The organism is Vicinamibacterales bacterium (assembly GCA_035699745.1).
In the GTDB taxonomy this organism is placed as follows: domain Bacteria; phylum Acidobacteriota; class Vicinamibacteria; order Vicinamibacterales; family 2-12-FULL-66-21; genus JAICSD01.
This window is the reverse complement of the sequence record DASSPH010000040.1, coordinates 57,672-115,342: the sequence shown is the minus strand read 5'-3', so window position 1 is coordinate 115,342 and position 57,671 is coordinate 57,672. Positions and strand designations below refer to the sequence as shown.

Genomic DNA, 57,671 nt, shown 5'->3' with positions numbered 1-57,671 from the left:
CCGCCGCCGCGGGCCCGCGTCGACGCCGCTCCGGCGGATGTCACTGCGCGCCGTTTCGAACAGCACGCCGTACTGCACGCCCGCGGGACACGCCGTCTGGCAGGCGAGACATCCGAGGCAGTAGCTCATCTCCTCGGCGAACACCCGATTGACCTCGAGGTCGCCGTCGGCGATCGCCCGCATCAGGGCGATCCGTCCGCGCGGACTGTGGCGCTCGCGCCCGGTCGCGTCGTAGGTCGGACACGCCGGCAGGCACATGCCGCAGCGCATGCACTGCTGGAGCAGCGCGTAATCGATGGTCTTCAACGCGTCTGCATGCGATATCACAGAAATCGCTGTACCTGCTGCCACACGGTCAGCCCCGCGAGCACCCCGAAGAACGCGATCGACCACACGAGCACGGCGATGCGGACGCCGCGGATCCGGATCGGCGCCGGCAGGTGCCGGCGGTTCAGCAGGATCAGCAGGCCGGAATAGAGGAACATCATCGTCCCGCCGACGCAGGCCGAGATGACGAGCAGGACGAGCGGCTGCGCGAGGCCGCTCAGCAGGATGACGCAGCCGATCGCCACCAGCCCCCACACCAGCCAGAAATAGATCTGGCTCTCGCTGACCGTGGACGTGCGCAGGTAGGTGGACTTGAGCACGTCCGCCGCGAGCCGGCTGGTGTAGTCGGTGATCCCCATCGCGGACGTGAACAGCGAGAACGCGCCGGTCGCCCAGAACAGGAGGCCGAACCACGGCCCGACGACCTCCTGCAGCCGCCGTCCTTCGATCTGCAGGAACATGACGGTGGTCGGCAGCCCCTTCTCGCCGAACAGCATCGAGTGCGCGAGCATCGACGTCAGCGTGATCGTCAGGATGCTGACCAGCGCGAAGGTCGCCGCCTGTTCGATGTTGGCGAAGCGCCACCAGCGCGACCAGCGCGCCATGTTGGCGGCCGTGGGCTCGAAGCGGTACGAGACGACGGCGGCGGCACTCACCTGTTCCTCGCCGGTGAGCGGGCTGACGAGCCGCGGCACGTATTGCCCCATGCCGAAGCCCTTGTCGCGGATCCAGTTGCTCTGGCAGAGATTCTGTCCGCCGCCGGCGCCGGCAAACGCCACGGATCCGAGGAGCAGCGCGAAGCCCAGCTCGGACGGGATCGTGCCGACGCTCGCCAGCCCGGCCGGCAGCGCGCGCCAGGTGTCGGCGGTCACCGCGAAGACGAGCGCCAGCGCGATCAGCGTCAGCACCATCGCGACCTTCAGGAAGTTCAGCCGCTCCAGCGCGAGGTAGACCACCGGCGCCAGCGTCAGGCCGACGCCGATCACCAGCAGCACGCCGACGGCGATGTAGGCCGGGTTGCCGCCGAACAGAAAGGTGGCGAGCGTCGCCGAGCTGAGCGCCCAGCCGGGCCAGAGGTTCGCGAAGTAGACCATCAGCGCGAACACCAGGCCCCAGTGCTTCCAGAACCGGTTGAAGCCGATGAGCGCGGTCTCTCCCGTCGCCAGGGTGTAGCGCTCGATCTCCATGTTGAGGAAGAGCTGGGTCAGAATCCCGAGCACCGCCGCCCACAGGAAGACGAGTCCGGCCTGCGAGGCGATGTACGGCCAGAGGATGAACTCGCCCGAGGAGACGCCGACGCCGGCGGCGATCACCCCGGGCCCGACGATGCGCCAGATGTTGCGCGGCGGCTCGGGGAGGTCGCGAAGCAACGGGGCGTTCGCGACCTCGGTTCCCGAGTGCTGCAAGGGACCCCCTACCAAACGATCTTCGCCGCGAGCTGGATGTCGCGCGGCAGGTTGTTCTGGCTCGTCACCTTGCCGAAGTCCGCGTTGGTCGGATCGGTGTTCGCGTCGTTGAACACCACGGTGTTGAACGCGTTGAGGAACTCGAGGTTGAACTGCGCCCGCACGCGGCCGCCGATCGGCACCTGCTTGACGAGCGAGATGTCCCACAGCTTGAGGAACGGGCTGCGGATGCCGTCGATGCGCGACGGGAAGTAGCGCACGTTGTTGGCCAGGCGGATCCGGGTGTCGGCGCGCTGCTTGACCGGATCGTCCACGCCGTTGGTCTGCACCGCGGCGTCGTGGAAGTAGAAGCCGCTGATGTCGAATACCGGCTGATCGCTGTTGTTGGTGTACTTCGCCTCGAGCGCGTCGAGGTCGCCGTTGAAGTAGACGTTGCGGCCCGAGAAGTCCAGCGGCCGCCCGCTCTGGAACTGGCCGATGGCGTTGAGGCTCCAGCCGCCGATGATCGCGTTCAGCACGCCGCCGGCCTCGGAGGCCAACGCGCGCCCGCGTCCGAACGGCAGCTCGTAGAGGATGCTCGTGGTGACGCGGTGCGGCACGTCGTCGCGCGCGAGACGCTTCTCGAAGTCGGCGTCGGTCGCGTTCAGCCGGAACACCTTTTCCGTGAAATGCGACCACGTGTAGGTGCCCATGATCGAGTAGCCGCCGCTGAAGCGCTTCTCGATCTTGGTCTGGAACGAGTCGTACTGGCTGGTGCCGTCGGAGCCCCAGGTGGGCACGTTGTTGAACTGGGGGAACGGCCGCAGCAGCTGCGAGCGCGCGACGTTCGCGCCGGTGAAGCCGGTCGGCAGCAGTCCGCCGGCGAAGGGGTTCGGCACCTGCACCGAGAGATAGTCGATGACCGCCTGATCGCGGACCCGGCTCGTCGACAGATACTGCGCCGGAATCGTGTTGAGCTCCTCGTCGGTGCTGAGGTTGAACCCGCGGCTGCCGGCGTAGCCGACTTCGAGCAGCCAGCGCGACGGCAGCTGCCGCTGCACGTTGACGACGTAGCGCGACAGCTGCGGGTTCTGCGCGTCGAGCGGCATGAAGCGGGTGAGGCTCTGGCCGAGGAACGTGTTCGGCCCGAGCGAGTTGCCCGCCGGCTGCAGCACCCCGTTGGGATACGGATTGTTCAGCGTCGACTGGAAGGTGAGGCCGTTGTTCTGCGTCGCCGTATACGGCGTCGACTGCGAGAAGCCCATCTGGTTGCCTGCGCCGTTCGAGAACACGAAGGGGGTGGTGTAGATGCCCCAGCCGCCGCGAATGACGGTGTTCTGATTGAGCGTGTAGGCGAAGCCGAGCCGCGGCTGCACGTTGTTCTTGTCGGGGTCGTAGGTCCCCGGACTGCTGTCCGAGGCGAAGCCGATGCCGCCGCGCGCCCGCCACTGCGACGCCGCAATCACGTCGGGCCGCGCCGCGTAGGCGGCTTCGGCGGCATTGCTGATCGACAGCATCGCGTTCGGATCGAACCCGCGGACCACGGCGTTGTTCGCTTCCGTCGGCGCCGCTTCGTACTCGTAGCGGAGGCCGAGGTTCAGCGTCAGCTTGCCGGAGATCTTCCAGTCGTCCTGCACGAACACGGCGTGGTACCACTGGCTGTTGGTGCGCTTCCCGTTGACGTCGATCGAGCCGCCGGTCGGGAAGCCGGTGAGGAACGTCGCCACGTCCTGGAAGTTCTGCGCCGCGGAGGTATTGGTCTGGCGGGTGAACGCGCTGCCGTTGCGCATCTGATACTCCCCCGCCTGGCGCGCGGCATTCTCGCCGAACTCCCAGTACTTGCGCACGTCGTAGCCGGCGCGGATCGCGTGGCCGCCGGTCAGCTTGGTGTAGGTCGGCTGGAACGAATAGATCCGGTGGGTGGTGTTGCCGGCCAGGTTGTCGCCGATGTCGCTCAGCGTGTCGAAGTCGAACAGCGGGAAATACCGCGCGCCGCGGAACAGGTTGACGACGCCCGGGGAGAAGCCGAGCGACGCCGGATCGAAGAGGCCCTCGTGCTGCCGGACGTTGGGCTCGCGGAACTGCTGCCAGCCGCCGCGCAGCTCCCACAGCGAGCTGTTGCTCTGCGTCCAGGTGTGGTTCACCGTGACGCCGTCGTTCTTGCGGAACAGGAAGTTGCCGCGCGGCACCATGCCGTCCACGGTGCCCAGCTCCGCGCCGCGCGCTTCGCGCCGATCGTTGCGGGTGTAGCGCGCCATCAGCCGCTGCTTCGGCGTGATCGTGTGATCGAACCGCGTCGACACCGAGTAGAAGTCGTCGGTCCGCGGATTGGTATAGAAGAAGTTGTTGCGCCCCCCGGCGTCGGCCGGCTGGTTCGGCAGCGGGTACGAGTTCAGCACGCGCTGCGCGATCGGATTGATCCGGCCGGTGGGAATGATGTTGCCGGCGAACGGCTGGCGGATGACGCCGGTGCCGGTCGAGGGCTGCGCCGACTGCGGGTCGTAGATGACGATGCCCTGCGCCAGCAGCGCCGAGAAATCGCCGTTGCGCATCGCCTGCGTCGGCACCGTCTGGAACAGCGGCTCGGGGAACTCGTCATAGAGCCACTCGACGGCGGCGAAGAAGAACGACTTGTCGTGGCCGTCGTAGCCGGGCACCACGATCGGCCCGCCGAACGTGAAGCCCGGACGGTTGTAGCTGAGCCCCGGCTTGGCCGCGTTCGCCTTCTTCACGAAGAAGTCCTTCTCGGCGAGCTTGTCGGAGCGGTAATAGGTGTAGGCCGACCCCTTCAGGCTGTTGGTGCCGCTCTTCAGGGTGACGTTCACCGTCGCGCCGGCCGTATGGCCGCTCGCCGCGTCGAAGCTCGCGGTCTCCACCTTGAATTCCTGCACCGCGCCGGCCGGCGGCACGAAGGCCACGCGGCGGCCGTTGGCCATGTTCGGCGATCCGTCGAGCGAGAACTCGTTGCCCCCCTGCGCGCCGCCGACGGTGATCCCCGACGTGCCGGCGTTGTCGAACGGACGCGAGAACTTCAGGTCGCCGGTGTAGGCCAGCCCCGGTGCGAGCCGCGCCAGCGCGAACGGATTGCCGTCCGAGAGCGGCATCATCGCGATCGTCTTCTCGCCGATGGTCTGTCCCGTCGAGCCGGAGGTGGTCACCAGCATCGGGCTCTCGGCGGTGACCGAGACGGTCTCGGCCAGCGCGCCGACTTCGAGCGTGAGGTCCACGCCGAGCCGATCGCCGACGCTCACTTCCAGATTGCTGCGGAGGACCTTCTTGAACCCGGACAACTCGGCGGTCAGCGAGTAGATGCCGGGGTTGAGGAACAGGATGGCGTAATCCCCCTCGCCGTTCGTGGTGGTGCTGGAGGCGACGTTGGTGGCGACGTTGGTCGCCGTGACGGTCACGCCGGGCAGCCGGCCGCCGGACGAGTCGGTGATGCGGCCGGTAATGCCGCCTCGGAAGTCCTGCGCCGATGCGCCCAGGGCGGCCGCCAGGAGCATTGCGAGCGTGCACACGAACCGTTTCATTGCTCCCCCTTCAATGATCGGAAAAAGCGGACGGGACGACACGTTACACCATCCGGCATCCAAAAAACATGAGAAATCGCTTTGACTTTACCGCTAAAGTATGAAATCTTGCCCCTTCCGGCAATGTTCGATCTCCAGGGGAAGGTCGCCGTCGTGACCGGGGCCGGCTCGGGCATCGGCGCGGCCATCGCCAGGCTGTTCGCCCGGCAGGGGGCCGCCATTGCCGCCGCCGATCGGGACACCACCGCCGCCGGCCGCGTCGCCGCCGAGATCACCAGCGACGGCGGCACCGCCATGGGGTATCCCTGCGATGTCTCCGATCCGGACGACGTCGCGGCGCTCTTCCGATCGCTCGAGGCGGATCACGGCCGCCTCGACATCCTCGTCAACAACGCCGGTATTGCCCACGTCGGCAGCATCGAACAGACGACCCCCGACGATCTCGACCGCCTCTACCGCGTCAACGTGTTCGGCGTCTATCTCTGCGCCCGCGCCGCGGTGCCGATCATGCTGCGCCAGGGCGGCGGGGTGATTCTCAACATGGCCTCGATCGCCGCGCTCGTCGGCCTGCCCGATCGCTTCGCGTATGCGATGACCAAGGGGGCGGTGCTGACGATGACGCGATCGATCGCCGTCGATTATGTCAAACGCGGCATCCGCTGCAACTGCATCTGCCCGGCCCGCGTCCACACGCCGTTCGTCGATGGCTACCTGGCGCGCAACTACCCGGGACGCGAAGCCGAGATGATGAAGGTCCTGTCCGAGTACCAGCCGATCGGCCGCATGGCACGGCCGGAGGAAATCGCGCAGCTCGCGCTCTATCTCTGCTCGGACGAGGCGGCCTTCGTCACCGGCCAGGCCTATCCGATCGACGGCGGAGCCACCGCCGTATGAAGCTCGCGCGGTACGGTCCGCTCGGCGCCGAGCGCCCCGGCATCCTGCTCGAGGACGGCACCCGGCTGGACGCGTCCGGCCAGGTCCGCGACTACGACGAGGCGTTCTTCGCCGGCGACGGCCTTGACGATCTGCGCCGGTGGATGGCCGGCGCGCGCGCCACCGCCCCGCGCCTTCCCCCCGATGCGCGCATCGGCTGCCCGATCGCGCGGCCGAGCAAGATCGTCTGCATCGGGCTGAACTTCAGCGACCACGCCGCCGAGAGCGGCATGGAGCTGCCGAAGGAGCCGGTCATCTTCTTCAAGGCGAGCTCGGCGATCGCCGGGCCGAACGATCCGGTGCGCATTCCCCGCGGCGGCACCAAGCTCGATTGGGAAGTCGAGCTCGCCGTCGTCATCGGCCGCGCCGCGTCGTATGTCGACGAACGCCGCGCGCTGGATCACGTCGCCGGCTACGCGTTGCACAACGACTACTCCGAGCGCAGCTTCCAGCTCGAGCGCGGCGGTCAGTGGGTCAAGGGGAAGAGCTGCGACACGTTCGCGCCGATCGGCCCGTTTCTCGCCACGCGGGACGAGATTCCCGATCCGCAGGCGCTCGGCATGTGGCTCACCGTCAACGGCGAGACGCGCCAGCGCGGCTCCACCGCGAACATGGCGTTCGGGGTGGCGGCGCTGGTCAGCTACGTCAGTCAATTCATGACGCTGCTGCCGGGCGACGTGATCAGCACCGGCACGCCGGCCGGCGTGGCGCTCGGCATGAAGCCGGAGCCCGTCTTCCTCGAGGCGGGCGACGTCGTCGAACTCGGCATCGACGCGCTCGGACAATCGCGCCAGCAGGTCGTGACCGACGCGGACGCGGCAGGGCGGCGGGAGCGATGAGCCGGCACGTCCTGGCGGTCGATCTGAAGGACGATCCCGCGGTGATCGCGCGCTACCTCGAACATCATCGCCGCGTGTGGCCCGAGGTGCTGCGCAGCCTGCGCGCGGCGGGCCTGCAGGGGATGGAGATTTTCGTGCTCGGCCGGCGCCTGGTGATGATCGTGGAGACCGGCGGCAACGGCGACTACCAGGCGATCTTCGAACGGCATGCCGCATCGCATCCGCGTGTGGCCGAATGGGAGGCGCTGATGAAGTCGATGCAGCAGCCGATCCCCGGTGCGGCGCCGGGCGAGTGGTGGGCGCGCATGCAGCCGGTCTTCCGCCTGACCTGATCGTGAAGGACCTGACGCAGGCCTGGCCGCGTCCCGCACGCGCGCGGCCGATCGTCGTCATCGGCGCGGGCGCGATCGTGCGATCCGCTCACCTGCCGGCGTACGGCAGGCTGGGCTATCCCGTCGCCGGCTTCTACGACATCGAGCCGTCCCGCGCGCGAGACACCGCCGCGCTGGTCTCCGGCGCGCGGGTGTTCCCGACGCTCGACGCGGCGGCCGCACAGCGCGGGGTGGTGTTCGATCTCGCCGTTCCGGGGGACCAGATCCTCGGCGTCCTCGAACGGCTGCCCGAGGGATCCGCCGTGCTGATTCAGAAGCCGATGGGCACCGATCTGCCGGCGGCCAGGCGGATCCTCGCCTGCTGCACCGAGCGGAAGCTGACCGCGGCGATGAACTTCCAGCTGCGGTTCAGCCCGAACGTGCTCGCCCTGCGCGATCTGCTCTCGCGCGGCGCGCTGGGGACGATCGTTGACATCGACGTCCGCATCGTGATCGATCAGCCGTGGCACCTGTGGACGTTTCTCGCCGGGGCTCCGCGGGTGGAGGTGCTCTACCACTCGATCCACTATCTCGACGCGATCCGCTGGCTCGCCGGCGAACCGCGCGGCGTCTACTGCCGCGGCGTCGGGCACCCCCTGGCGCCGGCGCTGCGCGACGCGCGCAGCACGATCATCCTCGACTACGGCGACGCGCTGCGCTGCTCGCTGGTGCTGAACCACACGCACCGCGCCGGGCCGCGGCACCAGACATCGGAGATGACCGTCGAAGGACTGAACGGCGCGGCGCGCCTGACGTGGGGCGTCAACCTCGAATATCCGGCCGGGCCGCCGGACACGATGGAGGTCGCCCTCGACGGCGGCTGGGCGACGGTGCCGCTGCGCGGCTCGTGGTTCACCGAAGCGTTCGAAGGCCCGATGTCGAACCTGCAGCGCTACGTCGCCGGCGAGGACGCCGCGCTCGTCGGCCCGGTGCACGACGCGGTCAGGACCATGGCCGTGGTCGAGGCGTGCTACATCTCCAGCGCACGCGGCGCGACCGCGATCCCGGAGTGAGGAGCGCATGAGCGACGCGAAGCCCTCCGGCGAGACGATCGACGCGCACCAGCATTACTGGCGCTACGACGCGGCCGGGTACCCGTGGATCGACGAGTCGATGGCGGTCATCCGCCGCGATTTCCTTCCGCGCGACGCGAAATGCGAGATGGACCGCGCCGGAATCGGCGGGACGATCGCCGTGCAGGCGCGGCAGACGCTCGAGGAGACCCGGTGGCTGCTGGATCTGGCGCGCGAGCACCCGTTCGTCCGCGGCGTGGTCGGCTGGATCGACCTGCAGCAGGATGTGGATGCGCAGCTGGCCGGATTCGCCGAGGATCGCGCGCTGGCCGGCGTGCGGCACATCGTGCAGGCGGAGCCCGACGGATTCCTGCAGCGGCCGCGGTTTCTGTCCGGCGTGGCGCGGCTCGAGCCGGCGGGGCTCGCCTATGACATCCTCGTCTACGCGCGGCAGCTGCCGCAGGCGATCGAGTTCGCGCGGCGGTTTCCGCGGCAGCGCTTCGTGCTCGATCATCTCGGCAAGCCGGACGTCCGCGGCGGCGAATTCGACGGGTGGCGGCAGGGCCTGCGGGAACTGGCGGCGCTTCCCAACGTATGCTGCAAGCTCTCGGGGCTGGTCACGGAGGCCGACTGGCACGGCTGGACGCCAGGGCAGCTGCGGCCGTATCTCGACGCGGCGCTCGACGCCTTCGGGCCGGATCGGATCATGATCGGGTCCGACTGGCCTGTCTGTCTGGTGGCGGCGACGTATGCGGAAGTGATCGCGCTGGTTCGCGATGCAGTGGACGAGTACTCCCCCGCGGAGCAGCAGCGGATGCTCGGCGGCACGGCGAGAGAGTTCTGGAATCTAGGTGGCCTATGAAGAGAATGGCGATTGCACTCGTATTGCTCGCGCTTGCGGCCTGCGGCGGCACCAGGACGGGCGCGCCCGCGGATTCATCGACCGCGGGATCCGGCCTCACCATCGCGGTGATTCCGAAAGGCACCTCGCACGCCTTCTGGCAGAGCATCCGCGCCGGCGCGGAACGCGCCGGCCGGGAGCTGGGCGCCACGGTGATCTGGCGCGGACCGCTGCGCGAGGACGATCGGGATTCGCAGGTGTCGGAGGTCGAGGGGTTCGTCAGCCGCGGCGTGTCGGGCATCGTCCTCGCGCCGCTCGACGAGAGCGCCCTGGTGCAGCCGGTGGCGGAGGCCGGCCGCAAGAAGATCCCGGTCGTGATCTTCGACTCGGGCCTCAAGGGGGAGGGCTACGTCAGCTTCGTGGCGACCGACAATCTCAAAGGCGGACGGCTCGGCGGCGAGCGGCTCGCGCAGTCGCTCGGCGGCAAGGGAAAGGTCGTGCTGCTGCGCTACGCCGAGGGGCACGACAGCACCGGCAAGCGCGAGCAGGGATTCCTCGACGCGATGAAGGCCAATCCGGGGATCGAGGTGGTCAGCTCGAATCAGTACGTCGGCGCCGACGTCGAGGGGGCCTACAAGCGCGCCGAAGCGATCCTCAATACCTACAAGAAGCCGGACGGCTCGCTCGGCATCGACGGCATCTTCGCGGCGAACGAATCCTCGTCGTTCGCGCTGCTCCGCGTGCTGCAGGACAACGGGTGGGCCGGCAAGGTGAAGTTCGTCGGCTTCGACGCCTCGCCGAACCTGGTCAAGGGCCTGCGCGAAGGGGGCATCGACGGCCTGGTCGTGCAGGATCCGGTGCGCATGGGCTATACCGCGGTGCAGACCATGGTCGCGCATCTCAAGGGGCAACCGGTCGAGAAATGGATCGACACCGGCGTCCACGTCGCGACCAGGGAGAACATGGCCACCGCGGAGATCAAAGCGCTGCTCGAACCCGACCTCTCGAAGTGACTGTCCCGGCCCTGCGCGAGCGAACCGAGTCGGCGGGATTCGTGATGCGGGGGATCCGCAAGGCGTTCGGCGCCACGCTGGCGCTCGACGGGGTGGACTTCTCCGTCGCGCCCGGAGAGATCTGCGGGCTGGTCGGCCAGAACGGCGCCGGCAAGAGCACGCTGATGGCGATCCTGTCGGGCGCGCTGCAGCCGGACGGCGGCACGATGACGATCGAGGGACGCGCGTACGCGCCGAAGAGCCCGATCGAAGCCCGCCGCGCCGGCGTGGCGATGATTTATCAGGAGCTGTCGCTCGCGCCCCATCTCTCGGTGATGGAGAACATGCTGCTGGGCGTCGAGCCGACGCGCTACGGCCTGATCGATCGGACGCGCATGCGCGCGATGGCCCGCGAGGCGCTCGCGCAGCTCGGTCACGAGGACATCCCGCCCGACGCGACCGTTTCGAGCCTGTCCGTCGCCGCGCAGCAGCTCGTCGAGATCGCGCGGGCGATCGCGGTCGGCTGCCGCGTCCTCGTGCTCGACGAGCCCACCAGCAGTCTCGGGCTGGACGACGTGCGCCGGCTGTTCGCGCTGCTCGAACGGCTCAAGGCCCAGGGGCACGCCATCGTCTACATCTCCCACTTCATCGAGGAGGTGAAGACGATTACCGATCGATTCGTCGTCCTCCGCGACGGCCGCAATGCCGGCGCGGGTTCCACCGCCGGCACGCCGAACCAGGCGATCGTCTCCCTGATGGTGGGCGCCGCCCCCGACGATCTCTTCCCGCGCACGCCGCGGCAGGCGGGCGACGCCATCCTCGAAGTGACCGCGCTCGAGCCGGGCTCGGCGACGTTCACGCTGCATCGCGGCGAGATCCTCGGCATCGCCGGGCTGATGGGCGCCGGGCGCACGCGCCTGCTCCGCCGGATCTTCGGCCTCGAGCCGGTGCGGAGCGGACGCATCCGGGTCGGCGCCTACAGCGGCAGCGCGGCGCCGCCGCACCCGTGGTCGGCGGGCATGGGGCTGCTCAGCGAAGACCGGAAGAACGAAGGGATTGCCCTGTCGCTCAGCGTGGCCGACAACCTGACGATGACGCGGCTGGATCCGTTCGGGCCGGGGGTCGTGGTGCTGCCGTCGCGGCAGCGTGAGGCCTCGGCGCGCTGGATCTCCCGCATCGACATCAAGTGCGCCGGCCCCGGCCAGGCGGCGGCGGAGCTCTCGGGCGGCAACCAGCAGAAGATTGCGATCGCGCGCCTGCTCCATCACGACGTCGACGTCTTCATCCTCGACGAGCCGACGCGCGGCATCGACGTCGGCAGCAAGGCGCAGATCTACAAGCTCATCGACGGCCTCGTCGCGGCCTCCGGAGACAGCCGGCCGCGCGCCGTCCTGATGGTGAGCAGCTATCTCCCCGAGCTGCTCGGTCTCTGCGATCGCATCGCGGTGATGCGCCGCGGCCGCCTCGAGCCGCCGCGGCCCGCCGCCGGTCTCACCGAGCACGACCTGATGATGCAGGCGACCGGAGCCGCCGGATGACGGCGCGGTCGATGATCGATCGGATGGGGACGCTCATCGGCCTCATCCTCGTGGCGATCGTGTTCGGGCTGCTCATCGGCAGCCAGTTCTTCGCCCCCGGCAACATCGAGCTGATGGCGCGTCAGGCGGCGATCGTCTGCATGGCGGCGCTGGGCATGACGGTCGTGATCGCGACCGGCGGCATCGATCTCTCGGTCGGCTCGATGATCGCGCTCGCCACCGTCGCCATCGCGCTGATGCTGCGCGCCGACTACCCGCCCGCCGCCGCGGCGCTGGGCGGCGTCGCCGCCGCCGCGATCTGCGGCCTGGTGAACGGCATCGTCATCACGCAGCTCCGCGTCGTCCCGTTCATCGTCACGCTGGGGACGATGCTGGTGGTGCGCGGCGCGGCGAAAGGGCTGGCGGAGGAACGGCGGATCGAGGCGCCGACGTCGTGGCTGAACGATCTGCTGCGGAGCCAGAGCAGCGCGGTGCTGCCCGGCGGGATCTGGGCGGTGATCGTGCTGGCGCTGATCGTTGCCGCGGTGCTGCGCTACACGCGGTTCGGACGCCACGTGTTCGCGATCGGCTCCAACGAGCGGATGGCGCGGCTCTGCGGCGTCGCGATCGGGCGCACCAAGATCCTGGTCTACACCTTGTCGGCGGCGCTGGCCGGGATGGCCGGGCTGCTGCAGTTCTCCAAGCTGTCCGTCGGCGACCCCACGGTCGCCATCGGACTCGAGCTGGACGTCATCGCCGCCGTCATCATCGGCGGCGGCAGTCTCACCGGCGGGCGCGGGACCGTGCTCGGCACCATCATCGGCGCCGCAATCATGACGATCATCCAGATCGGCTGCTCGCAGAAGGGGCTGCCGAACTGGGTGCAGCAGATCGTCACCGGCGGCATCATCGTCGTCGCCGTCGCGCTCGACCGGGTGCGATCGACGAGGGACGTCACACCGTCATGAAGATCCGCGATCTCGAGATCCTCGACCTGCGGTTCCCCACGTCGCTGACCAGCGACGGCACCGACGCGGTGCACAAGGACCCGGACTACTCTGCCGCCTACGTCATCCTCCGCACCGACGACGCGCTGGAGGGGCACGGGTTCACCTTCACGATCGGCCGCGGCAACGAGGTGTGCGCCGAGGCGATCCGCGCGTTCGCGCCGCTCGTGATCGGGCGCGATCTCGACGAGATCGCCTCCGACCACGCGGCGTTCTGGCGGGCGCTGGCCGGCGACTCGCAGCTGCGGTGGCTGGGGCCGGAGAAAGGCGTCATCCACATCTCGATGGCGGCGATCGTCAACGCCGTCTGGGACCTCCAGGCCAAGCGCGCCGGGAAGCCGGTGTGGAAGCTGCTCGCCGACATGGCGCCGCGCGAGATCGTCCGCTGCATCGACTTTCACTACATCACCGATGCGCTCACCCCCGACGAAGCGGTGGCGATTCTCGAACGCCAGGCGCCGACCGCCGCCGATCGCGAGACGATTCTGCTCCGCCGCGGCTATCCCGCCTACACGACGTCGGCGGGGTGGATGGGCTACAGCGACGAGAAGGTGCGGCGGCTCTGCCGCGAAGCGATCGCCGACGGCTTCACGCACTTCAAGGTCAAGGTGGGCGCCGATCCGGCCGACGACGCCCGCCGCGTCGGGCTCGTCCGCGAGGAAATCGGTCCGGACCGGCAGTTGATGATCGACGCCAACCAGCGCTGGGACGTCGGCGAGGCGATTCGCAACGTGCAGGCGCTGGCGCGGTTCGGCCTGCTGTGGATCGAAGAGCCGACGAGCCCCGACGACGTGCTGGGGCACGCGGCGATTGCCAGGGGGGTGGCGCCGATCGGTGTCGCCACCGGCGAGCACTGCGCCAACCGCGTGCTGTTCAAGCAGCTGCTGCAGGCCGGCGCGATCTCCTTCTGCCAGATCGACAGTTGCCGCCTGGGAGGCGTGAACGAGAACCTGGCGGTGATCCTGATGGCGGCGAAGTTCGGCGTCCCCGTCTGTCCGCACGCCGGCGGCGTCGGGCTGTGCGAGCTCGTGCAGCACCTCTCGATGTGGGACTATCTGGCGGTGTCGGGCCGGATGGACGATCGCGTGGCGGAGTTCGTCGATCACCTGCACGAGCACTTCGAGGCGCCGGTGGTGATGCGGCGCGGCCGCTACATGCCGCCGCAGACGCCCGGCTACAGCAGCACGATCCGCCGCGAGTCGCGGGACGCGTACCGGTATCCCGATGGTCCGGTGTGGACGGACCTCGCGCGCCGCGCCTCACCGGGAGCGCCATGACCACGACAGCGTATCCGCGCGTCGCGTCGTTCAAGACGGCTGACGCCTTCCGGCAGCACCTGCGCGCGTGCGGCGCGAACATTCCGTTCGACGACACGCTCGCCGCTCCCCCGGCGTCGCCGCTCGCCGCGCCGTTCGAGCGCGACGGCCTGCGCGCCGGCAACCGCTTCTGCATCCTGCCGATGGAAGGATGGGACGGCACCGCCGACGGCCGCCCGAGCGCACTCACCACGCGGCGCTGGCAGCGGTTCGGCATCAGCGGGGCGAAGCTGATCTGGGGCGGCGAAGCGGTCGCAGTGCAGCACGACGGCCGGGCGAACCCGAACCAGCTGGTCCTGACGCCGCGGACGCAGGCGGCAGTCGCGGAACTTCGCGAGACGCTCGTGCGCGCGCATCGCGAGCGGTTCGGATCGAACGCCGACGGCGATCTCGCCATCGGCCTGCAGCTCACGCACTCGGGGCGCTACGCGCGGCCGGCCGAGCAGGCGAAGCCCGAACCGCTGGTCGCGTATCACCACCCGCAGCTGGATCGCCGCTTTCCCGCCGGCGTGCGGCTGCTCACGGACGACGACCTCGATCGGCTCGCGGAGACGTTCGTCGCGGCGGCGGCGCTGGCGCACGACGCCGGCTACCAGTTCGTCGACGTGAAGCACTGCCACGGCTATCTCGGCCACGAGCTGCTCAGCGCGCGCACGCGCGACGGGCGCTATGGCGGATCGCTCGAGAACCGTACCCGGTTCCTGCGCACCGTCGTCGACGGTATTCGCGCGGCCGTGCCGCGGCTCGGCATCGCGGTGAGGCTGTCGGCCTTCGACATGGGTCCGTTCGTGAAGGCCGGGACGGGCGTCGGCGTGCCGGAGGCCGGCGGACCGCTGTCCGTATTCGGGGCGCTGAACAGCGGCGCGGAAGACATGGAATCCGCCCTGGCGGACGCACGCGAGCTGCTGGCGGCGCTGGAGGCGATGCGGATCCGCTGGGTGTGCGTCACGGCGGGCAGCCCCTACTACAACCCGCACATGCAGAGGCCGGCGCTGTTTCCGCCGAGCGACGGCTACCTGCCGCCGGAAGATCCGCTCGTCGGCGTGGCGCGGCAGATCGACGCGACTGCGCGCCTCAAGCGGGCATTTCCGTCGATGGCGATCGTCGGATCCGCGTACACGTATTTACAGGACTGGCTGCCGAACGTTGCGCAGCATACGGTGCGAACCGGCATGACCGACTTCGTCGGCCTGGGGCGGATGGTGCTCTCGTATCCAGGGCTTCCCGCCGACGTGCTCGCCGGCCGGCCGCTGCAGCGCAAGCACGTGTGCCGCACGTTCAGCGACTGCACGACGGGGCCGCGGCTCGGGCTCGTGTCGGGCTGTTATCCGCTGGACGACTTCTACAAGGAACATCCGGACGCGGCGCGCCTCAAAGCGCTCAAGGGCGACGGGTAGCGACGCGCGCCGGAGCGACCGCGGCCCGCAGCGCGCGGATCTTCTCCAGCAGCCTGGCGCTGAACCCGTCGATCTCGGCGGGGGCCGCGCCGGCCGCCTCGAACGCGCGGCGGAGCTGCGCCGGGCGGAGCTGGCCGGCGAGCCCGGCGAACCAGCGCGCGTGCTCGATCGGCACGCGGTCGATGTCGGGATCGAAGCCGTCGTAGGCGAGACGGATCGATCCGTGCTCCACCCTGTCGATGAACTTCTCTGCCCGGAAGTGGGCGAGGTTCCATTTCGATCGGTTGGTGATCATCCCGCCGCCCATGCGGCCGAACGTGGCGCCGAGATCGGAAACGAGGAACCGGCGCTCGACCCGGCCGCGCGGGCCGCGGGCGCGCACCACGCGGTTGTTGCGCGGGCCTTCGATGTCCCAGTTGTTCAGCAGCGTCATCAGCACGTGGAGCCCGGACATCTCTTTCGTCCCGGCGAACGGGCTGCGGGCGAGCGTCCACTCTTCCTCGGTGCGCGGCATCGCCGGATCGCGGAAGCGGAACCGCGCCCGGCGGAAGCGCCCGTCCGGCGCGACGTGCTCCGCCGCGCGCGCCAGCTTCTTCACGCCGCGAATCGTTCCCGACGGGACGTGGTACTGCGGCTCGACGAAGTAGCCCAGCGCCCAGACGATGCGGTTGGCGGCGACTTCGGCGTGAACCTCCTCGCCGAACTTGACGTCCCACTCGCGCCCCTGCGCATCGCGGACCGACACTTTCGGGTTGTGCCCGGCAAGATCTTCTTCGACAAAGGTGAACGGCCCGCGCGGCGCGTTCGCGGCGCTGCCCGCGCCCCAGAACAGATCCCGGGTGCCGATGCGCCCCGGATCGCGCCACAACACCGCCGGCGCACTGGCGTCGGCGGGCGCTGCCGGCCGCAACGGTCCGGGCGCCGTCGCACACCCGGCCGCCGCCAGCGCGACCGCCAACCCCGCCGCAAAGCTGAGCTTTGGCGTCATCAAGACACGTACTCCTGACCCGGCAATTTGCAACCCCGATGCCCAGGCAGGAGCGGACGGCGGATGTCGGACGGCGGCTGGCGGGAGCGGTAGCCGGTAACCGGTAACCGGTAACCCGTAGCGGGTAGCGGGTAGCGGAAGCGGCGCCGCCGCGAAACTGCGTCGGGAGGAGTAGCTGCGCAATAGCGCTGCGCGGCGCCGCAACCTTTCGTGGTCGCCCGGCGGCCCCGGTGGCCCGCCGGACGACGATCTCAGGCGGATTCTAGCACTCGCCTCCTAGAACTGGAACCGCAGACTGAACTGCGATTGCCGGGGGATCCGGGCGCTCGTAATCCGTCCGTAGTTATTGCTGTCCGTCTGCGTGTTCGGATTGCCGAGGTTCACCGTGTTCAGCACGTTGAACACGTCCGCGCGCACCTCGAGGCTCTTGCTCCTGGCGATGCGGAACCGCTTCCGCAGCGAGACGTCCGCCTGCCGCCAGTGCGGGCCCTGGATCATGCCGACCCTGGCGGTGCCGCGGCGATCGACCGGCGCGGCGACGAACGCGGCGGTGTTGAACCACTTCGCTTCGCTGCGATCGTCGAGATCGATGTCCTGCCCGGGAACGACGTCCGCGCGGCGCACGCCGATCAGCGTGTTGCCGGTGGGCGTCAGGTACTGGCCGGACTGCCAGCGGATCTTGCCGCTGATCTCCCAGCCACCGAGGATCTGTCCCAGCACGTCCCGCCGGTCGCGCATGAACGCCGGCGTGTAGGTCGGGATGACGAGCAGCGAGTGGCGCCGATCGAACGAGGTCGGTCCGACGAAGTACGAGAAGTCGACGTTGTCGGTCGGCCGCCAGCCTTCGTCGTCGAGCGGGCTGTCGCCGTTGCCGCTGCCGAGGCCGGTGACTTTCCCCAAGGTGTAGCTGACGGAGTAGGTGAGCTGGCGGCCGCGCCGCTTGTTCAGATACAGCTGCAGGCTGTTGTAATCGGAGAACGCATCGCTGCGGCGCTGCGTGATGTCGGAGTAGCCGCTGTACGGGCGCAGGTAGTTGGTGTTGGCGCGCTGTGTCGAGGGCAGCAGCTGATTCGCGAGCTCCACCTCGAAGGTCGGGACGTTGATGTTCGGCTGCCAGAGCAGATGACGGCCCTTGTTGCCGACGTAGGTGATCTCGGCGAAGTGCCCCGCCGGCAGCTCGCGCTGAACCCCGACGCTGTACTGCAGTTGCCGCGGCACCTTCATGTCCGGCTGGAGCGCGGTGATGTTGCCAAGCACCGACGCCGCCGCGGCCGCGCCGGCCAGCGGGTTGGCGAGATTGCCGTTCTCGACGTTGATGCTCGGCACGAACGGCGGCAGGTTCACCTGCGAGAAGATGACGTTGCCCTCCGGCTTGTCGTAGAACAGGCCGACGCCGCCGCGAACCACCCAGTCCTGGCGCAGCGTGTAGGCGCCGCTGAAGCGCGGCATGATCAGGTGATACGACTTGTAGAGCCCGCGCGGCGCGCCGCCGGGGATCAAGGCCGCCGCCACCGGATCGAGCGTCACCCGGTTCTTCTGATCCTCGGGAATCCCGTTCCCCGCGGTCACCAGGCCGGTATAGCGGTTCACGCCGAGCGACGCGACCGAGCCGTTGGGGTTGAGCACCATCGCGTGCGCGGGATTGTACAGAGCAGGATCGAAGTTGGTGATGTTGTTCCCCTGGGTGTAGATCGGCTGCTGGTACTCGTAACGCAGTCCCATCTCGAGGCTGAGATCGTTGCGCACGCGCCAGGTATCCGACACGTAGCCGCCGTACTGGGTGAAGCGGAAGAACCCGAGCGGGTCGTCCCCGCCTTCGGAGTACGACCGGAAGTTGCCGAGCAGCGCGTCGGCGAACGCGAACCCGGTCGTGTTGGGGTTCCCCGTCGGGTTGAAGCTGACGTCGCCCGTATGCTGGTTGCGGCCGTTCTGATCTTTCCGGTTGCGGGTGATGATCACCCCCGAGCGCAGCGTGTGGGCGCTCTTGATCCAGGTGAGCGCGTTCGTGAACGTGATGTCCGTCGTCGGCGACAGCAGCGACTGCGAGGGGCCGACGATCTGCGCCGGGGCGCCGGTGCCCGAGAACGAAATGCGCGGGATGCCCTCGGCGTCATAGCGGCCGCGGTTGTAGACCTGCGGGAACTGGAACCCGTAGGTCTCGCGCTTCCAGTTGTCGCCGGCCGGCGGAATGCGCTGCCCGTTCCACGATGAGGTGGCCTTGAAGTCGTTGAACAGGTTCTCGCGCACGATCCACGTATGCGCGAGCTGGATGCCGTAGCCGGGACGCACGCGGTTGGTCGGGATGGTCGGCATCGCCGATCCGATGAACGTGCCGCGGGGTTCGATCAGATCGTACTTGTCGTGCAGGTAGCGCAGATAGAACGAATGCGCCTGACTGCGGCGGTAGTCGATGCGCGCCAGATCCTGCCGCCAGTCGAACGGGAAGTCGAGCTGGAAGACGGTGTTGTTGGCGGTCGGCGCGTCCGTGTAGGTCGCCGCGAGACCGATCATCCGCTCGTACACCTTCGCGATCGCCCGGCCGTCGGGCGTGATGCGGTTCGCAGGTATGACGTTGCCCTGGAACTGCTGGCCGGTGAGCGGATCGCGGATGACGACGCTGCGGGCCGAGAAGTCGCCGTTCAACTCGGCGCGGCTCGGAAGCGTCCGCAGCAGCGGCGACTCCTGTCGGTCGAGCGACTTGAACTCGACGCCGCCGAAGAAGAACAGCTTGTTCCTGACCAGCGGCCCGCCGATCCCGCCGCCATAGTCGTTGAAGTCTTCCTTCGCCTTGATCCGCTTGCCGCTCGCGTCTCTCGGCGCGAAGTGGTTCGCCGCGTGGAAGCGGTCGTTGCGGTAGGTTTCGAACACGCTGCCTTTGATCTGGTTGGTTCCGCTCCGGGTCACGACGTTGATCGACGCGCCGGCGTTGCGCCCCTTGTCGGCGGCGAAATTCGAGGTCTGGATCGCGACCTGCTCGATGAAGTCGATCCCGACGTTGTTGATCATGCTCGAGTTCGAGCCGGAGTCGAGATTGAAGCCGCCGTCGACGGTCAGGTTGTTGCTGTTGCCGCGGTTGCCGTTGATGATCACGCCGCCGGTGCCGAGCCCCGTGGTCACCGCCATCTGGTCGTCGTCGGTCGTGATCGCGCCGGGGATCAGCGTCGCCAGCTCGAGGTAGTTGCGCCCCGACAAGGCCAGCGAGCGGACCGTCTCCCCGTCGACCACGCGCTGGACCTCGCCGGACGTGCGGTTCACGGTGTCGCCGCGCACCGCTTCGACGGTGATCGTTTCGGTGACCGACCCGACGCCGAGCGAAAAGTCGGCGGTGATGCGCCCGTCGGCGACGAGCGCGAACCCGGCGCGCTCCGCCTTGCGGAAGCCCTGGAGCTCCGCGCTCACCGTATAGGTGCCGATCGGCAGGCTCGGGAACACGTAGGTGCCCGTATCGCTGGTGGTGTCGGTCCGGGTCAGCCCCGTCCCGGTATTCGTCACGGTCACGGTGACGCCCGGCAGCACGCCGCCGGAGCTGTCGCGGACGGTGCCGCGGATTTCACCCGTGACGCTTTGCGCGGCGGCGCCCGCCGCCATCAAGAGGACCGCCGCGAGCAGGCCGGCGGCCGTTCGATACACCCTCATCTTCGACTCCTCCCCAGAAGTTGAAGCTACTTTTCAACTTTGCTGCCTTCGAACTCCACGACCACGACCGTCGCCATCGGATCCAGCATCGGCCGCTCCAGCGTGAACGACGTCCGTCCGCTCTTCTCGACCTTCAGCTCCATCGGCGCCTTGTCGGCGAGCCGGTAGGCGCGAAGCAGCTTATTCTTCATCGCCGGAATTTCAAAGGGCGCCCGCGGCTCGGCGAAAAAGGTAAAGAAGAGCTTTCCTGGCTTGGTCGTCACCCGCCACTCGTTGTTGGCGAGGAACAGCTTCTGCCCGCGGACGTCTTTCGCGTCCCTGGAGGTCCACTCGCCGAATTCCTCGCCAAAGGGGCTCATGCCGGCGCCGTAGACGGCCTCGCCATTGAGCTTCAGCCACCGGCCGACGGTCCGCAGGTTGTCCTGGCTCGCCTGGGGAATGTTGCCCTCGGCCGTCGGGCCGACGTTGAGCAGATAGTTGCCCCCCTTGCTGACGATATCCACGAGCTTGAACGCGATCTCTCCCGGCCGCTTCCAGTCGGTGTCGTCCTTGCGGAACCCCCACGTGTGGTTGATCGTTGCCGGCGTCTCCCACGCCTCGGACGACGCCTCCGGGGGGATCACGTTGTCCCCGGTGGATCGGTAGTCCCCCTCGACGCCGAGGCGCCCGTCGATCAGCGTATTCGGCTGGAGCGATCGCACGAGATCGGTGAACCGCTTGCCGCGCTCCCCCTGCATGAAGCGCGGCGTGTCGAACCAGATCAACGCGACCGGACCATAGTTGGTCAGCAGCTCCCTGACCTGCGGTTCCGCCTTGCCGCGGAGGTAGGCGTCGTAGTTCTTCAGCTCCTTGCCGTTCGCGTCGGTGTCCGGACCGTAGTCCCAGGTGTTGCCGGCGGCGTCCTTCTCGTGCCAATCCTGCGACTGCGAGTAGTAGAACCCGAGCCGCATGCCGCGCTTCGCGCACGCGTCGGCGAGCTGCTTGAGGATGTCGCGGCCGTACGGCGTCGCGTCGACCACGTTGTAGCGGCTGACCGCCGACTTGAACAGCGCGAACCCGTCGTGATGTTTCGAGGTGATGACGATGTACTTCATCCCCGCGTCCTGCGCGAGCTGCACCCACTCGTCGGGGTTGTACCTGGTGGGATTGAACTCCTTCGTCAGTGGCTCGTACTCGCGCACCGGAATCCTGAGGCGATGCTGAATCCACTCCCCGATGCCCAGCGAGCGGCGGCCGTCCTTCCATTGACCCGCCGGAATGGCGTACAAGCCCCAATGGATGAACATGCCGTACTTGGCCTCGCGGAACCATTCGAGGCGCTTCTCGCGCGCCGCGTCGTACGGCCTCGGCGCCGTGGTGGACTGCGCGGCGCCGGTGATGACGAGCAGACACGAGATGCAGCCTGAGAGGAGAGTCTTTTTCATCAGCGCCTCGGGCATGGGTTAGAACGTGAACCGCACCGACATCTGAATCACGCGCGGCGGACGCGTCGGGTTGGCGATGCCGATGGCCGTCCCGAAGTTCGCGTTGACCTGCGCGCCCGCGGGATCGAACCGCGCCGTGCGATCGACGTCCGAGAACTGGACGGTGTTCAGCACGTTGTAGGCCTCGAGCCGGTACTGGAAGCTGCGCCGCCCGCCGGCGCGGAAATTCTTGAACAGCGCGAGGTTCCAGTTCCTGATGCCCGGACGGCGAACGGCGTTGCGCGGCGCGTCGCCGTAGTCGCCGCGCCCCGACGGCCGCGCGAAGCACGACGTGTCGAACCAGCCGGTGAGCGGGCTCCCGGTGTTCGCCATCGGATCGCACACCATGTCGGGCCGGACGACGCGGAGGCCGCCGCCGAGATCGCCGCCGTTGCCGCCGTCGCCGCCGGTGAAGTCGAAGTTGTCCGTGGTGGTCAGGACGACCGGCGCCCAGTCGCCGGTGACGAAGGCGTTCTCGCCGGAGAGCTGCCAGCCGTCGAGCGCGTAGTGCAGCGCGCGGTTGCCGAAGCGCTCGTGCGAGATGTCCCACGAATAGTTGACCACGAGCGTGTGGCGGCTGCTCTGCGCCAGCTCCGAGTAGAAATACTCCCGCGGACGGTTGAGCGTGATCGACAGGTTGCCGGGATCCTCGTCGGCCACGCCGCGGGCGCGCTGCAGCGTGTAGGCGCCGCCGAACTGCACGCCGCGGATGTAGCGCCGGTTCACCTGCACCTGGAGCGAGTGGTAGTCCGAGCTGCCGGAGTTGCCGCGCACGCGGATCGCACCGAGGCCGGCATACGGCCGCAGGAAGTTGTCCGGCAGCACCGCCGTCGCGCTGGTGCTGCCCGGATCGCGATTGGCGGGATCGAACTTCGCGCCGTCGGGAACGGGATTGAGGTTGTAGTACATCTCGAGATTGCGCCCGACGCTCCCGGCGTAGGTCGCGTCCATCGAGGTGCCCCATCCCAGCTCGCGGCGCAGGCCGATCGACCAGTTGTACGAGCTCGGCGTCTTGTACTCCGTTTCCAGCGCTTCGATCGTGCTCGGCGCCAGCAGCAGCGCCACGCCCGGCACGAACGTGTTCGCCATCGTGTTGTTCGGGATCACCGGATTGGTGATGTAGGGCGGATTGCGCAGGTTGCCGGCCGACCCGCCGCCGAGGCGCGCGTTGTGAAAGAGCCCCGCGCTGGCGTGCAGCGCCATCGTGCCGGCGCCGGTGAGATCCCAGCTGAAGCCGGCGCGCGGTTCGGGGGCGGGCGCGAGCATCTCACGGAAGCCGCGCGGCACGCCGGGATCCGTCTGCAGCACCAGGCCGTTGGCCTGCACGCCGGTGCCCGGCACGTAGGCGCCGATGTAGATCTGGTTCAAGGTCTGCCCGGTCGCCGGATCGAGCGCGACGCGGACGCCGTTCTGCAGCGCCGGCTGATAGAGCCGCGGCGCCGCGCCGCGGGTGTACGCCGACGGCACGAAGTTGGCGATCTGCTTGTCGGGCCGCCAGTACGGCGTGTAGACCAGGAAGCGCATGCCGTAGTCGACCGTGAAGCGCGGCGTCGCCTGCCAGGTGTCCTGCGCGTACCACTCCGACCAGATCTGCTTGTTGTGGGTTTCACCGTAGCGGCTGGTCTCGGTGTACTGCTGGTAGACGCCGAGGACGGCGTTCGCGAAGGCGAAGTTGGTGTTCAGCGGATTGTTGGCGTTGTTGCTGAACTGGAACTGCCCCATCCACGTGCCGCCGCGCGCCTCGTTGTTGGTCATGTATTCGAAGTGGCCGCCGAACTTCCAGGTATGGCGGCCGCGCGTCAGCGTCAGGTTGTTCCGCACGCTCATCAGCGTGTCGAACGCCGTCGAGCCGAGCCGGCTGTCGTAGGTGAAGTCCGGACTGTCGACGCCCGTGGTCGCGAGTCCGAACGTCGCCGTGGGAATCACGCCGAGCGTGTTGAGATCGGTGAACTGGCCGAGACGGTAGCCGGCCGTCGTCCTGAGGATCCGGTCGAGGTCCGCGTCCTTCTTCGTGCCGAACCCTTCCGTCGCGCGCCGATACCCGGCGGACAGCTCGTTGACCCCCGACGATCCGAAGATGTGGTTCCAGCCGCCGTTCACCGAGTTGTCGCCCGACACGTACGAGCCGTTGAAGAACCCCCATTTCGCCGGCCCCGCGGTGATCTCCGATCCGTACTGGCTCGAGCGCCAGGTGCGCACCGACCCCCAGTAGCTGTCGTGCCCGGACGGGCGGGCGTCGAGGCGGATCAGGTGATTGAACCGCGGATTCGTCGAGGTCTCCTGGCGCTGGAAGTTGTAGGTGTTGTTGGCGCTGCTCGTGTTCGGCAGCGGCAGCATGTTCAGCAGGGCGAGCGCGTTCGCGTCGAGCCGGTTCGACGGAATCACGTTGCCGGCGAAACAGCCGGCGCCGCCGCTGATCACGTTGCACGCCGCCGCGGACTGCGGATCCCGGATGTTGATCAGCCGTCCGTTGGCGTCGAACGTCTGCGAGAAGTCCCCCTGCCGCTCGCGCGCGGTCGGCATCCGGTACAGCCGCACCGGCCCGGGGCGCTGCACCTGCGGCCCTTCGAACGAATAGAAGAAGAACAGGCGCTTCTCCGCCCCCTGGTTCCACAGCCCGGGCAGCCGGACGGGGCCGCCCAGGTTGAAGCCCGGCGTATCGACGTGCAGCTTCGGCCTGGCGAGGCCGGCGCGGTTGTTCTCCCACGGCGTCGCGTTCCACGCGTCGCGCTTGCCGTACCAATACGCCGACCCGGTGTAGGTCGCGCTGCCGCTCTTGCTGACGATCTCGATGTTGGCGCCGCCGCTGTGGCCGAACTCCGCCTTGTAGGTGTTGAGCAGCACCTTGACTTCGGCGATCGCGTCGAGGTTGATCGACGAGTTCATGCGGTTGGCGCCCGACAGCTCGTTGCCGTTGAGCCCGTCGACCGTCACCTGGTTCCAGTGCTTGCGCATGCCGCCGATGTTCGGCATCAGCGAGCCGAAGCTGTCGCCCATCGCCTCGATGTCCGCCTCGTAGTGCACGCCGGGCAGCAGCCGCAGCAGGTTGACCACGTCGCGGCCGCGGCTCTGGATCTGCGAGATCTGGGTCGCGGTCAGCAGGCCGGAATAGTCGCTGTTCTTGGTCTCGATCGCCGCCCCTTCGGCGACCACCGAGACGATCTCGCTCAACGTGCCGACCTCCAGCTTGAGCGGTCCGAGATCGACGTGGCTGCTGGCGTTGACGACGTTGCGCGTCTGTTCGAGCGTGCGGAAGCCCTGCAGCTCGACCCGTACCGTGTAGGAGCCCGGCGGCACGGCGCGGAAGGTGAACGCGCCGCGATCGGTGCTGGTCGTGGTGCGCGCGGCGGCGGTGGCCTCGTTGGCGAGCGTCACCGCGGCGCCGGGGACCACCTGGCCGCTGGTGTCGACGATCGTGCCGGACAGCGTGCCGGTGTCCTGGGCGCCGGCCGGCAGCGCCGCGGCGAGCGTGAGCAGCAGCGCCCGCCGCAGATGCGCGCCGCGCCCGAACCGGGTGAACCACGTCATGCCAAGCCTCCTGCGTGGAAGGGCCCGAGGGTGTGAGCGGCGCCTGTGATACGATCCTTTACCGATAAAGTCAACTTACTTTAACGCTAAAGTCGATTCGCCATGCCTCCCACCACCACGATGAAGCGGATCGCCGGCGAGCTCGGCGTGTCGATCACCACCGTCTCCAAGGTGCTCAACAACCGGGACGACATCGGCCACGCCACCCGCGCCCGCGTCCTCGCCAAGGTCGCCGAGCTGGGCTACCAGCCCAACGCCGTCGCGCGCAGCCTCACCCTCCGCCGCACCCACACCCTGGGCGTCGTGATTCCCGATCTGATGCACTCCTTCTTCGTCGAGATCGTCGCCGGACTCGAGACCGTGGCGAGCGCGCGCGGCTACGGCCTCCTGCTGTGCAGCTCGAGCGAGGACCCCGCCAAGGAACGGCAGGAGCTCGACATGCTGCGGCAGCGCCAGGTCGACGGCATCGTCCTCGGATCCGCGAGCGCCACCGGCAACACCGATCTCCTGCAGCAGCTCGCCGCCCTCGGCATCGGGCTGGTGATGATCGACCGCGACGACCATCAGGACGTGCCCTGCGATCGCGTCGTCACCGACGACGAGGAAGTGGGACGGCTCGCCGCCGCCCACCTGCTCGCGCAGGGACGCCGGGCGATCGCGCACATCACCGGCACCGCCGTGGTGCACGCGCGCCGGCGCGCCGCCGGCTATCGCGCCGCGCTGCGCCAGGCCGGCGTCAAGGCGCATCCCGCGTGGGTGGTCCGCGGCGGCTTCAAGGAGGCCGACGGCTATCAGGGCATGCAGAAGCTGCTCGCGCTGCCCCGGTCGTCGCGCGTCGACGCGGTGTTCGCCGCCAACGACCCGAGCGCCATCGGCGCGATGAAGGCAATCTGGGACGCCGGGCTGCGCGTCCCGGAGGACATCGCCGTGGTCGGCGCCGGCGACATCGCGCTTGGAGATATGCTGCGGGTGCCGCTGACCACGGTGAGCTGGTCCCGGGAGGACCAGGGCAAGGCGGCCGCCGAGCTGCTGCTCGAGCGCGTCGAAGGAGAGACCCGCGGGGCGCCTGCCCCGCCGAGGCGGGTGGTGATCCCGCCGCGGCTGGTGGTGCGCCGATCGAGCCGGAGCAAATAGGATGCGAACCGCGATCGTGTTGGGTGCGCTCGTGTTGTCCGTGGCGCCGGCGGCGCCGCAGTTCGATGCCGACCGCGAGCGCGCGCGCGTGATCGCCGCCGCCGATCGCTACCTCAAGGAACCCCCGCTCACCATCACCGCGTCACGGTCGCCGCGAAGCGCCGGCGGCGTCCACGACTACTTCTCCGAAGGGGACTACTGGTGGCCCGATCCCCAGAATCCCAAGGGTCCGTACATCCAGCGCGACGGGATGAGCAATCCGGACAACTTCAACGACCATCGCCGCGCGCTGATGCGGTTGTCGGTGCAGCTGCCGGCGCTCGCCGCCGCCTACCTCCTCACCAGAGATCAGAAGTATTCGATCCATGCCGGACGCCACGCGCGCGCCTGGTTCATCGGGCGGACCACGCGCATGCACCCCGCGCTTCGCTACGCGCAGGCGATTCAGGGACGCGTGACCGGCCGCGGCACGGGGATCATCGATACCATCCACCTCGTCGAAGTGGTCCGGGCGCTCGAGCGCCTCGAGGGCTCGCGCGGCTGGTCGCGTGACGATGCCGCGGAGAGCAAGCGCTGGTTCGCCGAATACCTCGAGTGGCTGACGACCGACAAGTACGGGATCGACGAGCGCGATACGACCAACAACCACGCGACCTGCTGGGTGATGCAGGTGGCCGCCTTCGCGCAGTACACCGGCAACCAGGCGCTGATCCGTGATGCGCGGACGCGGTTCAAGACCGTGCTGCTGGAGCAGATGGCGGCCGATGGCAGCTTCCCGCGCGAGCTCGGGCGGACCAAACCCTATGGGTACTCGCTCTTCAACCTGGAGGCGATGGCCACCATCGCCCAGATTCTCTCGACTCCGGAGGACGACCTGTGGACGTTCGAGCTGCCAGACGGGCGGGGAATGCGCAAGGCGATGGCCTACATGGTGCCGTACATTCGCGACAAGAAGTCGTGGCCGAAGCCGCCGGACGTGATGTACCACGAGCAGTGGCCGATGCGGCAGGCCAGCCTGCTGTTCGCGGGAGTCGCGCTGAAGCAGCCGGCCTACATCGAGCTGTGGTCGACGCTGCCGGCCGACTCGAGCGTCGAGGAGATCATCCGCAACTTCTTCATCCGCCAGCCGCTGCTCTGGTTCGAGTAGGCGCGGCGATGCTCGCGCTCGCCGCCGTCGCGGCGCTCGCCGGCCCCGCGGCGTTCGAGGCGGCGCAGCCGCCGCGGCCACGACAGCACACCGTGACGAGCCCCGACGGGCATCTCACGTTCGAGCTGCAGGTCAGCGCGGCAGGGGGGATGCGCTACCGCGTCCGGCGGGATGCCGCGCTCGTCCTCGACTGGTCGACGCCGGGGATGATCGTCGACGGCGTGTCGCTCACCGACAACGTGCTGCTCAGCGACGTCATCTCCACGTCCGCGACTGATCTCACCTACCCGACGCGCGGCGTTCATGCGCTGGCGCGCGACCGCAGCAGCAACCTCGCGCTGGCGTTCCAGCACGCGCGGACGCACGTCGACGCGCGTCTCGAGATCCGGGTGTTCGATACCGGCGCAGCCTTCAGGTTCATCGTCCCGGAGCACCCGGACTCCATCGCCCGAACGCCCGACGAGGGGACGACGTTCAAGCTGCCGCCGGGAGCGATGACGTGGTCGCACGATCTGCACGGCCACTACGAAGCGCTCTACGTGAAGCGCGCGATCGAGGACGTCCCGGCCGGCGACTGGGCGGCGCCGCCGCTGACCTACAAGCTGCCGGGCGCCGCCGGCTACGCCTCGATCACCGAGGCCGCGCTCACGAACTATGCCGGCATGGCGCTGCACGCCGACGGCCGCGGCGGGTACGTCGCCCGTCTCGGCCACGCCCACCCGGTCTCGTATCCGTACGCGCTGCGCTACCGCGCCGAAGACGTGCAGCGGCTCGCCCGTCCGGCCGTGGTGACCGGCCGCATCGTCACGCCGTGGCGCGTCGTCCTCGCCGCCCCGGATCTGAATGGGCTCGTCAACAGTGACGTTCTGCACAACCTTGCGCCGGCGCCGGATCCGGCGCTGTTTCCGGAAGGCATCGCCGCGCCATGGGTGCGCCCCGGGCGCGCCGTGTGGCGCTATCTCGACGGCGGCGACAACACCTACGAGGGGCTGAAAGGGTTCACCGAGCGGGCCGCGAAGCTCGGCTACGAGTATCACGTGGTCGAAGGTGTCTGGCGCCAGTGGACGCCGGAGCAGCTGAAGGCGTTCGGCGAGCACGCGCGGCAGCACAAGGTCGGGGTGCTGCTGTGGAAGCACAGCCGCGAGATGCAGACACCGGAGCAGCGCCGGCAGTTCTGGGAGTTGTGCCGCGCCAACGGCATGGCGGGCGCGAAGATCGATTTTCTCGATCACGAAGCGAAAGAGGTGATCGACCTCTACGACGCGATCCTGCGTGAGGCGGCGGAGCATCGCCTGGTGGTGAACGTCCACGGCGCCAACAAGCCGACCGGGATGGATCGCACCTGGCCGAACGAGCTGACGCGCGAAGCGGTGTGGGGCTTCGAGCATCGCGGCGCGGCGCCGTGGGGGCCGCACAACGCGACGCTGCCGTTCACGCGGTACCTCGCGGGGAATGGCGACTACACGCCGACGGTATTCGGCGATCGGCGGCGCGAGACGTCGTGGCCGCATCAGATCGCGACGGCGATCGTGTTCACGTCCACCCTGCTCGTGTTCGGCGGCCACCCGCAGAGTTTTCTCGACAGTCCTGCGGCCGACGTGCTTCGCGCGATCCCCGCCACCTGGGATGAGACGATCGTGCTGCCGCCGAGCGAGATCGGCGAGATCGCGGTGATGGCGCGGCGCGCCGGCCGCGACTGGTTCGTGGCGTCGGTGAACGGCGCCGCCGGGCGCACCGTCCGGGTCGTGCCGCGTTTTCTTGCGCCGGGCCGCTACACGGCGACGATCGTCCGCGACGTGCCGACGGATGCGGCCGCGATGACGGTGGATCGCGTTCCGCTGTCCCCGTCGACGCCGCTGACCTTCGCCGTCCGCCCCGGCGGCGGCTTCGTGGCGCTGATCCGTCCGGAATGAACCCGCGCCGGACGCGGCCGCCGGAATGGTACCCTCGGGCGACCATCTGATGACGATGCCGCCGGTGCGGCTGCTGGAGTGTGTGGATGCCTAACGCTGTCGCCAACCGGATGGCGGTCACGTCATTCGTCGTGCTGTTCTCGATCGTCGGACTGGCGCTCTACGGCCTGCCGTTCTACTACGACTTCATGGTGCGCGAGTTCGGCTGGTCGCGCGCCCAGGTGACGTCCGGCAACGCGATCAGCAAGCTGCTGATCGGTCCCCTGTTCGGCTTCGCCGCCGGATGGATCGTCGATCGTTTCGGTCCGCGCCGCCTGATGATGGCCGGCATCGTGATGGCGGGAGGCGCGCTGATCGGGCTCGCGCACATGACCGCGCTGTGGATGTTCTATCTGTTCTACATCTTCAACGCCCTCGGCTACGTCTGCGGCGGCCCGCTGCCCAACCAGGTGCTGCTGTCGCGGTGGTTCGACAAGGCGCGCGGCAAGGCGATGGGGTTCGCCTACCTCGGCATCGGCATCGGGGGCTTCCTCGTGCTGCGGCTGTCACCCCGTCTGGTGGACGCCCTCGAATGGCGCGGGGCGCTCCAGTTCCTGGGGATCCTGATCATCGTCCTCGCGCTGCCGCTCGCGTACTTCGTCCGCGACGAGCCCGCCTCGTCGGGCCCGGACGGCGCGCGGACCGCCGCCGGCGGGCCGGCGGCGCTCGCGCCGATCTCCGGCTTGTTCCGCGCCCCGGCGTTCTACCTGCTGGCCATCGGGAGCATGTGCTCGATCGGCGCGGTGGGCGGCACCAACCAGCACCTCAAGCTGTTCCTCAGCCTCGACATGAAATACACGCAGGACGCGGCCGCGACGATCACCTCGACGGTGCTCGCCTGCAGCATCGCGGGACGCCTGATCATGGGCTGGCTCGCCGACCGCATGCCGCGCAAGCACGTGATGATCCTCATCTACGTGCTCGTCGCCGGCTCGATCCCGCTGCTGTTCATGGCCGACTCGACGCCGGCGATGTATGCCTTCGCGGTGATCTTCGGCCTCGGCCTGGGCGGCGAGTACATGATCATTCCGCTGATGGCGGCGGAACTGTTCGGCGTGCGCGTGCTGGGCCGGCTGCTCGGCGTGATCCTCACCGCGGACGGCGTCGCCGAGGCCGCCTCGCCGTACTTCATCGGCAGGCTGCGCGACGCCACCGGCAGCTACGATCTCGGATTCACCGTCCTGATCCTGATCGCGCTTGCCGGGACCGTCGCCATCGCGCTGCTGCCCCGCCGCGGCGTCCCGCAGGAACAGGCCCATGTCTGAGCTCAATCGCCGTGAGTTCCTCGCCGCCGCGGCCGCGCTGCCCCACGCGCTCCGTCCGGCCGCCCGAGGCGCGATGAAGATCGGCTACGCCGCGATTACGTGGGGCGGCGACGACGCGCGCGCCATCCGCGAAGTCGCGGAAGCCGGGTTCAGGGGCATCCAGCTGCGCGCCACCGCGTTCGACGCGTGGGGCAGCCGGCCCGCGGACCTGAAGGCGCTGCTCGCGAAACACCGCCTCGCGTTTCCGGTGATGTCGAGCGGCAATCTGAAGTATGCGCCCGAGGAGCGCGGACCGCAGATCGCGCTGCACCTGAAGCACGCCGAGTTCGTGCGCGACGCCGGCGGCGGGTTCCTGCAGGTGATCGACGAAAAGCCGAAGGGCCGGGCGATTGCGCGCGACGATTACCGCCAGCTCGGCGCGATGCTGCGCCGGCTCGGCGATCGCACCGCCGAGATCGGCGTCCCGCTCGTCTATCACCATCACATGAACAGCACCGGCGAAGCGCCCGAGGCGATCGAAGCGATCCTCGAGGACATCCCCGGCCGCTCGGTCGGATTGCTCTTCGACATCGCCCACTACCAGCAGGGCGGCGGCGATCCCGTGGCCTTCATCCGCCGCTTCGGGAAGGCCATCAGGGTCGTCCACCTGAAGGACGTGCGTCCGATCGAAACCGCGCCCGGCTACCAGTGGGTGGAGCTCGGACGCGGCCGGGTGGACGTGAAGGGCTGCGTCGCGGCGCTGAAGGACAATGGATTCGACGGCTGGGCGATCGTCGAGCTCGATCGCGTGGTCGATCCCGGCGGCTCGCCGAAGGCCAGCGCGCTCGCCAACCGCGAGTACGTCACGAAGCAGCTCGGCCTGGCGCTCTGAACCGTCGTTTCATCTGCGCGCGCGATCGGTCCGGCGGAGCGGCGGGCCCACGCTCACGGGCGCAGCCGCGCGTGCGGATCGCGCGCGTGCAGCCGCAGCGTGCCCGAGAGCAGCGCGCCCGGCAGCAGCCGGATGGCGGCATCGCGCAGCCGGATGCGCGTCCGGCTTCTCGTCGTCGTCAGCGCCGCGATGCGCGGCCCGGCGCCGATTACCGCGCGCGTCCGTTGCGATCGGACGTTCTCGTACCGGCGGAGCGCTGCCGCCGCGTCGCCGCGGGCGGCGAGCACGAGGCCCAGGGCCACGGCATCCTCGAGCGCCAGCGCCGCCCCCTGTGCGGTGTGGGGCAGCACGGGATGCGCCGCGTCGCCAAGCAGCGTGACCGGTCCGCTTCCCCACCGATCGATCGGATCCCGGCGGAACAGCGGCTCGAGACGCAGATCCTCCGGCAGCGCCGCGTGTGCAATCCGCGCCGCCGCCGGATCGAGTGCCCCCGTGCACCGGGCCAGCACCTCTCGCGGCGTGGCGCCGTGCGGCACGAGCTCGTCGACGAGCGACAGATACCAGTACACGTCCGTGGCGCTGGCGCGCGCGAACCCCGCTTCGACGCCGTCGCCGAGATAGATCGCGGTGTCGGTGTCTCCGAGCGCCGTCGCCGCCCCCCTGGTGACGCCGCGAAGCGCCTGATATCCCGACCGCGCCGGCGGCGGCTCGGACGGGTGCAGCTGCCGCCGCACGACCGATCCGACTCCGTCTGCGCCGATCAGCACCGCGCCGTCGAGCGTCCGGCCATCGGCGAGTGTGACGGCCGCGCCATCCGCGATGGACGTGAGGCCGCGGACCTCGTGGCCGAGCAGGAGCGACTCCGCCGGCACCGCCGCCAGCAGCGCGCCGTGCAGCGCCGGCCGCAGCGTGACGACCGAACGCGAGTCGGGTGCGGTGGTGCGGAAGTGGATCCGCTTCAGGAGCGCGCCGTCGGCGCGCCGGACGACGAAGGTGTGGACGACGGCGCCGGCCTCGGTCACCGCGTCGGCGAGCCCGAGCTCGCGGAGCGCTTTCAGCGCGTTGGGCGCGAGCGCCAGCGCGAAGCCGAGCTCGCGGGGGCTGTCCGCGCGCTCGAGCACGCGGACGTCCCAGCCGGCGCGCCGCAGCGCCACCGCGGCGGCGAGCCCGCCGATGCCCGCGCCGACGACGAGCGCCGTGCGTTCACGACTCAACGAACCGCGCCGCGCGGGCGCCGTGCACCGGGACGCATCTCGACGATCCCTGAGGTCAGGATACGAGGTACAGGTCGCGGCCGGCGTTCTCGACCACGAGCGTGTCGGGATCGTTGCGCGCCGCGGCGACGTCGACGGAGGCGCAGTCGGCGAACCCGAGATTCACCCGCCGGCAGATGGCTTCCGGAATCCCGGAGGCCAGGGTAATGCGGTAGCGCGGCTCGATCCGGCCGTCCGGTCCGAGGCGGCCGGCATACGTCACGTGGGCGAGGTGCGCGGCGACGCACAGGTTCGCCCGCAGCTCGTCGGATCCTTCCACCATTTCGCAGACCCGTTCGAGCGGCGCGTAGCCGTATTTCTCGATCAGCCGCCCGTGGGTGCTCGAGATGGTCTCGAGCTGCGGCGCGTAGATGATCAGCTCGCCGCCCTCTTCGATGACCGCTCCCAGCTTGTAGCTGGCCTTGCCGCCGACCCACAGCTCGTCGTAGTGCTCGTCGAGCAGCGCGACCACGCGCTTGTACCGGCGGCCCGTGTAGCGGATATGCAGCTGCGCGCTCACCGCCGCCGCCCGGCGGAACGTCTCGCGCAGTCCGCCCGTGAACAGGGCGTGGGTGTGCAGCCCGCCGGCGTCGCGCGTCGACACGGAGGTGAAGCCGATCACCGGCGTCGTGACGCGATCGGCGGCCGCCTCGATCATGCGGCGGGTCGGCGTCTCGACGCGCCCGATGACCCGCTCGATCGTGGCCTGCGCGCCCAGCCAGTGCGTCATGTGGGTCATCTCGGGCCCCGAGACGCCCGGGAAGAAGTACTTGGCGCCGCCGGCGAACCCGGCGACTTCGTGCGGCACGACGGCGCCGAAGACGAGGACGTAGTCGTAGACGCCTGGCGCGAGGCGCGCGTTCAACTCCACCGGCACGTCCACCTTCATGATGCCGCCGGTGAGCGACCAGACCTCGTCGGCGCCGATCGTGCCGAGCGAGGTCAGTTCGGACGGCCGATCCCAGTGATGATCGAAGACGTCGCCGAGCAGCGGCAGATCGGCAGAGGCCGCACCGATCTTCGCCCGCTTCTCGGCATCGGTCATGGGCCCGTGCGTCCCCTGCGCGACGAGCGCGTCGAAGCGCGCCGCGCGGCGCCCGGCCAGCTCCTCCGACACCATCGGGAACAGCAGGTCGGTGTTGTCGTCGCGCGTCTTGTCGGGAATGATCGCCAGCACGCGCGCGCCGGCCGGAACGGGCCGAAGCGCGTCACGCGCGATCTGGCGCAGGTCGGCCGCGCTCAGCACCTTCCGCGCCGGTGTGGCCAGACCGGCGCCGCTCACGCCGTCCTCAGCTTCGCCGGCTCGAGCCGCGGCGCGAGCAGGTGAATGACCGCGAGCGCGATGGCATACAGCGTGCCCCCGACGACGAACATCGGCAGGTAGTAGCTGGGGTCGCGGTTCAGCACGCGGCCGGCGAATTCGGCGATCAGGATGCCGCCGACGCCGCCGGCGAACCCGCCGAATCCCACCACGGTGCCGACGGCGCGCCGCGGAAACATGTCCGACGCGAGCGTGAAGATGTTCGCCGACCACGCCTGATGACAGGCGGTCGCCAGGCCGATCAGCAGCACCGCGGTCCACGCGCTCCTCGTCTGACTGGCGAGAATCACCGAGGGGACGATGGCGGCGACGGCACCGAGCGCCGTCTTGCGCGCGCTGTTCACCGACCAGCCTCGCTTGATCAGCGTCGACGACAGGTAGCCGCCGAGGATCGAGCCGATGTCGGAGATGATGTAGACCGTCGTCAGATACGGAATCAGGGCGACGCCGCGGATGTCGTGCTCCGAGGCAAGGAACTTCGGCAGCCAGAACAGGTAGAACCACCAGACCGGATCGGTCAGCATCTTGCCGAGCGCGAACGCCCACAACTGCCGGTAGCGGAGGACTTCGGCGAGCGGCACCTTGGCACCAACCGCTTCCTCCGCGCCGTCCCTGATGTAGGCGCGCTCGCGCGGCTGCAGCTTCGGATGGGTCTGCACCGGGTGGTAGAACATCATCCACGCCGCCAGCCAGACGAATCCGATCGCGCCCGTGAGAATGAACGCCGCGCGCCACCCCCAGGTCGCCGCGAGCAGCGGAACGGCGATGGGGGCGACGATCGCACCGATGTTGGTGCCGGAATTGAAAATGCCGGTGGCGAACGCCCGTTCGCTCTTCGGGAACCATTCGGCGACCGTCTTGATCGACGCCGGGAAGTTCGCCGCCTCGCCCACCCCGAGCAGGAAGCGCGCGAAGCCGAAGCCGATCGCCGTGTTCGCCAGCGCGGTGCCCATGCCCGCCAGCGACCACCACGCCACCGCGATCGTCAGCCCCAGCTTGGTGCCGATCCGATCGAGGATGCCGCCCCACACCAGCATCATCGCCGCGTACGACACCTGGAAGGCGATGACGATGCGGCCGTAGTCGAGCTCCGACCAGCCAATCTCCCGCTGCAGGTCCGGCGCGAGAATGCCGAGGACCTGTCGATCGATGTAGTTGATCGTGGTGCAGAAGAACAGCAGCGCGCAGATCACCCACCGCCAGCGGCCGACACGGCTGCCGAGGGTGGGGACGTCGACGCGAGCAGCGGCGGGTGTGGCCATGCGGTTGCGATCCTCAGATAGTGGGGTTGCGCCGGTGGATGGCGAACTCGCGGAAGCCCAGACGCTCCGCCGCCGTCTCGCGGCCGGAACAGACCGCGAGAACTTCGTCGAAGAGCCGCTCCGCCGCGCGATCGAGCGTCTCCCGGTTGTCGAGCACGCCGCTGACGTCGAGGTCGATGTTGTCGGCCATCGACGCGGCGGTCCGCGCGTTGCCGGTGATCTTTATCACGGGCGCAATCGGATTGCCCGTCGGCGTGCCGAGGCCGGTCGTGAACACCACCGCCTGAGCGCCGCCGCCCACCATGCCGGTGACCGCCTCGACGTCGAGGCCGGGCGTGTCCATCACCGTGAGGCCCGGACGCGTGATCGGCGCCGCGTAGCCGACGACGTCGGTCAGGGGGGTGCGCTCGCCGCCCTTGTGGGTCGCGCCGAGCGACTTCTCTTCGATCGTCGTCAGGCCGCCGCGGATGTTGCCCGGCGAGGGCTGCGTGCCGCGGATGTCGAGGCCGAGCGCAATCGCCTCCGACTCCACCCGGTTGATGACGCGAAGCAGACGCACCGCGGTGTCGGCCTGCGGCGCGCGCGCCGCCAGCAGGTGCTCGGCCCCCATGATTTCCGCGATCTCGCCGAGCACGGCGGCGCCGCCGAGATCGACCAGGCGGTCGGCAACCCGGCCGAGCGCGGGATTCGACGCCAGGCCCGACGTGTAGTCGGACCCGCCGCACTTGACGCACAGAATCAACTCCGAGATGTCGCAGGTCTCGCGCGGCGCCCGCGCGAGCTCCGCCGCGTGCTCGCGCGCGACGGCGATGCCGCGCTCGGTCGTCCGCACCGTGCCGCCTTCACTCTGGATCGCGATGATCTGCGCCGGCTTGCCGGCCCGGCGCGCCGCCTCGGCGAGCTGCTGCGCGACCACCTGCTCGCAGCCGAGCGCGATGACCAGCACCGCGCCGACGTTGGGATGCCGGCAATACGCCGCCAGCGTCTCGTGCGTCGTGTGCATGTCCGGACCCAGCTGCCCGCAGCCCGCGGTATGCGGAAGCGCCGTTCCGATCGGCGCCACCGCGGCGGCGACACGCTCGGCGACGACCGACGAGCAGATCACGGTCGGCACGACCAGCAGGTGGTTGCGGACGCCGACGCGGCCGTCGGGGCGGCGGTAGCCCTGGAAGGTGATGCCCGGGCGTTCGGTCACGGATTCCCCTTCTGGTCGGGCGGCTCGGCAATCCGGCCGTCCGTTCCGATCGAGCTGTGCCGTCCCAGATCCCCGCGGCCGCGCGCGCTCGACACGTTGTGCGTGTGGACGTGCGCGCCCGGCGGAATGTCGCTGGTCGCGCGGCCGATCGGGCTGCCGTATTTCATCACCTCGGCGCCGGCGCGGATCGCTCGCACCGCGATCTTGTGCCCGCGCGGGATCGGCTCGCGCACGGTGAGCGACCCCACGGCCGCCAGGACCTGCCCGACCTCGAGCGCCTCGAGCGCGGTCGCGACGTTGTCCGCGTCGCTGATCACGATCACGGGACTCGGAGATCGCAGGTCGGACGTCACTGGTTCACTCCACTCGCCAGGAAGCCCCCGTCGACCACGAGCAGCTGGCCGGTCACGAAGCTCGCGGCGTCGGACGCGAGATACACGGCGGCGCCGATCAGCTCCTCGAGCCGGCCGAACCGTTTCATCGGGGTCCGCATCAGGAACTCCTGGCCGCGCGGACCGTCGAGCAGCTGGGCGTTCAAGTCGGTCTTGAACACGCCTGGGGCGATCGCATTGACGGTCACGCCGAAGGGAGCCCACTCGACGGCCAGCGCGCGCGTGAGGCCGGCGACCGCGGACTTGGACGCGGTGTACGCGCTCACCTCCTGCAGGCCGACGAACGAGGACAACGAGGCGATGCCGATCAGCCGTCCGCGCTTCCGCGCGATCATCCCCGGCGCAAACGCCTTGTAGGTGCGCAGCGTGCCCATCAGGTTGACGTCGACGATCCGCTGCCACTCCGCCGTGTCCATCGACAGCGTCGGCGCGCGTCTGGTGATCCCCGCGCAGCTCAGGACGATCTCGGCGGGCCCGAGCGACGACTCGACCGCCGCGCGCAGCGAGGCGAGCGACGCTTCGTCGGCGACGTCGGACGCGAACCGCACCGTCCGCCGCCCCCGCCCCTCAATCTCCCGCGCCACCTCGTCGACCAGATTCTCGCGCCGCGCCGTCGCGACGACGTTGGCGCCGGCATCGGCGAGCCCGAGCGCCAGCACGCGCCCAATCCCGCTCGTGCCGCCGACGACCACCGCGGTCTTGCCGCTCAGATCGAACAAAGACGTCATTCCGCGCAATTATAGTTCCCGGGCCGACGCCGCGGATCTCGACCAGTACCAGTAGAACGGCAGCCCGGCGAGCATCAGACCGACGCCGGCCATGGCGCGTCCCGGCGTGGCCATGAACGTGTTGACGATCAGCCAGCCGGCGACGACGAGAAACAGGATCGGCACCACCGGATAGCCCACGGTGCGGTACGAACGCTCCGCGTCCGGCATTCGCCGCCTGAACAGGAACACCGAGGCCGTGGCCAGCGCGACGAAGATCAACACGGCGAAGATCGCGTAGTCGGTCAGCACGTCGTACGATCCGGTGAAGACCAGGCCGATCCCCCATGCCCCCTGCGCGAGCAGCGCGCGCACCGGCACGCGCGTCCCGGGGCTCACGCGCGCCAGCGCGGCGAAGAACACGCCGTCGGCCGCCATCGCATACGGCACGCGCGCCGATGCCATCGTCGTCACCAGCAGCGCACCGAAGACCGACATCGCCAGCGCCGCGGCCATGACGCCGCTGGCGCCGGAACCAAGGAATCTGGACACCGCTTCGGTCGCCACCGCCGACGACTCCGGAACGCTGGCGATCTGTTCCGGCGTGAGCACGTAGAAGTAGGCCGCGTTGGCGAACAGATACAACGCCATCAGGATGCCGATGCCGCCGATCAGCGCGATCGGCAGATTGCGGCGCGGGTTGTCCACTTCGCCCGAGAGAAAAGTCAGCTCGTTCCAGCCGTTGTACGCCCACATCGCGCCGAGCATCGCCGCCCCGAATCCGGCGAATCCGCCCCGGGCGCTGGCCAGCACGCCTTCGCAGGCGCCCGCCCCGGCCGACATCGCAAAGTGGCCGCTGCTGCCCTGCGCCAGGAGCAGCGACGCCGCACCGACCCCGGCGACCAGCGCGACCTTGAGGATCGCCATCACCGTCGCGACCCGCCCGCCGACGGTGACCGCGGCGCAGTTGACCAGCGTGACGAGCGCGATCGCCGCGGCCGCGACCACGGGCAGGCCGAGCGGCGTCGCCGCGAGGGCGCCGCCACCCGCGATGTTGAGGAAGATCGCGAACCCCGCGGCAAGGCCTGCCATGCCGCCCGTGCTCGCGACGAAGAATCGCGTCCAGCCGTAGAGAAACGCCAGCGGGCGGCCGTACCCGTCGCGGATGAAGACGTACTCGCCGCCGGCGCGCGGCATCAGTACCGCCAGTTCGGCGTACGTCAACGCACCGGCAAGGCTCAGCAGACCCGCCACCGACCACGCCGCCAGCACCATCCACGGCGTGTCGACGTTGCAGGTCATCACTCGCGCCTTGAGGAAGACGCCGGTGCCGATCACGCCGCCGACGACGATCGACGTCGCCGCGAGCAGGCCGAGGCCGCGGACGAGCGTGACGGCGCCCGCCGGAGCCTCGGATTCGACGCGCGTCACCGGGCCGAGCCCGGTTCGATTACGTCCACCACGCCGACGTCGATGAACTGCCCGCCGCGGTTCTGATGCGCGTGCACCGCGAGCACGTTGCGTCCGGCGCGCAGCGCGGCGCGCGCGGGGCCCGTCAGCGGCACGTAGGCGAACCCCGCATTCGCGCCCGGCATCTCGGCGACCAGCACGCCGTTCAGATAGACCCGCACGTCGTCGTCGTGAAAGACGCGGAGGTGCGGCGCCGTGAGCGTTCCCGGCGGGACGTCGATCGCGCGGCGAAGCCAGATGTCCGGCGTGCGCCACTCCGTGCCGACGCGGGCGAAACGCGTGTCGCGGGCGCCGAAGCCGCCGGGCCCGGAGCGCCAGGCGCTGTCGTCGAACGCCGCGTCGAACCAGGTGTTCGGCGGCGTGTCGGTCGTGTACCGCCAGGTCTGCGGCTCGCGATCCGATGCGGCGACGAGGTGCACGATGCGCGGAGGCGGGGCGAACATCCGCCGGTTCGCCGCAATCGACTCGGGCGAGAGCTTCACGACGGCGCGGTCGTACGTCATCACGCCGTTCACTTCAATCTCGACGTCGGTGGTCTGCGTGTAGATCGCCGATGTCAGCCCGTCTCCGGCGTGCAGGCGCAGCTGCGCGAGCAGATCCCGGTATGCGTTGTTGAGGTCGGGCTGCGTCGTGTAGCTGCGGTAGCCCCAGTTGCCGCGATCCAGCCAGGTGTGTCCCTCGAGCGGCAGGCCGAGGCCGCCGAACTCGCCGAGGACCGCGGCGCGCGCCGGCTCGAGCGGCGGCATCGCCGGTCCGGGATACGCGTGGAGGTCCGCGACGTCGCCGACCTTCATGTCGGTCCAGCCGCTGGTGTTGTTCACGATCCGCGACGGATCGTACGACTTCAGCCAGCTCACGTACTTCTCGGTCGCGTGCTGACCCCAGCCTTCGTTGAACGGCACCCACATGACGATCGACGGATGATTGCGGAGCGCGTCGACCATCGCGGTCAGCTCGCGGGCGAAATTGGCCTCCGCTTCCGGCCCCTTGTTGTTCGCGCTGGGCATGTCCTGCCAGACCAGCATGCCGAGTCGATCCGCGTGGTAGTACCAGCGCGCCGGCTCCACTTTGACGTGCTTGCGGATCAGGTTGTAGCCGAGCTCGCGCGTCTTCTGAATGTCGAAGGCGAGCGCGTCGTCCGTCGGCGCGGTATACAGGCCGTCCGGCCACCACCCCTGGTCGAGCAGGCCGAACTGGAAGATCGGCTCGCCGTTGAGATACAGCCGCGGCACTCCCCTGGCGTCGCGGCGGACCGCCGTCGAGCGCATCCCGAAATAGCTTTCGACGACGTCGCCCGAGTCGAGCCGGACGCGCAGGTTGTAGAGAAACGGATCGGCCGGAGACCAGCGCCGCGCCTTCGGCATGGCGATCGTCGCGGTCGGTCCGTCGCCGCGCCCGATCTCGCGCGTTCCGTCCAGCACCGTGACCGTGATTCTTCCGCCGCTGCGCCCCTCGGTGCCGACCGAGACCCGCACGAGGCCGCGATCGAGATCCGGATCGATCCGCAGCCCGCGAACGTGCCACGTCGGGACGGTTTCCATCCAGACGGTCTGCCAGATGCCGGTGACCGCGGTGTAGTAGATCCCGCGCGGCCGGCGTACCTGCTTACCGCGCGGCTGCTCGCCGTCGTCGGTGGGATCCCGCACCGCGACGACGAGTTCCTGCTGGGGTCCGGCGACCAGGCGATCGGTGATGTCGAGCGTGAAGGGATCGAAGCCGCCGCGGTGCACGCCGGCGGAGGTGCCGTTGACGTACACCGCCGCCTCCCAGTCGACGGCGCCGAAGTTCAACAGCAGACGATGCCCGGTCGGCAGCGACGGCGTCGGAAAGGTGCGCCGGTACCAGAGGCGCTGCGAGGGCGCGACCCACACCCCGGCGCCGCTCAACTGCGATTCGATCGGGAACGGCACGAGGATCTTGCCGCCGAACGCCGTCGGGCGGGGCGCGTCGCCATCCGTGATGGCGTAGCTCCACTGGCCGTTGAGATTCACCCAGTTGGCGCGCGCCAGCTGCGGCCGCGGATATTCGGGCAGGACGCGATCCGGCGTGACCTGCGCCGCCCACTTCGTCTGCAGTCGTGTCGCGGGCACCGGCGAGGCCGGCGGCGCGGGCGGTGGTTGCTGCGGGGCCAGCAGGGCCAGGACCCACAGGACGAGCGGCAGCTGTATGCGCATGATTGAGCCCGGCCAAAGCATAATCTTGTTCGTGGCGCTTTACATCGGATTCGACTCGAGCACCCAGAGCCTCACCGCGACCGTCATCGAGACGGAAGCCCGGGAGGCCGCACACGGACAGCGGACGGCGGCAGGCGGAACGCGCCGCGTGGTCGCCGAGCACGTCGTCGTCTTCGACGAGGCCCTGCCGGAGTTCGGGACCACCCGAGGCGTGCACACGTCGGCGGACGGGCGTACGGTCACGGCACCGCCGGCGATGTGGGTGGCGGCGCTGGACGTGGTGCTCGGGAGACTGCGGGACGCCGGGATCGATCTCGCCGATGTCCGCGCCGTCTCGGGCTCCGCGCAGCAGCATGGCAGCGTCTATCTGAACGGGGATGCCCCCGCCGCGCTCGCCAGCCTCGATCCCGCCGGCCCACTGGCGCCGCAGCTCGCACGCATTTTCTCGCGCGGGGAATCTCCGGTGTGGCTCGACTGCAGCACGACCGGCGACTGCGACGCCCTGACCCAGGCGGTCGGCGGAGCCGACGGGCTCGCGCTGATGACCGGGTCGCGCGCCTACGAGCGATTCACGGCGGCCCAGATTCACAAGTTCGCGAGGACGGAACCGCAGCGCTACGCCGCGACCGCACGCATCCATCTGGTGAGCTCGTTCATGGCCTCGGTGCTGTGTGGAGCGGACGCGCCGATCGATCCCGGCGACGCGTCGGGCATGAATCTCATGCACCTCGCCATCTCGGAGTGGTGGCTGCGGGCGGTCGAGGCCACCGCGCCGGATCTGCTCCGGCGGCTGCCACGCATCGAGGCGTCGTGGTCGATCGCCGGCCCGATCGCCCCCTACTTCCGCCGCCGGTTCGGGTTCGGTGACGCCAAAGTGGTGACGTGGTCCGGCGACAACCCGTGCGCGCTGGTCGGCCTCGGCTTGATCGAGCCGGGGACGCTGGGCATCTCGCTCGGCACCAGCGACACGGTCTTTGCGGTCAAGTGGCGATCCGATCCCGATCCCTCGGGCTCGGGCCATGTCTTCGCGTCGCCGGCCGGCGGCTACATGGCGCTCACGTGCTTCGCGAACGGATCGCTGGCGCGCGAGCGCGTGCGCGATGCCTACGGCCTGGACTGGGAGGGATTCTCGCGCCTGCTCGCGTCGACGCCGCCCGGCAACGGCGGCGGGCTGATGGTGCCGTGGTTCGTGCCGGAGATCACGCCGACGGTGGCGGTCGACGGACCGGTGCGCCAGGATCTGGATCCGGCCGATGCCGCGCGCAACGTCCGGGGCGTCGTCGAAGGGCAGGCGATGGCGATGCGGCTGCACTCTCGGTGGTTCGCGCCGGCGGTCGAGACGATCCGGGTCACCGGCGGCGCCGCGGCGAATACCGCGATCCTGCAGGTGCTCGCGGACGTGTTCGACGCCGAGGTCGTGCAGATCGCGCCGCCCAATGCGGCGTCGCTGGGCGCCGCGCTCCGCGCGTTCCATGCCGACTGCCGCGCGACGATGACCTGGAGCGAGGCCATCGCCGGGTTTACCGATCCGATCCCGGGCGCCGGCGCGCGGCCGCGCCGGGAGGCGGCGGCCGCCTGCGCGGCGCTCCTCCCCCGGTATGCAGCGCTCATGGAATCGGCGCGCTAAGTGGTAAGCTGGCCGCCAACGCCATGTTGAACGACACGCTCTATCGGGTCCGCAGGATCGAGGGACTCCAGAATCTGCAGAAGCGCGGCGAAGGGGGAGCGCGCGAGCTGACGAGCTCGCGGCTGCGGCTGGCCGCGGGTGCGACGCACAAGTATCAGATCGCGGGCGAAGAGACCGTCATCGTCCTCCAGGAAGGGAAAGGCACGTTCGCCACCGCCGACGGGACCTGGACGTTATCGCGTTCGAATGTGTTCGACGAGCGTGCCAGCGCCGTGTACCTGCCGCCGGCGACACCGCTGACGGTCACCGCGGAGACGCCGCTCGAAGCCATCGTCGTCTCGACTCCGGCGCCGGCCGGCGGGCACGCCGTGGCGATCGGGCCGGACGGCGTCGAGGTCAACGCGCGCGGCAAAGGGAACTACGGCCGCGAGGTGCACAACATCTTCGTGACCGATCCGCACGCCCGCCGCATCATGGTCGGCGAGACGATCAACCCGCCGGGCAACTGGAGCAGCTATCCGCCGCACAAGCATGACGGCAAGGACGGCGAGCCGGTGCTCGAGGAGGTCTACTACTACCGCATCTCCCCGCCGCAGGGCTTCGGGCAGCAGATGCTCTACACCAGCGACGGGGAGTGCGCTACGCACACGGTGCGCGACGGCGACGCGGTGCTGCTGCCCTACGGCTACCACCCGGTCTCGGCGCCGCCGGGGTACAAGGTGTACTACCTGTGGGCGATGGCCGGCGCCGAGCGCAAGCTCGCGCTGCACGAGGACCCCGCACACAAGTGGATTCACAATACGTGAGCCGCTTCGCGTGACACGCCAGGAGACCGCGCAACAGATCCAGCAGCTCGGCGTCGTCGCCGTCATCCGCATGAAGGACGCGGCGAAGCTGCGGCGCGTCGTCGACGCCATCGCGGAAGGCGGCGTCCGGGCGATCGAAGTGACGATGACGGTGCCGGGGGCGGTGGAGCTGATCGCGACCCTGGCGCGATCGCTTCCGGCGGAGATCCTGCTCGGCGCCGGCACGGTGACGGACGGCGCCACGGCGGCGGCGGTGATCGACGCCGGCGCGCGCTACGTCGTCAGCCCGGTCTTCCGCCGCGAGGTCATCGCGGCATGCCACCAGCGCGACGTCGCGGTCGCGCCGGGATGCTTCACGCCGACCGAGATCCTCGACGCGCACGACGCCGGGGCGGACCTGATCAAGGTGTTTCCCGCGACCGCGCTCGGGCCGCAGTTCATCAAGGACGTGCGCGCGCCGCTGCCGCAGGTGCGGCTGATGCCGACCGGCGGCGTCTCGCTGGACAACGCCGGCGACTGGATCCGCGCCGGCGCCGTGGCCGTCGGCGTGGGATCCGCTCTGCTCGACACCAGGGCGGTGGAGGAAGGGCGCTTCGACGTCCTGACCGCCAACGCGCGGCGCATCGTCGCCAGCGTCGCCTCCGCACGATGAGCATGCCTGCACGCGTCGTCTGCTTCGGCGAGATCATGCTGCGCCTCAGCCCGCCGGGATTCGAGCGGCTGCTGCAGTCGCCGGTGCTGTGCGCGACGTTCGGCGGCGGCGAAGCCAATGTCGCCGTCAGCCTGGCGCAACTCGGTCTCGACAGCCATTACGTGACGCGGCTGCCGTCGCACGCCATCGGCGATGCGGCGATCCGCGCGCTGCGCGCCGAAGGGGTCAACACGGCGCACGTGCTCCGCGGCGGGAGCCGCGTCGGGATCTACTTCGCCGAGACCGGCGCGAGCCAGCGCGCGTCGACGGTCATCTACGACCGCGCCAACTCCTCGATCAGCGAGATGGCAGCCGACGCGGTCGACTGGAATGCGGTCATGGCCGGCGCAGCCTGGTTCCACGTCACCGGCATCACCCCGGCGCTGGGCGACAAGGCGGCGGCGGCGACCAGGGCGGCCGTCGAAGCGGCGCGCCGCGCCGGGGCGCGCGTCAGTGTCGATCTCAACTACCGCAAGAAGCTGTGGACCCAGACCCAGGCCCAGGCGGTGATGCGCCCGCTGATGCGCGACGTCGACGTCGTCATCGCCAACGAAGAAGACCTGCAATCGGTGCTCGGCGTGCAGGTCGCGGGGGCCGACGTGACCGGCGCGACGCTCGACGTGACGGCCTATCGGGACGCTGCCGAGTCGGTGACGAAGGACCTCGGCCCGTCGCTCGTCGCCATCACGCTGCGCGAGAGCCACTCGGCCAGCGACAACGGCTGGAGCGCGGTGCTGTGGGACGGCGCGTCCGGCACGCTGCATCGCAGCCAGCACTACGCGGTGCGGCTGGTGGATCGGATCGGCGGCGGCGACAGCTTCGCCGCGGGGCTGATCTACGGGATGGTGACGGGCCGCAGCCACGACGAGGCGCTGAAGTTCGCGGTCGCCGCCAGCGCGCTCAAGCAGACGATTCCCGGCGACTTCAACCGCGTGACCGTCGCCGAGATCGACGCGCTCGCCAAAGGCGACGCATCGGGCAGAGTTCAGCGGTGACGTCGAGCTGAACGCCGAACGGTGACTATCTGACGAAGATGTTCGGCATGAGCGCCAGCGGCTCGCCGCGCCGGAACACCTGCAAGGGCGCCGCGAGCGCCTGGACCACTTTCGGATTGCCGATCCCGAGCATCGACGCGATCCGCGTCATGCCCTCGGACGCGCCCAGCGGATCGCGCATCAGGTCGTAGAACGTCTTCTTCGGGGGATAGATCACGAGCTCGACTTCGGCGTCCTGCGCGATCTTGGCGCGCTGCTTGGCGAGCGCGATGGCGCGCTCGAGTCCGCCCAGCTCGTCGACCAGCCCGATCTCCTTGGCCTGACGGCCGGTCCAGACGCGCCCCTGCCCAATCGCGTCGATCTTCTCCGGCGTCGTGTTGCGCCCCTGCGCCGCCTTCTCGACGAACGTGTCGTAGGTGGCCTGCATGTTCTCGAGCATGCGGGCGCGCTCCTCCGGCGAGAACGGCCGGATCGGCGAGTACATCTCGGCATAGCGGCCGCGCGAGACCGGCTCCAGGTTGACGCCGATCTTCTGCAGCGTGCCGTTGATCACGAACTTGGTCAGCACGACGCCGATCGATCCGGTGAGCGTGGACGGCTCGGCGACGATCGCGTGCGCCGGCATGGCGATGTAGTAGCCGCCCGAGGCGGCGACGTCGGACATCGACGCGATGACCGGCTTCTGGTTCCTGGTCAGCACCACCTCGCGCCAGATCACGTCCGAGGCGATGGCGGATCCGCCCGGGCTGTCGATGCGGAGGACGATGGCCTTGATCGCCGCGTCGGCGCGCGCCTTGCGGAGGTACTCGACCATGGTGTCGGAGCCGACCACCGCGCCGGCCGGCGAATCGTAGCTGCTCTTGCCCGACGCGATGATGCCGGCGGCATGGATGACGGCGACGCGAGGCCCGCGATTCAGCCCCAGGCCGCCGGCACTCACGCCGCGGTATTCGTTCATGTCCAGGTAGCGGACCTTGCCCGACGCGAGCTTCACCTTGTCGTCCAGCTCGTCTTCATAGGCGAGGTCGTCGATCAATCCGGCGCGCAGCGCGTCTTCCGGCAGGAACGGGCCGTGATCGATCAGCGAGCGCACCTCCGCCTCGCTCTTGCGCCGCCCTTCCGCGATGCCGCGCACCAGCTGTTCGTAGAGGTCGGTGTTCAGCGACACCGCCATCTCGCGGTGCGCCGGCGTCATGGTCTTCTCGGTGAAGGTGTTGGCGGCGGTCTTGTACTCGCCGATGTGGAGCGCGTCGGGAAACGCGCCGATCTTGTCGAGCATGCCGCGGAGGAACAGCTCGTAGCTCGCCATCCCGGTCAGGTCGAGCGACGAGGCGGGCATCAGGAACACCTTGTCGCATGCCGAGGCGAGGTAGAACTCCTGCTCGCCGCCGAACTCGAGATAGGCGACGATCGGCTTTCCGGAGCGGCGGAAGTCGCCGATCGCGTCGCGCACCTCCTGCACTTTCCCCCACATCGCGGCGGGCCCGGTCGGCTTGAGGATCACGCTGGTGATGCGCGAGTCGGCCTTGGCCTTGCGCAGCATCTCGACCACGCTCCGCACCGTCGGGGCCGACTCCAAGAACGGCCCGAAGACGCCCCCCGGCTCCATCTCGGCGAGGTCGCCGCCGATGCGCAGCACCAGCGTCGATCCGGCGGCGACCCGCGGCTCCCGCCCGACCGCGGACACGAGCAGCAGCATGCCGGCCGCCGAAATGAACACCGCGATGCCGATCAGTGCGATGACGATCCAGACGCCACGTCGTGCAGCCATCCTTCTATTGTAGGCCGGGTCTCGCGGCGCTCCGGCCCGGCTATACTGCCTGCCGTGAAAAGACTGGCGGTTTTCGTCACGGCGCTCGCGGCGGGCGTCGTCCTCTTCGCGCAGACGCTCGCGCCCGAACGGCTGACGCGCATCGACCGGTTCTTCCAGGACCAGGTGGACCAGGAGCGAATCGGCGGCGCCGTCGCCCTGGTCCTGCAGGACGGCAAGCCGGTTTACGAGAAGGCCTTCGGCTGGGCCGACAAGGAATCCGGCCGGAAGATGACCGTGGACGCGATCTTCCGCATCGCCTCGCAGTCGAAGGCGATTACCAGCGCGGTGATTCTCTCGCTGATGGAGGAGGGGCGGCTGGCGCTGACGGATCCGGTCGGCCGCTACATCCAGAGCTTCGCCGGCACCACGGTTGCGGTCAGGAACGGCGATCAGATCGCAATCGTGCCGGCGCGGCGGGCGATCACGATCCGCGACCTGCTCACGCACACCGCCGGCATCTCGTACGGCGAGGACCCGCGCATCGCCGATCGCTACAAGGCGAAGAACCTCGGGGCGGTGACCGGCCGCGGCTGGTATACGGCGGACAAGGACGAGCCGATCTGCGACACCATGGAACGGCTCGGCACGCTGCCCTTCATGTCGCATCCCGGCGACGCCTACGTCTACGGGTACAACACCGACGTGCTCGGCTGCGTGGCCGAGAAGGCGTCGGGCCAGCCGCTCGACGAATTGATCCGGACGCGAATCACCGGTCCGCTCGGCATGAAGGACACGATGTTCTACCTGCCGGCAGCCGGGCGCGATCGGCTGGTGACGGTCTACGCGAGCAGCAGCGAGACGAACGGGCGGATCGTCCGGGCGCCGGACGGCGCGCTCGGCCAGGGGCACTACGTCGAAGGCCCGCGCCGCAGCTTCTCGGGGGGCGCCGGACTGCTGTCGACCGCGCGCGACTACGCGCGCTTCCTGGAAGCGATCCGCCGCGGCGGCGAGATCGACGGCGTCCGCATCCTCTCACCTCGCGCCGTGGAGCTGATGACCACGAACCAGAGCGGCACGCTGCACTCCGACGCCGGCCTCGGCTACGGCTACGGCTTCCAGACCACCGATCGCTACGGCGCGAACGGCCTCGACTCGGTGGGGGCGTTCGGGTGGGGCGGCGCGTACGGGTCGATCTACCGCGTCGATCCCAGGTCGCGGCTCGTGCTGGTGTTGATGCTCAATCAGATGCCCAACGCGAGCGTCGCCCGCGACAGGTTCGGGACGCTGGTCTATCAGGCGCTGCGGTGAGGCGCGCGCCTGCCGGTCACCGCTTGCGTCCGATGGCGAACTGATCGCCGGTGCGGACCACGCGCGGGCCGTTGAAGACGACCTCGACCACTTTCTCGCTCTGCACCATCCGCTGCTGCTCGTCGGTCAGCCGGGCGACGATCGTCTTGCTCCTGGCATCGACGATTTCGCCGGTGGACGGCCACACGTGCCGTCCGTCCAGGCTCCAGGTGATCCAGCCCGGCTGATCGCGCACCTTGATCGTCGCGGTCTGCTTCGGCACCGCGGCCGTCAGGTCGAACACGTGCACGGCGCTGTTGTGGCCATCCGACAGCCACAACTCTTTCTCGTCGGGCGACAGCGCGATGCCGTGGCTCGGGCAGCCGTGCCGCTTCACCGGCCCCTTCTCGAACCCCTGCACCTCGACGTGCTGCAGCACCTTGCCGGTGCGCAGGTCGCCCACCTCGAAGCCCAGGAGATCGTTGACGTTCACGTAGGCACGGGTCTGCGCGCCGTTGATCGTGAACGGGCGAACCATGCTGGCGAACGGACCGATCTCCTGCACGACCCGGTGCGTGGCCGGGTCGGCCACCTTCAGCATCGGCGACTTGAGGCCGGCGAGATACACCCGCCTGCCGTCGGGACCGTAGATCGTGTTGTGCGCGCCGGAATTGGTCGTCACGGCGGCGAGAATCTCGCCGCTGATGCCGTCGACGACGTTCCACTGCGGCCCTTCGAGCGTCGGCACGTAGAGGATCCTGCCGTCCGGCGAGACGGCGAGCCGATCGGCGCCGCCGGGCATCTCCTTGTCCCACAGCTTCTTGTCGGTGGCGAGATCGAACGCCATCAGCCGGCGGATGGTGGTGACGTAGAGGCGTCCCGTCGCCGCGCTTGCGGCGATCCCCTTGACGTTCTCCGGCGCGGCGCCGTCCGGCACCTGCTGCGTCGGGATGCGGCGCACGAAACGGTATCCGGCGGCGATGTCGTAGACGAGCACGCCGACCCCGCCGTACTCGACGTAATTCCGGATGCCGGGCTCGGCGACGTAGAGGAAGTGGCGATCCGCCGCACCGCGCGCGACGGGGGCGATGGCCGCACCGGCGGCGAGGAGCGCGGCGACTGCGAGCGACCGTCGGAGGCTGTCTGGCATGATCCCCTCACTCGGACTGGATCGGTTCGGCGTGGGTTTCCGTCGCCGCGTGCGGCAGCCGCTGCAGGAGCCGGGCGCAGGCGTTCCAGCGAAGCACCGCATCGTCGTTGTGCGCCGGCTTGAGCGCTTCGGCGCGTTCGAAGCAGGCGAGCGCGTCGTGCAGCCAGCCGACCGCCGAGGCGGACGAATGGAACGAATCGCGCTGCAGCGCCGCCTTGGCGCGCCGCTCGTGGATGATCCCGCCGTAGTACTCGCGCTCGTACGGATCGGTGAGGCGGCGGGCCAGCTCCTCGGCGCGCGCGGCAAGGCCGTGCGAGCCGTGATGCGGGAACTCGTCGGTGAGCGCGAGGATCATCGTGACCAGCGCCTCCTGGTTCTCCGGCTCGATCTGCAGCACGTCGAGGCAGATGCTCTCCGCCTCCCCTGGCTCGTTCAGCAGGCGGTAGCGCTCGGCCTTGGCGAGCGCGGCGGGAATCGCGTCCCTCGAGATCGGCTTCGGCTGGAACATGGGGACCTCACGACTTGAAGACGCGGAGCAACCGCGTGAGCGGATCGTAGAAGCGGTCCACCACCCGCTCCTTCAACGGGATGATGGCATTCTCGGTGATCGTGATGTGCTCCGGACAGACTTTCGTGCAGCAGCGCGTGATATTGCACAGCCCGACGCCATGGCGCTCCCGCAGCTCGGGCACGCGGTCGGCGGCGTCCAGGGGGTTCATTTCCAGCGCCGCGGTGTAGGCCAGGAACCGCGGGCCGATGAACTCGTCGTGCATCTTGTGGTCGCGCAGGATGTGGCAGACGTCCTGACAGAGGAAGCACTCGATGCACTTGCGGAACTCCTGCACGCGATCGACGTCTTTCTGCCGCATCCGCCAGGTGCCGTCCGGGGCGTCCGCCGGCCTCGCCGTGAACGGCGTAATGGCCTTCTTCACGCGGAAGTTCCACGACACGTCGGTGACCAGGTCCTTCAGCAGCGGAAACGCCCGCATCGGCTCGACCGTGACGGGCGCGAGCAGATCGAGCGAGTTCAGCCGCGTCATGCACATCAGCCGCGGATTGCCGTTGATCTCCGCGGAACAGGATCCGCACTTCCCTGCCTTGCAGTTCCAGCGGACCGCGAGATCGGGCGCTTGCGCCGCCTGGATCTGATGAATGGCGTCGAGCACCACCATCCCCGGCACCACGTCGACCGAATAGTCCTGGTAATGACCGCCGGCATCGTCGCTGCGCCAGACCTTGAACGTCGCCCTGGTCATGCCTTCTGGTCCTCGATGATCTGTTTCAGCCTGCGTGGCTCGCTCGCGACGCTCGCTCGCACGCTCAACGTCCTGTGGCCGCGGGTCACGATTTCTGGTCCTCGATGATCTGTTGCAGCTCCGCGGGCATCGGCGGCAGCGGCACGCGCCGCACCTCCATCGTACCGTCGGGACGCTGCACGGTGACGATGTTGAACGCCGCGTACTCGGGATTCTTGTCGGGGAAGTCGTCGCGGAAGTGCCCGCCCCGGCTTTCCTTCCGTTCGAGCGCCGATCGCGTGATCGCCTCCGACACCGTCAGCAGATTCTTCAGGTCGATCGCCGTATGCCAGCCCGGGTTGTACTCGCGGTGGCCGGTGATGCCGGCGCGCGCCGCCCGCGCGGTCAACCGGGTCAGCTCCTCCAGCGCCTGCTGCATCTCCCCCTCGGTCCGGACGATGCCGACGAGCGACTGCATCATTTCTTGAAGCGCCGCCTGAACCGTGTAGGGATTCTCGCTCGACGCGGACCGATCGAAGGGCTGCAGCGCCTCGTCGATGGCGCGCTGGACCTGCGCGGTGTCGACGCCGCGGCGCGGGTTCTGCCTGGCGAACTGCGCCGCGTATTCACCGGCGCGCTTGCCGAACACCAGCAGGTCCGACAGCGAGTTGCCGCCCAGCCGGTTGGCGCCGTTGATGCCGGCGGCGCACTCCCCGGCGGCGAACAATCCGGGAATCGTCGACATCTGCGAGTCCGCATCGACCCTGATCCCGCCCATGATGTAGTGGGTCGTCGGCCCGACCTCCATCGGCTCCCGCGTGATGTCGATATCGCCCAGCTCCTTGAACTGGTGATACATGCTGGGGAGCTTGCGCTTGATGTGCGCCTCCGCGCCGGACAGCCGGTTCTTGATCCACGCGATGTCGAGGAACACGCCGCCGTGCGGACTGCCGCGGCCCGCTTTCACTTCCCGGACGATGCACCGCGCGACGTGATCGCGCGTCAGCAGCTCCGGCGGACGCCGCGCGCTCTTGTCCCCCTGCGTGTAGCGCCAGCCTTCCTCTTCGTTGTCGGCGGTCTGGGTGCGGTACGGCTCGGGGATGTCGTCGAACATGAAGCGGCGCCCTTCGCGGTTGAGGAGGATGCCCCCTTCGCCGCGCACCCCCTCGGTGACGAGGATGCCCTGCACGCTCGGCGGCCAGATCATGCCGGTCGGATGGAACTGGATGAACTCCATGTCCATCAGCTCCGCCCCGGCACGGTAGGCCAGCGCATGGCCGTCGCCCGTGCCTTCCCAGCTGTTGCTGGTGATCTTGTAGGCGCGGCCCGTGCCGCCGGTCGCGAGCACGACCGCCGCGGCGCTGAACACCTTGAACCGTCCGCGCTCGCGCTCGTAGCCGACCACGCCGGTGGCGCGGCCGTCCGAGATCAGCAGGCTGACGACGGTGAATTCCATGTGGACGTCGAGCCCGCGGTGGACCCCCTGGTCCTGCAGCGTGCGGATCAATTCCAGGCCGGTGCGATCGCCGACGTGCGCCAGACGCGGATAGCGGTGGCCGCCGAAGTTGCGCTGCAGGATGCGCCCGTCCTGCGTGCGGTCGAACACCGCGCCCCACGCCTCGAGCTCGCGCACCCGGTCGGGCGCTTCCCTGGCGTGCAGCTCCGCCATGCGCCAGTTGTTGACGTACTGGCCGCCGCGCATCGTGTCGGCGAAGTGGACCTTCCAGCTGTCGCGATCGTCGACGTTGGCCAGCGCCGCGGCGACGCCGCCTTCCGCCATGACGGTGTGCGCCTTGCCGAGCAGCGACTTGCAGATCAGCCCGACCTTGACGCCGGCGGCAGACGCTTCGATCGCGGCGCGCAGACCGGCCCCGCCGGCGCCGATGACGAGGACGTCGTAGTCGAATGCCTCGAAGTTCGTCATCGGTCAGAGAATTCGGTAGTCAGTCCAGATGCCCATCGAGCACAGACGGACGTAGAGGTCGGCGAAGCCGACGGAGAACAGACTCAGCCAGGCGAACACCTGGTGCCGGCGATTCATCGCCGAGCACGCCGTGTAGCAGCCGAGGCGGACCGCGCTGGTCGAGACCTCGTCCTTGCGTCCCCCGACCAGGTGGCGCAGCGAGTGACAGCTGAAGGTATAGCCGGTGAGCAGGATGGTGTTGATGGTGATCACCAGGCTGCCGACGCCGATGCCGAGGCTGTTGCCGAACCGGAACGACCTGATCGCGTCGGCGGTGAGGATCACCGTGAAGACCAGCGCGAAGTAGAGGAAGTAGCGGTGCGCGTTCTGGAGGATGAGCGGAAACGATCGCTCTCCCCAGTACGACGTGCGCGGCTCGCCGACGGTGCATCCCGGCGGATCCTGCCAGAACGCCTTGTAGTACGCGCCGCGGTAGTAGTAGCAGGTGAAGCGGAACCCGCCCGGCGCCCAGAGAATCAGCAGCGCCGCGGAAAACGGCAGCGCCGCCGGCCACCATGCCGGCACCGGGCCGAACCACGCATGCGGTCCGTCACCGAACAGCAGCGGCGAATAGAACGGGGACAGGTACGGGCCGTATTCGTAGTGATTGCCCTGGAAGGCCGCCCACGTTGCGTAGACGATGAAGACGGACAGCGTGAGAAAAACGGCGAACGGTTGAACCCACCAGAACTCGCGCCGGCTGGTTTCCCCGAACTTGCGCTGGACCAGCGGCCACGCAGTGTGTGCCATGCGTGGCTAACGATATATCAGGTCATCGCTTGACGTCGAGAAACCGGCTCGCCCACGGAATGAAGTACTGCCAGTTCGGGCCGTCGGTGTGGCCGCCGTCGTGTTGACGCCACGCGAGCTGTCCGTCGAGCAGGCCGGTGTTGACCGGCGGCATCTTCTCTTTCATGTAGTCGTCCGACACGCCGAGCCCCTTGGCGCCGAGCAGACGGAACACCGGCTGCGCCGCGACCGCCGCCATGTAGCTGCCCTGCTGATCGAGCCACTTCGCGTCGCCGCGCTCGGGAACGCCGTAGCTGACGAAGGTCAATCGCGGCGCGCACAACGCCAGCAGTTGATGCGCGTCGACCGGAATGTCGCCCGCCGTCTTTCGCCCGAAGGCCGATTCCTCGGCACCGTACTTCAGAAAGTTGCCCGCCATCCAGTGATACTCGCCCGAGCCGGTGAGGTTCTCCACCGCCTCGCCGAAATTGCGGCGGTGCAGCTTGGCGCCCCCTTCGCCCGACGATCCGATGAGGACGACCGCGAACCGCTGGTCGTAGGCCATCGTCACGAGCGCCGCCTTGCCGTAGCGTGAGACCCCTTCGATGCCGACCTTCCCGGCGTCGACGGCGGGATCGGTCTCGAGATAATCGAGGCCGCGCGACGCCCCCCATGCCCACGCCCGCAGCGCGCCCCAGTCCTCCGGGCGGCGGCGCTGACCTTTGTTGACCAGCCCGATGATGCCCTTCGTGAGTCCGGCGCCGTTGTCGGCCTGGATACTGGCTGGCGAGATCGTCGCGTACCCCCATCCCGCGGCGATCAGCTGTTCGGTCGCGAGCGGATTGCCGCGCCCGAACATCATCATCACCGGCACCGGGCGCGCCGCGTCCGCCGGCGTGACGAGCGTCATCTGGATCTCGACCGCGATCCCGGGAAACGCGGAGTTGTCGACGGCGCCGATCAGCTCCTTGCTGACCGCCGCGCGCCCGCCGATCTCGAGCCGATCGGTTCGACTGACGCGCCAGGCGACCTTCGGAACGTTTGCCGGTACGCGCCCGTACACCTCGCGATCGAACGCCTCGACGATCTCCGGACGGCGCTGCTTCCACCACATCTCGGCGGTGGTCACCTTCCCTCCGTTCTGGAGCGTCAAGACTTCCGGCAGGTTGGGATACGGATTGGCGAGCGCCTCGTCGTAGTTCGCGTGATTGGGCGCCGACTCGTTGCCGCTCGGCCCCGGCCGGAGCGCCTTGATCCCGAGCAGCTCCTTCATGTGCTGGTGATCGGCCGCGGTGGCGGCGGCGTTCGGATTGGGTGGAGCCTGCGCGCCGGCGCCAAGCCCGAGAACCAGCAGTCCCGCAACAGCCGTGGCGATCATCGGTCAGATCCTTTCGCTGACGCTACGCGACATTGGGCGCGCCGAAGTGCTGCTGCACGACCAGCGTGGCCGCGCCGCGCAGCCGCGGCTGCAGCGAGCGTTCGGCGGGCACGATCCTGGTCATCGCCGCCGGCAGCGAGCGGCGCTTCACGATGTCGGCGACGATCGGCCCGACGCGATCCCACGCGCTGGTCACTTCGCCGATGACGATCACCACTTCGGGTGAGAGACCGGTGACCAGGGGAGCCAGGCCGACGCCGAGGTACTCCGCCATGCGGTCGAGCGCCGCCCGCGCGCGGCCGTCCCCCTCCCGCGCGAGGCGCAGCAGCTGATCGAACGAGAGCCCGGCGGGCTTGCGCGCGTGATGGTTCGCGGCGGCCAGATAGTAGCCCACGGCGGCGGAGTTCGACGCCAGCCGCTCCCAGCAGCCGCGGTTGCCGCACGGGCACGGCGGGCCGTTTTCGTCGAGCGTGACGTGCCCGAACTCCCCGGCGCGGGCATCGCCGCCGCGGACCAGCTGCCCGTTCATCAGCAGACCGACGCCGATGCCCTCGGAGACCGTCACCGCGATCAGATTGCGGACGTGCTCGGGATGGCGGCCGAACCACAACTCGGCGAGCGCGCACGCGTTGGCGGCATTCTCCACCGCCACGGGCAGCGCGACCGCTTCCTCGATCATCGCCCGCAGGTTGACCCTGCCCCAGCGCAGGTTCGGGGCGAACACCAGACGGCCGTCGCGATCGACGCGGCCGGGAAGGCTGACCCCCATGCCTTCACACAGCACCTGCGGGTGCGCCTGCCGCAGGGTGCGGACCGTGCGGCTGAGCGCCTCGATGAAGGCCGGCGGATCGTCGGGGGTGCGCCACGACTCCTGCTCGATGAACCGCGCGTCGACACCGGCCAGGCCGACGGTCGTCGTCTCGGGGCGCAGATCGACGGCGAGAATGCCGGCCCGCTCGGCGTTGAGATGCAGGAGCCGCGGCCGCCTGCCGCGGGCCGCATGACCCACTCCCTCCGTCACCCAACCCTCGTCGATCAGCTCGTCGACGATCGCGGAGACGGTGCTCGGCTGGAGGCCGGACGACCGTGCCAGGTCGGCCCGGGACAGGGGGGCCTGACGGCGGATGAAGCTGAGGGCGATGCGGCGGTTGATCTGCCGCGCGGTGCCGCTGGTCGCGAGCCGGAAGTTCGTCAGATCGATCTTGCGCATGGGAGTTTGTTTTGATCGCGAACTATCGCCGGCCCATCATACGCCTCCTCCAGAGCCGGGGATTAATTCAGGTCGAGAATAAAGTATGCTCGCCCGGACGCCATGAGAATCGCCGACGGACGCGTGATCGTCTGCAGCCCCGGACGCAACTTCGTCACGCTGCGGCTCGAGACCGAAGACGGCCTCACCGGCCTCGGCGACGCCACGCTCAACGGCCGTGAGCTGGCCGTCGCCAGCTATCTCGCCGACCACGTGATTCCGGCGCTGGTCGGCCGCGACGCCCGCCGGATCGAGGACCTCTGGCAGTTCCTCTACAAAGGGGCCTACTGGCGGCGCGGCCCGGTCACCATGTCGGCGATCGCCGCCGTCGATACCGCGCTCTGGGACATCAAAGGCAAGGCGCTCGGCGCGCCGGTCTATCAGCTGCTCGGCGGCGCGTCCCGCGACGCGGTCATGGTCTACGGCCATGCCAGCGGCGAGACGATCGACGACGCCGTCGCGTCGGTGGCACGCTACGCGGCGAAGGGCTATCGCGCCGTCCGCGCCCAGTGCAGCGTGCCCGGGCTCGACCGCACCTACGGGATCGGCCGCAACGATCACTACGAGCCGGCGGCGCGCGGCCCGATCACCGAATCGGCCTGGAGCAGCGAGCGCTATCTCGGATCGGTCGCGCCGCTCTTCGAGCGGCTGCGGCGCGAGCTCGGTCCGGAGCTCCACCTGCTGCACGACGTCCACCACCGGCTGACGCCGATCGAAGCGGCCCGTCTCGGGCGCGCGCTCGAGCCGCATGCGCTGTTCTGGCTCGAGGATCCGACGCCGGCGGAGCACCAGGAGAGCTTCCGGTTGATCCGGCAGCACACCACCACGCCGCTCGCCGTCGGCGAAGTGTTCAATTCGATCCACGACTGCCGCGTCCTGATCCAGGAACAGCTGATCGACTTCATCCGCACCAGCGTCGCCCACGCCGGAGGGATCAGCCACCTTCGCAAGATCGCCGCATTGGCGGAGGTCTACGGCGTCCGCACCGGCGCGCACGGCGCCACCGATCTCAGTCCGGTGTCGCTCGCGGCGGCGCTGCATTTCGATTTGAGCGTCCCGAACTTCGGCATCCAGGAATACATGCCCCACGCCCCGGAGACCGACCGCGTCTTCCCGCACGCCTACACGCTCGCCGACGGATTCATGCACCCCGGCGATGCGCCAGGGCTCGGCGTGAGCATCGACGAGGACGCGGCAGCCGCGTTCCCGTACCAGCGCGCCTACCTGCCGGTCGCCCGCCGCCTGGATGGAACGGTGCACGATTGGTAGGCATGCGCATGTGGCGTGTCATCACGCTCGCGATCGCGACCGCCGCGATCGCCTTCACGGCCACCGTGGAGGGGGAGAGCGGCTACGACCTGTGGCTCCGCTACACTGCCGTTCCCGAGGCTTCGGGCCTCGCGGCCGTCAGGCAGGCGGCGACCGCGGTCGTCGCCACGTCGCGCTCCCCGACCGGCGAAGTGATCGCGGCGGAACTGGTGCGCGGGCTGTCGGGTCTCCTCGGCTCAGCGGTGCCGCGCGTCGATCGCCCCTCTCGCCCGGGCGCCGTCGTCGCGGGCACGCCGGCGACGTCGCCGCTGGT

45 protein-coding genes (2 of these 45 cut by a window edge) are annotated in these 57,671 nt (G+C 69.3%); 22 read left to right on the top strand and 23 right to left on the bottom strand.

Going from position 1 to position 57,671, the window contains the following annotated elements; translation table 11 throughout:
* The 3 genes in view from VFK57_08305 to VFK57_08295 are tightly spaced (at most 44 nt apart) and all read right to left on the bottom strand, a layout consistent with a single transcriptional unit that may run on beyond the window.
* Window positions 1-327: the 5' end (the start) of a (Fe-S)-binding protein gene (locus VFK57_08305; GenBank protein HET7695693.1), read on the bottom strand. 984 nt of this gene lie to the left of the window's left edge; only the first 327 of its 1,311 coding nucleotides appear in the window; the start codon lies at window positions 325-327; the stop codon falls past the left edge of the window.
* On the bottom strand, window positions 324-1,697 hold the full coding sequence (locus VFK57_08300) for an Nramp family divalent metal transporter (GenBank protein ID HET7695692.1): 1,374 nt from the start codon (window positions 1,695-1,697) through the stop codon (window positions 324-326). Before VFK57_08300 ends, VFK57_08305 begins: the two co-directional genes overlap by 4 nt.
* Before the next feature lie 44 nt (window positions 1,698-1,741).
* Window positions 1,742-5,242: a carboxypeptidase regulatory-like domain-containing protein gene (locus VFK57_08295; GenBank protein HET7695691.1), complete on the bottom strand. Its 3,501-nt coding sequence runs from the start codon at window positions 5,240-5,242 to the stop codon at window positions 1,742-1,744.
* 108 nt (window positions 5,243-5,350) lie between these two features.
* On the opposite strand from VFK57_08295, the gene VFK57_08290 reads away from it, so the two are divergent.
* From VFK57_08290 to VFK57_08245, 10 genes are read left to right on the top strand one after another with little or no spacing between them, the layout of a single operon-like run.
* Window positions 5,351-6,136, top strand: coding sequence for an SDR family oxidoreductase (locus VFK57_08290; protein HET7695690.1), 786 nt, complete (start codon window positions 5,351-5,353; stop codon window positions 6,134-6,136).
* Window positions 6,133-7,014, top strand: coding sequence for a fumarylacetoacetate hydrolase family protein (locus VFK57_08285; protein HET7695689.1), 882 nt, complete (start codon window positions 6,133-6,135; stop codon window positions 7,012-7,014). The genes VFK57_08290 and VFK57_08285 overlap by 4 nt, the downstream gene beginning before the upstream one ends.
* Entirely contained in the window at window positions 7,011-7,346 is a 336-nt protein-coding gene (locus VFK57_08280) for an L-rhamnose mutarotase (protein ID HET7695688.1), read from the top strand. Before VFK57_08285 ends, VFK57_08280 begins: the two co-directional genes overlap by 4 nt.
* Window positions 7,347-7,348: 2 nt before the next feature.
* Window positions 7,349-8,398, top strand: a complete 1,050-nt coding sequence (locus VFK57_08275; protein HET7695687.1) for a Gfo/Idh/MocA family oxidoreductase — start codon at window positions 7,349-7,351, stop codon at window positions 8,396-8,398.
* A 7-nt stretch (window positions 8,399-8,405) separates the two neighbouring features.
* The gene (locus VFK57_08270) at window positions 8,406-9,260 is read left to right on the top strand and encodes an amidohydrolase family protein (protein HET7695686.1); all 855 of its coding nucleotides are present in this window, start codon (window positions 8,406-8,408) and stop codon (window positions 9,258-9,260) included.
* Entirely contained in the window at window positions 9,257-10,252 is a 996-nt protein-coding gene (locus tag VFK57_08265; protein ID HET7695685.1) for a substrate-binding domain-containing protein, read from the top strand. Before VFK57_08270 ends, VFK57_08265 begins: the two co-directional genes overlap by 4 nt.
* Window positions 10,249-11,769, top strand: a complete 1,521-nt coding sequence (locus VFK57_08260; GenBank protein ID HET7695684.1) for a sugar ABC transporter ATP-binding protein — start codon at window positions 10,249-10,251, stop codon at window positions 11,767-11,769. Before VFK57_08265 ends, VFK57_08260 begins: the two co-directional genes overlap by 4 nt.
* Window positions 11,766-12,716 carry an ABC transporter permease gene (locus VFK57_08255; GenBank protein HET7695683.1) on the top strand — a complete coding sequence of 317 codons (951 nt, stop codon included), beginning with the start codon at window positions 11,766-11,768 and terminating at the stop codon, window positions 12,714-12,716. The genes VFK57_08260 and VFK57_08255 overlap by 4 nt, the downstream gene beginning before the upstream one ends.
* Window positions 12,713-14,032 (top strand): L-fuconate dehydratase, encoded by a 1,320-nt coding sequence (locus VFK57_08250; GenBank protein HET7695682.1) that lies wholly within the window; start codon window positions 12,713-12,715, stop codon window positions 14,030-14,032. Before VFK57_08255 ends, VFK57_08250 begins: the two co-directional genes overlap by 4 nt.
* Complete coding sequence (locus VFK57_08245; protein ID HET7695681.1) at window positions 14,029-15,468, top strand: hypothetical protein; 1,440 nt, start codon at window positions 14,029-14,031, stop codon at window positions 15,466-15,468. The genes VFK57_08250 and VFK57_08245 overlap by 4 nt, the downstream gene beginning before the upstream one ends.
* On the opposite strand, the gene VFK57_08240 is transcribed toward VFK57_08245, so the two are convergent.
* From VFK57_08240 to VFK57_08225, 4 genes are all read right to left on the bottom strand, one after another.
* Window positions 15,452-16,456 carry a hypothetical protein gene (locus tag VFK57_08240; protein ID HET7695680.1) on the bottom strand — a complete coding sequence of 335 codons (1,005 nt, stop codon included), beginning with the start codon at window positions 16,454-16,456 and terminating at the stop codon, window positions 15,452-15,454. The genes VFK57_08245 and VFK57_08240 overlap by 17 nt on opposite strands.
* A gap of 276 nt (window positions 16,457-16,732) precedes the next feature.
* Window positions 16,733-20,092, bottom strand: coding sequence for a carboxypeptidase regulatory-like domain-containing protein (locus VFK57_08235; GenBank protein HET7695679.1), 3,360 nt, complete (start codon window positions 20,090-20,092; stop codon window positions 16,733-16,735).
* 26 nt (window positions 20,093-20,118) lie between these two features.
* Complete coding sequence (locus VFK57_08230; protein ID HET7695678.1) at window positions 20,119-21,516, bottom strand: alpha-L-fucosidase; 1,398 nt, start codon at window positions 21,514-21,516, stop codon at window positions 20,119-20,121.
* Between the two features lie 18 nt (window positions 21,517-21,534).
* A complete protein-coding gene (locus VFK57_08225; GenBank protein HET7695677.1) occupies window positions 21,535-25,083 on the bottom strand; it encodes a carboxypeptidase regulatory-like domain-containing protein in 3,549 nt (1,182 codons plus the stop codon).
* Between the two features lie 102 nt (window positions 25,084-25,185).
* Here VFK57_08225 and VFK57_08220 point away from each other — a divergent pair, with 102 nt between their 5' ends.
* The 5 genes from VFK57_08220 (at window position 25,186) to VFK57_08200 (ending at window position 31,452) form a co-directional block, all read left to right on the top strand.
* A complete protein-coding gene (locus VFK57_08220; GenBank protein HET7695676.1) occupies window positions 25,186-26,217 on the top strand; it encodes a LacI family DNA-binding transcriptional regulator in 1,032 nt (343 codons plus the stop codon).
* A 1-nt stretch (window position 26,218) separates the two neighbouring features.
* A complete protein-coding gene (locus tag VFK57_08215) occupies window positions 26,219-27,364 on the top strand; it encodes an alginate lyase family protein (protein ID HET7695675.1) in 1,146 nt (381 codons plus the stop codon).
* A gap of 8 nt (window positions 27,365-27,372) precedes the next feature.
* Window positions 27,373-29,277: a glycoside hydrolase family 97 catalytic domain-containing protein gene (locus VFK57_08210; protein HET7695674.1), complete on the top strand. Its 1,905-nt coding sequence runs from the start codon at window positions 27,373-27,375 to the stop codon at window positions 29,275-29,277.
* Window positions 29,278-29,363: 86 nt separating this feature from the next.
* On the top strand, window positions 29,364-30,581 hold the full coding sequence (locus VFK57_08205; GenBank protein ID HET7695673.1) for an MFS transporter: 1,218 nt from the start codon (window positions 29,364-29,366) through the stop codon (window positions 30,579-30,581).
* Entirely contained in the window at window positions 30,574-31,452 is an 879-nt protein-coding gene (locus tag VFK57_08200) for a TIM barrel protein (protein HET7695672.1), read from the top strand. The genes VFK57_08205 and VFK57_08200 overlap by 8 nt, the downstream gene beginning before the upstream one ends.
* Before the next feature lie 53 nt (window positions 31,453-31,505).
* Here the strand turns inward: VFK57_08200 and VFK57_08195 are convergent, their stop codons facing one another.
* The 8 genes from VFK57_08195 to VFK57_08160 are packed head-to-tail and all read right to left on the bottom strand — an operon-like array spanning window position 31,506 to window position 41,226.
* Entirely contained in the window at window positions 31,506-32,666 is a 1,161-nt protein-coding gene (locus tag VFK57_08195; GenBank protein HET7695671.1) for an NAD(P)/FAD-dependent oxidoreductase, read from the bottom strand.
* Window positions 32,667-32,721: 55 nt separating this feature from the next.
* Window positions 32,722-33,987 (bottom strand): lactate racemase domain-containing protein, encoded by a 1,266-nt coding sequence (locus VFK57_08190; protein ID HET7695670.1) that lies wholly within the window; start codon window positions 33,985-33,987, stop codon window positions 32,722-32,724.
* Window positions 33,984-35,288, bottom strand: coding sequence for an MFS transporter (locus tag VFK57_08185; GenBank protein ID HET7695669.1), 1,305 nt, complete (start codon window positions 35,286-35,288; stop codon window positions 33,984-33,986). The genes VFK57_08190 and VFK57_08185 overlap by 4 nt, the downstream gene beginning before the upstream one ends.
* Window positions 35,289-35,301: 13 nt before the next feature.
* Window positions 35,302-36,483, bottom strand: coding sequence for a UxaA family hydrolase (locus tag VFK57_08180; GenBank protein HET7695668.1), 1,182 nt, complete (start codon window positions 36,481-36,483; stop codon window positions 35,302-35,304).
* Window positions 36,480-36,806, bottom strand: a complete 327-nt coding sequence (locus VFK57_08175; protein HET7695667.1) for a UxaA family hydrolase — start codon at window positions 36,804-36,806, stop codon at window positions 36,480-36,482. Before VFK57_08175 ends, VFK57_08180 begins: the two co-directional genes overlap by 4 nt.
* 26 nt (window positions 36,807-36,832) lie before the next feature.
* The gene (locus tag VFK57_08170) at window positions 36,833-37,603 is read right to left on the bottom strand and encodes an SDR family oxidoreductase (GenBank protein ID HET7695666.1); all 771 of its coding nucleotides are present in this window, start codon (window positions 37,601-37,603) and stop codon (window positions 36,833-36,835) included.
* 9 nt (window positions 37,604-37,612) lie between these two features.
* Window positions 37,613-39,013 (bottom strand): amino acid permease, encoded by a 1,401-nt coding sequence (locus tag VFK57_08165; GenBank protein HET7695665.1) that lies wholly within the window; start codon window positions 39,011-39,013, stop codon window positions 37,613-37,615.
* The gene (locus VFK57_08160) at window positions 39,010-41,226 is read right to left on the bottom strand and encodes a glycoside hydrolase family 2 TIM barrel-domain containing protein (protein ID HET7695664.1); all 2,217 of its coding nucleotides are present in this window, start codon (window positions 41,224-41,226) and stop codon (window positions 39,010-39,012) included. The genes VFK57_08165 and VFK57_08160 overlap by 4 nt, the downstream gene beginning before the upstream one ends.
* 31 nt (window positions 41,227-41,257) lie before the next feature.
* Here VFK57_08160 and VFK57_08155 point away from each other — a divergent pair, with 31 nt between their 5' ends.
* The 4 genes from VFK57_08155 to VFK57_08140 are packed head-to-tail and all read left to right on the top strand — an operon-like array spanning window position 41,258 to window position 45,345.
* Window positions 41,258-42,853 (top strand): FGGY-family carbohydrate kinase, encoded by a 1,596-nt coding sequence (locus VFK57_08155; GenBank protein ID HET7695663.1) that lies wholly within the window; start codon window positions 41,258-41,260, stop codon window positions 42,851-42,853.
* Window positions 42,854-42,876: 23 nt separating this feature from the next.
* Window positions 42,877-43,659: a 5-deoxy-glucuronate isomerase gene (gene iolB / locus VFK57_08150; protein ID HET7695662.1), complete on the top strand. Its 783-nt coding sequence runs from the start codon at window positions 42,877-42,879 to the stop codon at window positions 43,657-43,659.
* Window positions 43,660-43,669: 10 nt separating this feature from the next.
* Window positions 43,670-44,311: a bifunctional 4-hydroxy-2-oxoglutarate aldolase/2-dehydro-3-deoxy-phosphogluconate aldolase gene (gene eda / locus VFK57_08145; protein ID HET7695661.1), complete on the top strand. Its 642-nt coding sequence runs from the start codon at window positions 43,670-43,672 to the stop codon at window positions 44,309-44,311.
* Window positions 44,308-45,345, top strand: a complete 1,038-nt coding sequence (locus tag VFK57_08140) for a sugar kinase (protein ID HET7695660.1) — start codon at window positions 44,308-44,310, stop codon at window positions 45,343-45,345. The genes eda and VFK57_08140 overlap by 4 nt, the downstream gene beginning before the upstream one ends.
* A gap of 25 nt (window positions 45,346-45,370) precedes the next feature.
* Here VFK57_08140 and sppA read toward each other — a convergent pair whose 3' ends face one another.
* The gene (gene sppA / locus VFK57_08135; GenBank protein ID HET7695659.1) at window positions 45,371-47,116 is read right to left on the bottom strand and encodes a signal peptide peptidase SppA; all 1,746 of its coding nucleotides are present in this window, start codon (window positions 47,114-47,116) and stop codon (window positions 45,371-45,373) included.
* 54 nt (window positions 47,117-47,170) lie between these two features.
* Between sppA and VFK57_08130 the strand changes: the two genes are divergently transcribed.
* Complete coding sequence (locus VFK57_08130; protein HET7695658.1) at window positions 47,171-48,406, top strand: serine hydrolase domain-containing protein; 1,236 nt, start codon at window positions 47,171-47,173, stop codon at window positions 48,404-48,406.
* 16 nt (window positions 48,407-48,422) lie between these two features.
* On the opposite strand, the gene VFK57_08125 is transcribed toward VFK57_08130, so the two are convergent.
* The 7 genes from VFK57_08125 to VFK57_08095 all read right to left on the bottom strand — a co-directional run bounded on the left by VFK57_08125 (window position 48,423) and on the right by VFK57_08095 (window position 56,050).
* The gene (locus tag VFK57_08125; protein HET7695657.1) at window positions 48,423-49,535 is read right to left on the bottom strand and encodes a hypothetical protein; all 1,113 of its coding nucleotides are present in this window, start codon (window positions 49,533-49,535) and stop codon (window positions 48,423-48,425) included.
* Window positions 49,536-49,542: 7 nt separating this feature from the next.
* The gene (locus VFK57_08120) at window positions 49,543-50,043 is read right to left on the bottom strand and encodes a hypothetical protein (protein HET7695656.1); all 501 of its coding nucleotides are present in this window, start codon (window positions 50,041-50,043) and stop codon (window positions 49,543-49,545) included.
* 7 nt (window positions 50,044-50,050) lie between these two features.
* Window positions 50,051-50,791, bottom strand: coding sequence for a succinate dehydrogenase/fumarate reductase iron-sulfur subunit (locus VFK57_08115; protein ID HET7695655.1), 741 nt, complete (start codon window positions 50,789-50,791; stop codon window positions 50,051-50,053).
* Window positions 50,792-50,876: 85 nt separating this feature from the next.
* Window positions 50,877-52,694, bottom strand: a complete 1,818-nt coding sequence (locus tag VFK57_08110) for a fumarate reductase/succinate dehydrogenase flavoprotein subunit (GenBank protein ID HET7695654.1) — start codon at window positions 52,692-52,694, stop codon at window positions 50,877-50,879.
* A 3-nt stretch (window positions 52,695-52,697) separates the two neighbouring features.
* Window positions 52,698-53,483: a hypothetical protein gene (locus tag VFK57_08105; GenBank protein HET7695653.1), complete on the bottom strand. Its 786-nt coding sequence runs from the start codon at window positions 53,481-53,483 to the stop codon at window positions 52,698-52,700.
* A gap of 22 nt (window positions 53,484-53,505) precedes the next feature.
* Entirely contained in the window at window positions 53,506-54,840 is a 1,335-nt protein-coding gene (locus tag VFK57_08100) for a hypothetical protein (protein HET7695652.1), read from the bottom strand.
* A gap of 22 nt (window positions 54,841-54,862) precedes the next feature.
* The gene (locus VFK57_08095) at window positions 54,863-56,050 is read right to left on the bottom strand and encodes an ROK family transcriptional regulator (protein ID HET7695651.1); all 1,188 of its coding nucleotides are present in this window, start codon (window positions 56,048-56,050) and stop codon (window positions 54,863-54,865) included.
* A 102-nt stretch (window positions 56,051-56,152) separates the two neighbouring features.
* Here VFK57_08095 and manD point away from each other — a divergent pair, with 102 nt between their 5' ends.
* Both manD and VFK57_08085 read left to right on the top strand, forming a co-directional pair.
* Window positions 56,153-57,358 (top strand): D-mannonate dehydratase ManD, encoded by a 1,206-nt coding sequence (manD, locus tag VFK57_08090; GenBank protein ID HET7695650.1) that lies wholly within the window; start codon window positions 56,153-56,155, stop codon window positions 57,356-57,358.
* 2 nt (window positions 57,359-57,360) lie between these two features.
* Window positions 57,361-57,671, top strand: the 5' portion of a protein-coding gene (locus VFK57_08085) for an alpha-glucuronidase family glycosyl hydrolase (protein HET7695649.1). It continues 1,765 nt past the right edge of the window; only the first 311 of its 2,076 coding nucleotides appear in the window; it begins with the start codon at window positions 57,361-57,363; the stop codon falls past the right edge of the window.

Coding starts and splice junctions, on each gene's coding strand:
- VFK57_08215 (HET7695675.1), top strand. CDS start 26,219: ATGCGAACCGCGATCGTGTTGGGTGCGCTCGTGTTGTCCGTGGCGCCG.
- VFK57_08115 (HET7695655.1), bottom strand. CDS start 50,791: ATGACCAGGGCGACGTTCAAGGTCTGGCGCAGCGACGATGCCGGCGGT.
- VFK57_08110 (HET7695654.1), bottom strand. CDS start 52,694: ATGACGAACTTCGAGGCATTCGACTACGACGTCCTCGTCATCGGCGCC.
- VFK57_08225 (HET7695677.1), bottom strand. CDS start 25,083: ATGACGTGGTTCACCCGGTTCGGGCGCGGCGCGCATCTGCGGCGGGCG.
- VFK57_08245 (HET7695681.1), top strand. CDS start 14,029: ATGACCACGACAGCGTATCCGCGCGTCGCGTCGTTCAAGACGGCTGAC.
- manD (HET7695650.1), top strand. CDS start 56,153: ATGAGAATCGCCGACGGACGCGTGATCGTCTGCAGCCCCGGACGCAAC.
- VFK57_08140 (HET7695660.1), top strand. CDS start 44,308: ATGAGCATGCCTGCACGCGTCGTCTGCTTCGGCGAGATCATGCTGCGC.
- VFK57_08170 (HET7695666.1), bottom strand. CDS start 37,603: ATGACGTCTTTGTTCGATCTGAGCGGCAAGACCGCGGTGGTCGTCGGC.
- VFK57_08100 (HET7695652.1), bottom strand. CDS start 54,840: ATGATCGCCACGGCTGTTGCGGGACTGCTGGTTCTCGGGCTTGGCGCC.
- VFK57_08210 (HET7695674.1), top strand. CDS start 27,373: ATGCTCGCGCTCGCCGCCGTCGCGGCGCTCGCCGGCCCCGCGGCGTTC.
- VFK57_08200 (HET7695672.1), top strand. CDS start 30,574: ATGTCTGAGCTCAATCGCCGTGAGTTCCTCGCCGCCGCGGCCGCGCTG.
- VFK57_08220 (HET7695676.1), top strand. CDS start 25,186: ATGCCTCCCACCACCACGATGAAGCGGATCGCCGGCGAGCTCGGCGTG.
- VFK57_08265 (HET7695685.1), top strand. CDS start 9,257: ATGAAGAGAATGGCGATTGCACTCGTATTGCTCGCGCTTGCGGCCTGC.
- VFK57_08125 (HET7695657.1), bottom strand. CDS start 49,535: ATGCCAGACAGCCTCCGACGGTCGCTCGCAGTCGCCGCGCTCCTCGCC.
- VFK57_08235 (HET7695679.1), bottom strand. CDS start 20,092: ATGAGGGTGTATCGAACGGCCGCCGGCCTGCTCGCGGCGGTCCTCTTG.
- iolB (HET7695662.1), top strand. CDS start 42,877: ATGTTGAACGACACGCTCTATCGGGTCCGCAGGATCGAGGGACTCCAG.
- VFK57_08105 (HET7695653.1), bottom strand. CDS start 53,483: ATGGCACACACTGCGTGGCCGCTGGTCCAGCGCAAGTTCGGGGAAACC.
- sppA (HET7695659.1), bottom strand. CDS start 47,116: ATGGCTGCACGACGTGGCGTCTGGATCGTCATCGCACTGATCGGCATC.
- VFK57_08270 (HET7695686.1), top strand. CDS start 8,406: ATGAGCGACGCGAAGCCCTCCGGCGAGACGATCGACGCGCACCAGCAT.
- VFK57_08205 (HET7695673.1), top strand. CDS start 29,364: ATGCCTAACGCTGTCGCCAACCGGATGGCGGTCACGTCATTCGTCGTG.
- VFK57_08280 (HET7695688.1), top strand. CDS start 7,011: ATGAGCCGGCACGTCCTGGCGGTCGATCTGAAGGACGATCCCGCGGTG.
- VFK57_08295 (HET7695691.1), bottom strand. CDS start 5,242: ATGAAACGGTTCGTGTGCACGCTCGCAATGCTCCTGGCGGCCGCCCTG.
- VFK57_08120 (HET7695656.1), bottom strand. CDS start 50,043: ATGTTCCAGCCGAAGCCGATCTCGAGGGACGCGATTCCCGCCGCGCTC.
- VFK57_08255 (HET7695683.1), top strand. CDS start 11,766: ATGACGGCGCGGTCGATGATCGATCGGATGGGGACGCTCATCGGCCTC.
- VFK57_08230 (HET7695678.1), bottom strand. CDS start 21,516: ATGAAAAAGACTCTCCTCTCAGGCTGCATCTCGTGTCTGCTCGTCATC.
- VFK57_08185 (HET7695669.1), bottom strand. CDS start 35,288: ATGGCCACACCCGCCGCTGCTCGCGTCGACGTCCCCACCCTCGGCAGC.
- VFK57_08095 (HET7695651.1), bottom strand. CDS start 56,050: ATGCGCAAGATCGATCTGACGAACTTCCGGCTCGCGACCAGCGGCACC.
- VFK57_08240 (HET7695680.1), bottom strand. CDS start 16,456: ATGACGCCAAAGCTCAGCTTTGCGGCGGGGTTGGCGGTCGCGCTGGCG.
- VFK57_08250 (HET7695682.1), top strand. CDS start 12,713: ATGAAGATCCGCGATCTCGAGATCCTCGACCTGCGGTTCCCCACGTCG.
- VFK57_08160 (HET7695664.1), bottom strand. CDS start 41,226: ATGCGCATACAGCTGCCGCTCGTCCTGTGGGTCCTGGCCCTGCTGGCC.
- VFK57_08285 (HET7695689.1), top strand. CDS start 6,133: ATGAAGCTCGCGCGGTACGGTCCGCTCGGCGCCGAGCGCCCCGGCATC.